Below are 55,702 nucleotides of genomic sequence, written 5' to 3'. Positions count from 1 at the left end.
CTCAGAAAGTCCGTGGGGGGAAATTCGGTGAAGAGTTGTGCGCTTCCTTCACCTCGAAAGGCCTGACCTGTATCGGACTGTGGCCGAATGGCCGAAAGAACTTCACATCGAACAAACCGATGGGATCCATCGACGACTTCGTCGATCAGAAATTCCGTGTCATGGATTCCAATATTCTGATCGAGCAGTTCAACGCTCTCGGGGCCTCGGCGATCGCGTTGCCGTTCGGCGAGCTCTACACCGCGCTGCAGACAGGTGTCGTTGACGGGGAGGAAAATCCTCTCGACACGATACAGCGGATGAAATTCTACGAAGTCCAGGATTACCTGGTGCTTTCCGAACATGGTGCGATGGAAGACGTGATCCTGTTCAACCCGGCGGCCTGGTCCAGTCTTCCAGACGAATACAAGAGCGCTATTACCGGTGCATTCGAGGAAGTCATTCCCGAACTGATCGGGCATAAGGCTGCGTCCGTCGCTTCGGCTCTCGAAGAGATCAAAGCGTCGGATATCAACATTCGCAACTTGAGCGATGAGGAAAAGGCGGCTTTCCGCGAGAAAATGTATCCGGCTGCAAAGGCCGCATTCATCGAACGCACGGGCGAGACCGGCGAAAAACTCATAGCGGTCTATGAGAGCGAATATGATGCGGCGGTGCAGTAAGACGCTCGCGCCCAGCTTCGTATAGCGCCGGGTTCCGGTCCGATTGATAAAAAGGATCGGAACCCTGCTGCCCCCGGCTCTACAGAATGGAAACCGGCGGCGTCTGGAAAACCCGCCGGGCAGATCGATGATCCGGTGTCCGCTCACGGACGTGCCAAATACCAGGTTTTATGAATTCGCCGAGCAGGAATACGGCTTTACTTTCCGAAAATCCTCGCGATTTCCAAGTGTAAGGATGTGGACGCAAGCCGAAGCGATACATATGCGGGTTGTTGGGAAGGTGTGTAGGAATGGAGGCGATCCGGCCGGGTTTTCGCAGCATAGCAACTGCTGCGGTTTTAAGACTATCCGGTTTGCCGGATAGCCGGCAAAATCACTGCTCCTGAAAATCCGGCACGAAAAGAATTCCAGCTTGAAAAGCTGATATGGAAGACAAGCGAATAATGATTTCAAAAGCACTTGCATTGGTTCGAACAACTGAGCGGACATTTGCCGTTAGCGTATTCCTTCTGATGGTTGCGTTGTTTTTCTTCAATGTATTGTCTCGGCAGGTCGGTGGAACATTTGCGTCGCAGTTTGCCTGGGTGGAAGAGGCCGTGCGCCTGATGAACCTGTTTCTCGTGTTCATGACAATCGGTCTGGCGCTGGAAAAAGGACGTCATGCCGGTGTCCATAGCTGGCGCGACCGTATAGCCGCGCGTATCGGTTTTCCGATTAGAAAAATCATCGATTTCGTGGGCTTTTTCTTCTGTGTCTATCTGGTTTGGCTCAGTGCGGAAATGACCGTCTTTGTCCATTCCATGGGCCAGAAAAGCCCGACGCTGGGAATTCCCGTCTTCTGGATTTATCTTGCCCCGACGATCGGGTTCTGCTTGGCGGCGTTGCGATACGCCTTGAGTTTCGCGAACCTGATCGATCGGTTCAGCAGCCAGGTCGGGGAGGAAGCATGATCCTTCTGGTCCTGATAATCGCTGTCGCTGCAATTCTGCTGGTCTGCGGCTTTGAGATGTTTCTCGTCCTTGGTGTTCCGGCACTGATGGTCAAGGAATTCTTTTACGGATCCTTGCCCGATCCGGTAATCGCCCAGAAAATTCTCGGCGGCATCAATCACACCACGCTTCTTGCGATTCCATTTTTCATACTTGCGGCCGAATTGATGGGTGCCGGTCAGATTGCCCGGCGCCTGACCGGACTGGTTACCGCGCTCATCGGTCATCGGCGCGGGGGGATGGGATACACCGCCGTTGGCGGATCCATGGCGTTTGGATCTGTCTCTGGTTCAGCTCCGGCAACGGTCGCTGCCACCGCGCGTCTCGTCTACGGTGAAATGCGCAGCGCCGGTTTCAGCAAAAAGTTCACCCTCGGGCTGATCATATCCAGTGCGGAGACCGCGCTGCTTATTCCGCCTTCCATCACGTTCATCATCTACGGATGGATGACCGGGACGTCCATCGCCAAGCTCTTCATTGGCGGTCTGGCGGTTGGCGTTGTTCTCGGCCTTGCCTTTTCCATAATGGTTGCCATTGAAGCCCGGCGCTGCGGTATTGAGCGCGGTGTCCGGCGCAGCTGGCGGGAACGCTGGGTGGCCATAAAGGACTCCTTCTGGGCACTCGGCATGCCCGTCATTATCCTGGGTGGCATTTACTGCGGCATCTTCACGCCGACGGAAGCCGCCGCGGTGAGCGTGGTCTACGCGATCTTTGTTGAAACGATTGTCTTCCGGGAGCTCTCCCTTTCAAAGCTCGTGGCGGTGACAGAACGTGCGGCCATCTCTACGGCGATCATATTCATACTCCTGGCGATGGGCGGGCTTCTTGGCTACTTCATCACCCTCGCCCAGGTGCCGATGGCGATCATAAATTTCCTCGATGTAATCGACGCCGGCCCGGTGCTGTTTTTGATGATCATAAACATCTGTTTCCTGATCGCGGGCATGTTCATCGACCCCAACTCGGCGCTTCTTATTCTTGTCCCGCCGCTTTTTCCGGTTGCAACCGCGCTCGGCATCGATCCGGTGCATTTTGGAATGATCGTTACGTTGAACATATCTATCGGAATGATAACGCCACCGTTTGGTCTGGATATATTTGTCGCCTCATCGACATTGTCAAAACCGGTAGTGGATATAATTGCGGGCGTGTGGCCGTTTGTCATAACAAATATAATTGTTCTAATGATAATTACTTACATTCCTGGTATTTCGACGTTCCTGCCTAATATGGTGTTCAACTGATGACTGTATTTGAGCAAACAGACTCTTTTGACAGAAAGTCAGATTACCCGATTTCCGAATTGGATCTGCTTGTTAAATCCAACGAGCCAGTCAATCACGAATATCGCCAGCTCATCCTCGCGGCGCCGGCCGATTTGCTCGACCGTTGCCGGGCGGGACAGTTCTTTCACCTGCTCTGTCCGCAGACTGCTGACCACAGACCGTTCCTGCGCCGGCCGATGAGCATTTACGGGTTTTATCCGCAAAGCGGCGAACTGCACTTCCTGTTCAAGGTAACCGGCACCGGAACGCGCGCGCTGGCAACGCTTCAGCCGGGTGACCGGTTAAGCGTCGCCGGTCCTTTGGGGAAACCGTTTGAAATCGAGGACTCCTGGCAGCACCTCGTGCTCGTGGCCCGGGGCGTTGGTCTGGCGACGCTCGCGCCTCTGGCGCTTGAGGCACACCGGCTTGATCGCAAGTTGACCGCTATCTGCAGCGCGCGCCATCGCGATTACCTGCTGTCGATCGACTATTTCAAAGACCTCGGTGCGGATGTCATTGCCATAACCGACGCCGAAGGAACGTCAGATGTGGATCATCTGGAACGATTGCTGGAAGATCTTGTCCAGCAGGGGAAGGCGGACGTCTTTTACACCTGCGGCTCCAACCGTATTTTGACGCTTTTGAAGAAAATCGGAAAGCGTCATTCCATACCGGGGCAGATCGCTTTGGAGCAGCAAATGGCCTGCGGTCTGGGCATGTGTCATTGTTGCGTGCGTCCTTTCGAACAAAACGGGCAGATCGTGAATCTCCGGGTGTGCCGGGAAGGGCCGGTTTTCGATCTTCAGGCGGCGCTGGCATGGTAGATCTTTCAGTAGATATCGGCGGCCTGAAGCTCATCAACCCGATCATGCCGGCATCAGGAACGTTTTCGGAAGAGCTCGCCGAAGTGTTCGATCTGGAGCGTTTGGGCGCCCATGTGACCAAGACGATCACGCGTGACTGGCGCAATGGCAATCCGACGCCACGCGTATGTGAAATCAGCGGTTCCATGCTGAATTCCATAGGAATTCCCAGCAAGGGCATCCAGGCCTTCCTGGAAAACACGATTCCGTTTTACCGCCAATACGCCGCGCCGCTCGTCGTCAGTATTTCGGGAAATACGGCAGATGAGTTCGCAGCCTTGTGCGCGGACATATCCGTCGACGGCGTCGATGCCATCGAGGTGAATATCTCCTGCCCGAATATCGAAGAGGATGGAAAGGCTTATGCTATCCGTCCGAGCACGACCTATGAGGTGATGCGCAAACTGCGCAAGGCCACGGACCTTCCCCTGTGGGCGAAACTCACGCCGAATACGGGCGAGACCCCGGAGGTTGCGCGGGCCGCGGAGGAGGGCGGCGCCGACGCTTTGGTGGTTGCCAACACCATTTTGTCCATGGCGATCGACATTGACTCCCGGAAGCCGCGATTGGGAAATCTGATGGGTGGATTATCGGGTCCCTGTCTCAAGCCGATTTCCTTGCGCATGGCTTACCAATGCGCCAAGGCAACGAATATTCCGGTTATCGGCTGCGGCGGCGTTTCTACGGCAGAAGATGTCATAGAATATCTCATCGCCGGAGCTTCCGCGGTGCAAGTTGGAACGGCTTCGTTCCTCAATCCAACCGCAATGATCAGGATTGTCGACGAACTTGTGGCATGGATGGTCCGCAACGATGTCTCGTCGATGGATGAACTGATCGGTTCGATCAACGACGGCGAGCAAAGCGAAGGTCTCGTATTCATGGAGTCCGCGCCGTGAATGCGCCTGCCGCCGCCACGCATCAGTTGGAAAGCGATCTGGAGATCGCCAAGGAACTGTTTGAGACCATCGCGGAAAGAACCTCCGATGTTCAGGGCGTCAGCAGGCCAGCCTATTCGAAAATCGAGACGGAAACCCTGGCTTTTCTTAAATCCTTCGCGGAGGCGGCCGGTCTGGCGGTGTGGGAGGACGCGGGTTGCAACGCGAATTTCGCCTTGCAGGCCGACAAGATGGCGGATCGGTTCGTTGTCGTGGGATCCCATGTCGACAGCGTCCCGTTCGGAGGTAATTTTGATGGCCTTGCCGGTGTGGTTGCCGGCTTGCTTTGCCTGTTGCGGGCAAAGCGCGATCGGGTTCAATTTCGAAAGCCGGTGCATGTACTGGCGCTCCGGGGTGAAGAAAGCGCATGGTTCGGCCCCTGTTACATAGGCTCCAAAGCCTTGACGGGCTCCTTGACGCCATCCGAGCTCGCCGCCAGGCACAGTGGCGACGACCGCGAGCTTGCCGAGCATATGATCGATACAGGGATCGATATGGACAAGGTGCGGGCGGGTTTGCCTCTCGTCGACCTGTCCCGGATCGAGGCCTATCTGGAACTTCACATCGAGCAGGGACCTTTGCTTATCGGGCGGGATCTGCCCGTTGCGACGGTTTCCGGCATTCGGGGAAACATCCGGCACAGGCAGGTAGTGTGCATCGGGGAAGCCGGTCATTCAGGAGCTGTTCCGCGGGCGTACAGAAAGGATCCGGTTCTGGCTATGGCGGATTTGTTCGTCCGTCTCGATGAAAGCTGGCAGACGATCCTGAACAAGGGAGACGATCTGGTGCTCACAAGCGGGATCGTTTCCACCGATCCGGAAAAACACGCCATCTCCCGTATTCCGGATTCCGTTAGCTTCAGCCTCGATATTCGCAGTCAAAGTGCGAAAACCCTTGATGAAATGCATCAACTGCTTGCCGCTGAAATGCGCCAGGTTGAAAAAGATCGCGGCGTCAAATTCAAACTCGACACAGAAATGCGTGTCGAACCGGCGCGTTGCGATCAGGAAATGGTGTCGGGTCTGCTTTCGGCCATGGACCGGGCCGGAGAGGAACCTTTCGTCATGCCCAGCGGCGGCGGACACGACGCAGCCGTTTTCGCATCCGCGGGCGTTCCTTCCGCGATGATTTTCGTCCGTAACGCCAATGGCTCCCATAACCCTCAGGAGGCAATGGACCTGAGCGATTTCATCGCCGCCACAAACGTGATGTACGAGTATCTCATGAGGGATTCATGACCGCAGGACCCGGCAGCGCGAATTGTTGCCTCTCCAAGGAAATCCGCCACGCGGCAAGCCTTGCGCGGGCCGCCGGCCGGGCCTGTCAAATATGGACACTTACGGATTTGTACCCAGGTGACGCTACCGCCGGAGAGTTCGGTGCCGGATGGGTGCCCATCCACCATATTGTTTCACAAAAGCCTAGTGGCGCCGGGAAGAAATTGCTAGCAAGGACTCCCGTTCAATTGGCAGGATGAAACAGTGTTTTCCAATACTTTCCCTGACTATGATGTCATCTCGGAAACAGTCGCCAAGATGCTTCTGGAAATTGAGGCTGTGCACTTTCAGCAGGACAAGCCTTTCACGTTTACATCGGGGCTCGCGAGCCCCGTCTATATCGACTGCCGCAAACTGATATCCTATCCACGGATACGATCGGCGATCATGGACTTCGCTGCTTCGATCATTTTCAGACGAGTGGGATTCGAACAGTTCGATGCGGTCGCCGGCGGGGAAACGGCCGGCATACCCTTCGCGGCGTGGCTGTCTGACCGCATGAGCCTGCCGATGCAATATGTCCGCAAGAAACCCAAAGGGTTTGGACGGGATGCCCAGATTGAAGGCACGCTGGCGGAAGGCGCGCGCGTTCTGCTTGTCGAGGATCTGACGACGGACGGTGGCAGCAAGCTGAAATTCGCGGAAGCGGTCGCACGTACCGGAGCCCGTGTGACCGATACTTTTGCGGTCTTTTATTATGACATTTTTCCCGACACGCCGCAAAGACTCAAGGATGCGGGGATCCGGCTGCACTATCTTGCAACGTGGTGGAATATATTGGAAGTTTGCAAATCACAGAACCGGTTTTCACCGGCTGCGCTGTCTGAGGTTGAGAGTTTTTTGACCGACCCGGTCAAGTGGTCGGCCAACCATGGCGGGATTTCGGAACTGCCTAAACACAACGGCTAGGGACAAATCATGTATGAGAGCTTTGTAAATGTCTTGAGAGAAAAAGGCGCAGGCGTCCGTGCGTATCGCGAATGTGCGACTGTGGCTCGAGAACAAATTGGCCATGACGACGACAATGCCGCGGCCTTGTTTCTCATATCCGTGACGGCGCAGAAGTTCGTCGACTCTTATGACGATCAGCCGCTGACCGTGGAAGCTGCCGGAAAAGAGCTGGAAAGATTCAGCGAAATTGTCGGCCTGCTGGATCAGGCTTATGCCGAGGGGTCCGCGGCGGAGCGGATCGCGGCGCTCAACGCGGTCGCGGCAAAACTTGCGGACGAGCCGGTCAATAGCTGAAGTGACTGAAATACGCGAAAGACCATGAGCAAGGCCCCCAATACGAAGTCTTTTGAAACAGAATCTCATTTTGGCGATGCGGTCATAGAGTGCGCCCGGAGCCTTGGCCATTGCTTCTGCCTGGGTCTCGATCCGCATTTATCGATGATCCCGGAAGCCTTCCGTGCCGGCGATATGCATCCCGGCAATCCGGCGACAGTCAGCGCCACGGAAAAATTCCTTCTCGAGGTCATCGACAGGACCTCCCATCGGGTGGTCGCTTACAAGCCCCAAAGCGCCATGTACGAGGCTATGGGATCGGCAGGGATCAATCTGCTTGAGCGGCTTGTTGCCTATATACATGAGCGTGGGGGACTGGTTCTGCTCGACGCGAAGCGCGGCGATATCGCCGCGACCGCCGAGGCCTATGCGCGCGCCTATCTTGCACCGGACAGCCCGAATCCAGTCGATGCGCTGACCGTTAATCCGTATATGGGGCTGGATACGATAGAGCCGTATCTGGACCTCAGCAGGAAACACGGCAAAGGCGTATATGTTGTTCTGCGGACGAGCAATCCGGGCGCTGGTGCCTTTCAGGATCTGCGATCGGAAGGAGGAACCGTATATGAGGTCATCGCTGAAAATCTGAGGCCTCTGACGGAAGATCTTTGCGGAGCGCAGACGGGTTGGTCATCGCTCGGTGTGGTTGTCGGTGCGACCGCGCCGGCGGAGAGTGCCAAAATCAGGGAAATCCTGCCAAAAGCGCTGTATCTGCTCCCAGGCTACGGCTATCAAAAAGGCGATATCACACGCATAACCTCCGCTCTCGTTCCAGGCCCCTCGAAGCTGGAAGGCGGATTGATAAGCTCATCGCGGGCAACTCTCTTTCCGCAAGGCGAGCATGACAGTCCCTACCAGAAATGGACTGCGGCTTTCACCGATCAGCTCGAGCGACACATCAAAGCTGTCGAGGATATCCTGTAAGCCCTGAAACGCCTTTGCTATTGCGGTTTTCGCGCGATCAGTTTCTCGAGCGACAGGTGGCGTTCAACCGGCAATGCCCGGTCTACTTTCAACTTGGAATCCCAATAGACTTCCCGCATCGGTACCGAAATTCAACGGAAAGTCGATGTGCCGCTCGGGGTTTGCATTTTGCGCAACGATGCAAGGGCCGCGCTTGCGGTCGCACATGCGATCGATGCCCGCTTCATCCGTGTTTGCATCCTGGGGTCTCCGCGGGTGACCGATCAGGGGCTGATCGAAGGCACGGCGGCGGAATTGCTGCGGGATCGCGCCCGCCTGCAGACGGACATCCGCATCTGGGCGGATGTCGACATCAAACACTCCTATGCCCTTTCGCCGCATTATTCCCTTGAACGCGATGCTGCCGACCTTGTCACCCGCTCCCACGCCGATGTGGTGATCGTGACCGGGGCGGCAACAGGTGTGCCGATCCAGGAGTCGCATCTTTCGAAGCTGCGCGGAAAAATCGGTGTGCCGGTTATGGTTGGAAGCGGCGTTTCGGAGGCGACGATCGGAGAGCTTGCCGGTGTCTCGGACGGCTTGATTGTCGGGACCTCCTTGAAGGAAGGCAAGGGGCCGGATGCCTTGATCAGTCTTGCCAAGACCAAATCCCTGGTGGAGGCCTTGCGTGCGGGCCCCGGCCGATAGACCTTCGCGGCCGGATTGAGATGTTGGGGGGTTACGAAAAGCGATCTTCCATCCGCTTGCGCAGATATTCGAGCATCGAAAAGAATGCCCAGCCGAGGAAAGCAAGCAGAATGACCATGCCGATGACGGTAGCCGTGTCAGCGTTTTCCTGACCCGTCGCGAGCATGAACCCCATTCCCTTGTTGGCGCCCATCAATTCTCCGATCACCGCTGCGGTCATCGCAAGCGTCGAGGCAACCGTGGCGCCGGCGAACAATCCGGGTAACGCGGAGGGAAGTTCCACGTGCCAGAACCGCTGCCAGGGCGTGAGCCGGAGGACGCCTGCCAGATCCGTGAAGGATTTGTCGATGTACCTGAGCCCGGAAAGCATTGCGGTCATGACCGGGAAATACGAAACGATCGCCACCAGGACGACTTTGGGGGCGAGTCCCAAGCCGAGCCAGAGCAGAAGAAGCGGTGCTATCGCTATCTTGGGAACGGTTTGCAGCAATAATATCAGGGGTGTGAAAATACGCAGCAAAACGGGAATGCGCGCGAACACGATTGCAGAGACAATTCCCGTAAAGGTCCCGAGAAGAAAGCCCCAGAAGATCTCCAGAACCGTCACCTGGATGTGCCCGGCGAGCTCGGCGCGTTCGAAAAGAAAGCAGATCCGGTCGAAGACCTCAATCGGTCCGGGAAGAAGGTAGGACGGGATATTGAACACCGGAACCGCCGCGCCCCAGAGCGCGACGAAACCGGCCAGTCCCAAAAGACTTCTAAGGAACATGATATCTTACTTGATGTCGGAAGGATCGACGACAAAATCGGCCGCATTGGGCGCCGTATCGATCACATCGTATTCCGCCAGGATATCCGCATTCTTCTGCCACGCTTCGAGGTTGGCGGCACCCAGTCCACGTTCGGCGGTCAGCGGGCTCTGCCAGACGGAGGCCACGAATGTGTTCGTGAATGCCGTGGACAAGATAGGCATCTGGTCGGCCCAGGTCGGCGTGTATTTATCCATCGAGATCTGCAGCGCCGCATCGACATTGCCGTCTATTACCCATTGATACGACTTGGTCACCGCCGCCGTAAAGCGTTTGACCAGGTCAGGGTTGTCGGCAAGGGTTTCGGCGCTTGTGACCACCACGTTGCCAAAGGAGGGGAGGAAATCATTCGACAGGATCATGTTGACCTTGAATCCGCCCGCCTCAAGGACGTATTTCCGCAATTCGGAGAAGACAATGGCGTCGACGTCATCGCTTTGCAGGGTTTGCACGATGGCACCTGATGAGACCACCTCGACTTTGACATCGTCTATGGTCAGGCCTGCCTGTATGAGGCCCACCTGGAGCTGCAGATAGTTCGGGCTGCCGAGCGAGGTAACGGCAACCGTTTTGCCTTTCAGGTCCGCGTAGGTTTCAATCCCGCTTTCGGACTTGGCAAGTAGCGCTCCTATGCCGCGCTGGTACGTCGTGTGAACGACTTTTACCGGCAGGCCGCTGGCAGCCGCCGCAACAACCGCGTCGCCGTTCGGAAATCCGAAATCGACGTTGCCCGCGGCAATGTTTGTAAGAATATCCGATGCGCCGGCATAGAGGAACTCGACTTCGATATCCTGTTCTTCGAAGAAGCCGTTTTCCACTCCGGCGTAAAGAGGAGCGTAAAATGGCACGACGTTGCCATCTATCTGGAAGACCACCTTGTCTTTGGCCATTGCTTCGGGTGCCATCAAAGTGGCTGCGATTGCTGCAAATGCTGTGAGATAATTTCTAAGTTTGGCGTACATGTTCAGTCTCCTTTTCATTGCTGCTTTCAGAAAAAGATGCAATCAGCGCCTGGCTGGCGATCGTGAACAGTCCTCGTTGTGTCGCCTCGTAGTCGGTCAGCCATTCATTCGTGGCCCGGTTGGCGTGGACCCCCAAGAGACATGCTGCTTTCAATCCCAGTCTTTTACCGACTGACAAGACAACCTGACTTTCCATATCGACGCTGTGGGCTCCCGCCTTTCGGAATCCTTCCAGGACGCTGCCGTCCAGGGGCATTGCCACTCCGTTGACCTCAATGGGCCGGTCCTGGCCCAGATAGTAACTGTCGCTTGTCGCGACCGTGCCGACCCTGGCGGTGAAGCCTGCCGCCTGGGCTGCCTCCAGCAATGCCGTGCGTAATTCGGGATCCGCCCGGGTCTTTGCGTCCGGGGCGCAATAGAACCTGGCAGCACCGCTCGACCCGATGGCTTCGTCCACACACAGGAAGGACCCGACTGGCATGGCCGCAACAAGCGAGGCTGTTCCGCCGATCCGGACAACGCGTTTCGCACCGAGCATGGCCAGTTCGACCAAAGCGATTTCAGTGGAAGGCCCGCCAATTCCGCTGGAGCAAATTGTAATCGGGTGCCCCTTGTAGCGGCCCGACACCATGGCGAATTCCCGCCGGCGGCCGAGATCCACGACGTCTTCCAGCATATCGGTCAGCAAACCCACCCGATCCGGATCGCCCGGGATAAGAACATCCTGAGCAACATCCCCTGGTCCGCAGGGCAGGTGCGGAGGCCGGCCGTCGACATGAGGTTTCAACGCTGTGGGCGGCGCATTAGTGCTCATCGGAAGAATTCCATGACAAAAATCTTGCCTCAAGTTCATTCAGCGAGCCGTGCAGCGCGATACCGAGCAGCGCTGTCAAAAGCACGGCGCCGAACAGCATCGGGGTTTTGTAAGTGGCGGTTGCGAAGGTCATCAGGTATCCGAGGCCCTGATCGCCCGACATCCATTCAGCCAGCACCGCTCCGACCAATGCCTGGACGGCGCCGACTTTCAGGCCGACGAAAACTCCGGGCAAAGAGGCGGGAAGGTCAATTCGGACAAACCGCTGAAGCGCGCCGAGGTTCAGCAAAACCGCAAGATCCTGCAACCTGCTGTCCATCGCGCGGAGACCGGCGAGACACCCGGCGAATATAGGGAAAAAGGCGAGACTGAATATGAGAACGATCTTCGCGGTAAGACCCAGCCCGAACCAGATGATGACCAAAGGGGCAAGCGCGATCTTCGGCGCCGTTTGAAGTACGACGATCGGTCCCTCCAGCGTTTCGCTCAGAACCGGAAATTTGTAGACCAGATAAGCGAAGGCCACACCAAAGACCGTACTTACCGCAAGACCGACCAGAATATTTCGTGCCGTGAAAGACAGGTGGGGCAGCAGATCTCCCGCCAGCAACATTTTCCAGAGGGTACTTGCGACTGCTTGCGGAGAAGGCAGCAGGTATTGGGGCATGCCGTAAGGACCGCTGGCGTACCACCACACGAAAAGAAACACCGCGAGGATCGCACCATATTCGGCGATTGCACGGCTGGCGCGGGTCATCGGTCCGCGTCCCGCATCATGTGTTTCAGTTCGCCGACGAGATCGAGATAGTCGGCGCTTGTCTTTGTTTCCTCGGTTCTCGGTGAGGGAAGAGCGACGTCATAGGTTTTTCTCAAACGCCCGGGCCGGGCGCTCATGACCATGACTTTCGTCCCCAGATAGGCCGCCTCTTCGACGGAATGGGTCACCAGCAGGATTGTTTTTCCGGTCGCTTGCCATATCCGCAGCAGCTCGTCGTTGAGGCCTTCGCGTGTCATGAGGTCGACCGCCGAAAACGGTTCGTCCATCAGCAGTATGGCAGGATCGTCGGCGAGGGCGCGGGCAATTGCCGTACGTTGCTTCATTCCGCCGGAAAGTTGTTTCGGCAAGGCGTTTTCGAAGCCCTGAAGGCCGACGAGCTCGACAAGTTCCTCGACTTTCCGGTCGCCGACCTTGCGCGGCACGCCTGAGGTGTCCAGTGGAAAACGGATATTTCCGGCAACTGTCTTCCACGGCAGGAGAACGGCATCTTGAAAAACAAATCCGACCGGCCGCTTGAGCTGCGACGTTCCCAGGGTAATCCGGCCCTCCGTTGCGGTTTCCAGTCCAGCCACGATGCGAAGGAGTGTAGATTTGCCACAGCCTGATGGCCCGACGATTGCGATAAACTCACCTTCGCCGATGAATTGGTCGAGGGGAGCGAGAGCCACAACGCTGTTCTTTCCCTGACCAAAAGTCTTTGATACCTGTTCGATCCTGATCAAGATTTCCTCATCGCCACGGACGTGTGGTTTTTGCGTTTATTATAAAAACGAAACGCGATCAGCTTCCGGCCGGTTGCCCATTCCACTTAGATATTTCATCGTATTGACTGTGACTTGAAGTCTTCCGTCCGGCAGACTTCCGATTTGGAAGAGTATTAAAAACTATTCAATTCAGTTACAGGGTGGCTTTTTTTGCCGACCTTGAACCTTCCCGATCATCCGTAAAATATACGATAGAAAACGGTCGATCTAAATGTCAAGAAAAATATCAAAATTGAGACGAGTTTCAAATTAGTAATTTAAATTTCGATTTGTGGAGAAATTTGATATCGATCTTTGTTCATCGAAGAAGCTGTGCTGAAACAGTCCTGCCGCGTGGTTCTTTACTCTTGGAATTTCAGGGTCCGGACCCTGGGACACATTAGGTTCGGGCATCGCGAACCGGCTTTCAAAACCGAAAGACTTCGTGGCGCAACGGCGTCAGGCAAGGCTTGCGGAGTGTCCTATACAAACCGTCGTCGACTAGAAGCCGCTGCGGACAGGCCCGGGCGGGGTCTGCTTCAGACGCTCTTTTCCGGCCAGGCGTAGATGGACAGTTCCATCCGTTTGCCACCCAGACGGTACCAGGATTTCGCCGCCAGCCGTCCGTCAAGCGCCTTGTAAAAGGCGCGGGCGGGCTGGTTGTCGCTGAGGACCTGAACCGCGAGGCCTGGAAGGTTTTTGGCCGACAGTGTTTCCCTGACATTGCCGAACAGCGTGCGGCCGAAGCCCAGGCCCTGATATTCAGGTTTCAGATAGAGTTCGTATATCTCGCCCTCCATGCCCGTATCGCGCAGGCGGCAGGGGCCGTAGGTCGCGTATCCGGCGGGAACCTCGGCGATGCTGAGGATCTTGATGTCGACCCCGCGCGCGAGGGCGCCGCGCCACCAGCTTGCGCCCCGGCGGGAGACCATCTTCTGCAGGTCGACGCCGTGCAGCACGCCCCGATAGGCGCCGAGCCAGGCTTCGCAGTGAATGCCGGCTAGCGCTTCGCAGTCCGCGGTCCGGGCCGCGCGCAGATCGATCAGGTCCGTTGTCATCCTGCAAAAAGGATACAACAAGCAACCGATTGGAAAAGAGGCAATCTCATCCAAAGCAGAGAAAATCGGCGGCTGCCGGGCCGGACACAGATCTGAAATGCCCGCTCAGGGCCGCAGGCTCGGCAATTTTACGGAAGAGTTTGCCCTCTTCGTCAGGCTTCGCTGCGCAGACGCGCCAGAATGCCTTCGGCGAGATCCTGACGCACCTTGCCAAGCGCCTTCAGCTCTTCCGCCACCTTGTCGATTTCCGCGCCGACGGCACCGACCATCAGGGCGACGTTCTGGGCATGCAGGGCCATGTGGCCTTTCTGGATGCCGGTGGTCGCCAGGGCGCGCATGGCGCCGAAGTTCTGGGCAAGGCCGACTGAGACAATGATGCGGGCCAGTTCGTCGGCGGTCTTGACGCCGAGGATCTTCAGGTTGGCCTGCGCCGTCGGGTGGATCTTCGTGGCGCCGCCGATCAGCCCGACCGCCAGCGGCATTTCAAGGATGCCGACGAGATTGCCGTCGCCGTCCTTTTCCCAGCGGGTCATGGAGCGGTACCAGCCGTCCTTTGCCGCATAGGCGTGGGCGCCCGCCTCGATGGCGCGGGTGTCGTTGCCCGTCGCCAGCACCACCGCGCTGATGCCGTTCATGATGCCCTTGTTGTGGGTGGCGGCCCGATAGGGGTCGGCATCGGCGAAATGATAGGCCGACAGCATGTCGTCACGCACCTGCTCGCCGCCGATTTCCTCGACCGGCCAGACAGCGCGCACGCGGGCGAGACGGCGGTCGGCCAGGTTGGTCAGGATGCGCAGCAGGCTGCGGGCTCCGGTCCATTCCTCCAGCTTCGGGGCCAGGGCCTCCGCCATGCTGTTGACGGCGTTGGCGCCCATGGCGTCGCGGGTGTCGACAATGATATGCACCACGGTCATCGGCCCCTCGGCCGTGTCGATCACGCGAATGTCGAGTTCACGGAACCCGCCGCCGAATTTCAGCAGGAGCGGATCGGTCTCGTCGCAGATCGCCTTGATTTCGCCGATGCGCTCCAGAACCTTCAGGCGGACGTTTTCCGGATCGCTGGCGCCCAGAAGCTGAATCTGGGCAGCCATCACCGGGCCGCTTGTGGAGGTCCTGAAGCCACCGGTGGACCGGCAGCGCTTGGCGGAATTGCAGACCGCGGCAATGACGGAGGATTCTTCCGTCGCCATCGGCACCAGCACGTCCCTTCCGTCGACGGTGACGTTGGTGGCGATCCCGACCGGAATGGCCATGCTGGTGATGGCATTTTCGACAAGGCGGTCGGCCAGCTCTATCTGGCCGGAGGCGGCATCCGCGAGAGTGGCGACGGCTTCGTTGCCGAGCTTCGCCTGGCGCGCCACGGCCTGGAGCCGGGCATCCGGAGCCATTTTGTGAAAGCCTTCAATTCGGGACGATGTGTCGTCGCTCATCGGATGTCCTGCATGTTAGTTGATCATTGAATTGGGAAGCCACAGCACCAGCTCCGGGAAAAGAGCGCAGATGAAGATGCCGAGGGCCTGGAGAAGGATGAAGGGAATGATGGCGCGGTAGACGGTCCCCATGCCTATCCCGGCCGGCAGCACACCTTTCATGTAGAAAAGCGTGTAGCCGAAGGGCGGCGAGATATAGGCCATCTGGGCGGAAACCAGGAAGAGGATGCCGAACCAGAGCCGATCGAAGTCCAGGAAGTCGATCACCGGCAGAAAGACCGGCACGCACAGCAAGATGATACCGATCTCGTCCAGGAACATGCCGAGGAGGAAAAGCATCCCCAGCATCACCGCCAGCACGACCCAGCGGTTTGCGTCCAGGTTCTGAATGAAGTCCAGCAGGAAGTCGGCGCCGCCGGTTCCGGTGAAGATCGCCACGAACGCCCTCGCACCGATGGTGATCCACAGGATCATGGCCGTGACCTTGACCACGTCGAGCGCGACGCCCGAGACGAGCTCCCAGCCGAGACGCCGCTCGATCACTGCCGAGATGAAGGCGAGGAACACGCCGACAGCGGCGGCTTCCGTCGGGGTGGCGATGCCCATGTAGATCGTGCCGAGGACGCCGACGATGATCAGCAGCGGCAGCACCAGGGATTTCAGCGAGGCGATCCGCTCGTCCCATGTGGCGGCTTCGTCGGCGTCGGGGCGGGGCGCGACGGAAGGATCGAGCGCGGCGCGCAACACAATGTAGCCGATGTAGAGCGAGGCCAGCAGCAGGCCGGGAACGACCCCGGCGATGAACATCTGGCCGATCGAGGCCTGCGCGGTCACCGCATAGACGATGGTGATGACCGACGGGGGGATGAGAATGCCGAGGGTTCCGCCGGCGCAGATGGTGCCGATCGCCAGTTCCGGGCTGTATTTGCGCTTCAGCATGGACGGCAGCGCCAGCATGCCCATGGCCGCGACCGCGGCACCGACTATGCCGGTCATCGCGGCGATGATCGTGCAGATCACGATGGTGCCGACCGCCAGTCCGCCCGGAAGGCGGCGCGACCACAGTTCCATTGCCCGGTAAAGACTTTCGATGACGCCGGAGCGTTGCAGTGTGCTGGCCATCATGACGTAGAGCGGAATTGCGAGCAGCGCTTCCGATGTCATGGTGGAATAGAGATTGAGGATCGTCACCGACAGGGCGGCGGACCCCCACAGCAGCAAGGTGAAGAGCAGGGCCAGAGCGCCGAGCGTGAAGGCGAGCGGCACACCGGTCAGAAGCAGGCCGATGAGGCTTGCGAACATGATGGCGAGGACGAATTCGGAACTCATGCGTCCGCTCCGATCTCATTCCCGGAGAGAAACAATGCATGAATCGTCTCGGCGAGCGCCTGTGCGAAAAGCATGGCGAAGGAGAGAGGGACGACGAATTTCAGCCACCAGATCGGCGGGTTCCAGGCGGAAAAGCTCGTTTCGGCCATGCCATAGGAATTCATGGCCAGCGGCCAGCTCACCACGGCGAAGACGCCGGCGAAGACCGCGACCACAAGATAGGTAAACACCTCGGACGCGATTTTCGCTCTGCCCTGCAGCTTCTCGCTGAATATGTCGACCGCGACATGACCCTTGAGATGCAGCAGGTAGGGACCCGCGAGCAGGAAGTGGGGGCCGAAGACAAGCGTGCTTGCCTCCATCGCCCAGACCGTCGGGGCATTGAACGCGTAACGGGCGACGACCTCGAAGAGCAGCATGGGCACCACGGCGAAAATCAGCGCGGCGGCTGCGAGGAAAAACACCCGGTTGATACCTGTGATGAGTGAACAGATCTGTTTCATGAAGCTGCGGAGCCGAAATGAAAAGGCAACCGCACGGCGACCGGTGCCGAGACACCGGTCGCCGTGCGGCGGGAGGAAGGTCTTAAAGCAGACCCAGAGCAGTCATGAAGTCAACCTGGCTGTTGAGCACCCGGGTCGCCAGGTCGTCGCCTTTGGTTGCCTTCTTCCAGGCTTCCACGGCTTTGAGACGATTGGCGGCGACGTCGGCCGGATCGAGGTAGATCACTTCAACGCCCTTTTCCTGGTATTTCTCCAGAATTTCGACGTTCTGGACCAGGATATGCTGACGCAGCGCGCCGGACACTTCGCGAGCCGCGACCGCAAGGGCGGCCTTGTAGGCCTCCGGAAGCGCTTCGTAGGCCGCCTGATTGGCGACATAGCTGGTGGCGGTGGTCGGCTGGTGAACGCCGGGCAGGATGATGAACTTGGCGACTTCGGCCAGACCGGCTTCGTAGTTCGCGGTCAGATCGCCCCGGTCAGCGAAGTCGATCAGGCCCTTTTCAAGCGCGGTGTAAACTTCACCGGTTGCCATCGGGGTCACTGCGACGTCCATTTCAGCCATGACGGCCGAGGCCAGGCCGACGAAACGGCCTTTCTTGTCGGCCATGTCCGCGATGGTTTCCATCTTCACGGTGGAGTGGATCGGCTCTTCGCCGTAGACGGATGGTGCGATGTAGAAGAGGCCCGCCTTGGCATAGGCTTCGCGCGCCAGATCCAGTCCGCCGAGTTCATAGAACCAGGCTTCGTACTGATCGGAATCGGGAAAACCGAAAGGAACGGTCGAGGTGAAGGCGAAGGCCGGGATCTTGCCGGCTTCGTAACCGTCAAAGGTTTTCATCATTTCGAAGGCGCCGGCGCGAACGGCATCGAATGCCTGGTTCGCCGGGACGAGCTGTCCGGCCGAAAACAGCTTGATGTCGAATTTGCCGTCGGTCAGCTCGCTGACGCGCTCAACGAATTTCTTTTCATATTCGAACGGGGTCGTGCCTGCATCCCACAGGGCCTGCATGCGCCATTCGACGGCTTCCTGAGCCTGTACCGTGCCCGGTACTGTCAATGCCGCCAGTGCCGCCGCACTGAAGGCCGCGCCCGCAATAAGTCCGCGTCTATTCAATCTGGTCATGTGTTCCTCCCTAGGAAGCTGTCGCTTTCTGGTTTAATGGTCGTGACTGTCATAAAAAATTTTGGGACAATCAAGGGACGGATAGCGGCAAAAATGAGGTCACTGTCCCAGTATAGAGATAGGGACAATCACGATGAGCGATGGCAGCCGACGCCTTTCCCGTGTCGACCAGATCGTTGAGAAAGTGGCTCTCATGCTGGAGGCAGGGGCCTACAAGACCTTCGAGCGACTGCCCTCCATACGCCAGGCCGCGCGCGAGAACGGCGTTTCGAAAAATACCATGGCCGAAGCCTATGACCGGCTCGTTGCCCGCGGTCTTCTCGAAGCCCGCGCCGGTTCGGGTTACTACATGGCCCAGATCCGGATCTCGGCGCCTTTGTCGCCGGCGCCTCATGTAGCTGCCGCGGTCGATGGCGTCTCCCTGTTGCGCGAGCAGCTTGAAAAGCATTACGAGGTGCGGCCGGGAGACGGACGGCCTCCGCCGTTATGGATGGAAGGCTCGGAACTCAGGCGCCATTTCGCCAATGCCAAGGCGCCCTATCCGGAGGCCATTCAGTTCGGCTACGGCAGTTGCTGGGGGTATGGCCCGTTGCGGGAACGCTTGAGGGTTCAGCTTCTCGACCGCTCCATTCCCGTTCAGCCGGATGGCCTGCTCCTGACTCACGGTGTCAATCACGGGCTGGACCTGATCATCCGTCATCTGACCGAACCGGGCGATACCGTCTTCGTCGACGAACCCGGATATTACCCGCTGTTCTCCAAGCTGACCTTTGCGAAGGTCCAGATTGTCGGTATCCGCCGGGACCGGGACGGGCCGGACCTGGAGGACCTTACCGCAAAGCTCGCGCTGCACCGTCCCAAGATGTTCGTCACGCAGTCCCACGGTCATAATCCGACCGGCGGGTCCCTGTCGCCATCGCGTTCCTTCGGGCTGATGCAGCTCGCCGAGCGCTGGGGTTTTCTTCTGGTGGAAAACGATGCACTGGCCGATATCCTGCCATCCACACTGCCGCGGCTTGCCGCGCTCGACCAGTTGAACCGTGTGCTTTATCTCGGGTCCTTCTCGAAGACTCTGTCCGCGAGCCTCAGGTGCGGCTATGTTGCCGGGGCACCCGAGATCGTCCGCCGTCTGGCGGATATCAAGATGGTCACGCTGGTCAATTCCTCCGAACATGTCGAACGGTTCGTCTTCAATCTTATCCAGGCCGGACATTACCTGCGCCATCTCAGGCGCCTGAGAGGGCGGGTCGAGGAGGCTTGCAAGGCCACTTTCGAAGAGATGGAAAGGCTCGGGCTCTCCCTCATGGAGAGCTCCATTCCCGGGTTTTATCTGTGGGTCGAGTTTCCGGAGCATGTCGACGAGCAGGAGCTGTGCGCGCAGGCGAGCAAACGGAGCATTTTCATTTCTCCGGGATCCGTCTTTTATCCGAACCGCAAAAGCCGCGGGCGGGCCGCCATGCGCGTCAACGTGGCCCATGGAACAGATCCGAGATTTATCGAGTTTCTACAGGATTTTCTGGGCGGTACGGAAGCTCGGTAATGTCTGAATCAGCAGGCCGCCCGATGGCGCGATCCGTACAAATGAAAAGGGCCGGCTGACGCCGGCCCTTCAGTTGCCCTGATGTTTGACTCATAAAATCTGGCTGGCCGGTAAGAAACCACGGGGGGCTGGGGGGCTAATGCATTCCGCAGCTTCCACTGACCATACCCATCAGGGTATGAACCTAATATGGTAAGTTAAAATGGCTGGCCAAGGGCTGCATTGCGGCAAAATCAAGGAAATGTGCGCATTCTTTCTGGGCAAAGTGCCGTTACGTCCGTTTTTGCCGTTCTCCGCAGGAAATTATATGGCAAGTTTGCCGATATCGGGGCCGGAAAGCTCCATTCCGGATTTGCGGACTTGCCATCGGGGCAAAAGCCAACGCATCATGACAGACAGGTGACAGGAGGCCCTTTCCGGGAGGACATTCCTGACCATTGCGAAACCGCAAACGGAATGGAGGCGGAATGAGCGAAGCCGATGACAGCGCGTTTCATCGCGGTGCGGGTGGCAACCCGTTGCCGCAAGGCCAACCGGCTCCCCCTCCAAAACCCGTCGTTGCCTTCAACCGGCGCGAACTCGATACGATCCTCAGACTTTATGGTCGCATGGTCGCGGATGGCGAGTGGCGGGACTATGCCATCGATCTTCTGACAGACAGGGCCGTTTTCTCGGTGTTCCGGCGGTCTTCGGAGATGCCGCTTTACCGGGTTGAAAAAGACCCGAAACTGGCGAAGCGCCAGGGTGCCTATTCGGTTGTCGCCACGGGAGGTGTGATCCTCAAGCGCGGCCATGACCTCGCGCAGGTTCTCAAGGTTCTCGAGAAAAAGAAACACCTGCGGGTCGTCAGGGCTTGATGGCCGCGTCTCAGGTTGAAGCATGGTTCCTGTAAACGACATCCGCGCGCGATGTGAATTCCCGGAAGTAAGGCTCACAATAGGTCCGTTCCAGGTGCCTCATATAGGCATGCCGATCAGGATCCTTTGTCCGGCGCTGGCCACGGGAGTGCCGAAGCGGCGCGGGGCAGTCGACGAATATGGTTGCATCGAACCAGTCTCTGACAGGCTCGTGCAACAGGAAGATGCCGTCGCACAGCACGAGGACCGGTCCGGCCTCCCCGAGGTGCAACGTGTAATGCGCGTTCAACTCCCCTGATTTCGGGTTCCAGGCACGGCTGAAATCGAGTCGCCGTCCCTTGCGCAGAGCATGGAGCGCCTTTTCAATTTCGCTCCAGTCGTACCAGTGCCTCGGGTTCGCCTCGTCGGTGCACGTGTCGATGTCGGCCCTATGTTCTGCAATGCGTTTTTCGCGTTCATTGAAACTGTGGCGGGAAAACCGGTCGCATTCGAAATGGTGCGCCGTATTCGGAAGAGCTTTCAAGATCGACCGGCAGAGCGTGGTTTTTCCAGCGCCGGCGAAGCCGCTGACGGCTGCTATCGTGATGTCGTTGTGCTGCATCTTTTCCAGCAGCAGCGCCGTCAACGTGTTGAGCTGTGTGATCTGCTTCAGATTGGCGTGCATCAGGCCTTGATTGCCGCTTGCGGAAAAGTGGACGGGACCTCATCCGGTGCGAAGGCGCATGTCCGGGTGTTGCCACCGGCTGCGGGATCCTGCGCCGTTGCGGTCATGCCCGGATTCTCAAGGTATATGAGAAAAACACCTGCGAGAGGTGGATGCCTGAATGGGCAGGATTTTACCGTCACGATCAGAACCGCAGGGAAAGCTTGAAGCTGACCATGTGGCTGTCGGCGTTCTCACGATAGGCGCCTGAATAGCCGAGCGAGCTTTTGAGGCCTGAATCCGTGAAATCAAGTTCCATTCCGGCGCTGACCATTGCGATGTCCCGGCCGATTTCGGCCGTGGCGCCTGTCAAGTTGGAGCCGAGCAGCTGGACTTCGCGTGTGTACTGGTCCGGTCCGATGGCGCGGGCATAGGCGACATCGAGTTGGGCATGAAGCGTCGCGAAGCTGAAGTCGGCGGCATGCGGGCGCATGTTAAGCCCTATTCCGGCCGTCGTCCCGGTGGTGCTGTCGGCCGAAGCGGAAAGATTGAACACTCCGGCGCCGCTCTCATCGTAGGATCCCATCCACTGGTGGACGAGGCGGCCGTGCACATAGGGTCTGAGCGCCCCGGCGCGCGTCTCGAAGCTGGAGCCGGCCCTCGCCGCCAGCCAGCCGCCGAGATCGGTGCTTTCGCTGCTTGCGGTCAGGCCGGAGGCTCCCAGGATGGTGCCGTTCGTTCCCGAAATATCCTTACGGGTCTGATGTGTGCGGAAGGCACTGAAACCTGCGGCGGCATCCGCGAAAAGGCGTTGATCGTCATAGGCGCCGAAGATCGCCAGATGGTATCCGGTCACGTCCGCCCGGTTGCCGCCCGCATCGACGCGCGAGCCGGTGAACCCGAGGGCCGCACCGAGCGTGGCGGTGTCGGTGCGAAGCAGCTCCATGCTGCCGAGCACGCCACCCGACCAGGAGGTCGCGCCGCTTTGCGAACCGCTTCCCGCAAGCTTGCTGTTGGCCACGATCGGTTGAACGGTGATCCTTTTTTCGAGCGCCGGCGCCTCGTTCGCTCCGTGTGTGGAAACCAGAACGCCATTGCCGGTGTCTGAGCCTGTGCCGGAAAGGCCGGGACCGCGCCGGGTCAGGTCGATGATCTGATTGAGAATGTCCGCCTGGGCCCAGATATTCTGGGCCGGGAAAGTTGCCGTCTCGACCTGTCTGGTGGCGACCAGATTGCCGATGTTGAGCAGACCCCAGCCATAGACCTTGTCTATCCCGCCGGCGCCGATGTCGCTCGAGGTCTGCAGGACCAGTTGGGCCAGATCCGTTGCCGCTGCGTTCGGATACATCTCCCGGGCAATGGCCAGGGCGCCTGTGACATGCGGTGCAGCCATCGAGGTGCCGGAGTAACGGACATAACCTCCGTCGTTGGCGGCGGAATAAATCCCGTCCTGGTCCTCGTCGTCACCGCCGCCCGGGGCTGCCAGGCACCAGTTCGCCGCAACGCCGCACCAGTTCGCATAGTCGGTGATCTTGCCATCGCGCCCGACCGCCGTGACGGCGAGCCAGCTTGACGTCAGCTCGGAAAAATAGACCGGCAACTGGGATTCCAGGGACGGGTCTGTTTCGCTGTCATTCCCGGTGGCCCAGACAAGCACGGCACCCTGGTTCGCGGCATTGCGAAATGCGCCCAGCTGCTTCGGCATGTTTTTCCGGATGTAGGCGCGGCCTTCCTCGATATCTTCCTCGTCTTCAGGATCGACAGACTCTCCACCCCAGGAGTTGTTGAAGAATTCGATGCCCTTGCCGAGGCCGTATTCGTAGACGCGCGGAACGGCGATTTCCAGTTCCTCGTCTTCGGCATCGCCGTCCTCGTCGAATATCGCGAGCGCGGTCAGTTTCGCGTCCGGAGCGACACCCATCATGCCGAAGCCGTTTCGCGCCGCACCGATTATGCCGGCGACATGCGTGCCGTGACCGTTCGGGTCTTCGGTGACGGGGCCGAGCGTATTTCCATCGAGGGAAAAGCTGCTCAGGTTCGGTGCAAGATCCGGGTGATCGACCGTGATGCCGCTATCGACAATGCCGATATTGACACTGCTGCCCGTGTAACCGGCCTGAAACGCAGCCTCCGCATAGATCAGTGCGAGGCCATACTGATTGGAAAACTCGTCGGCGAAACCCGACCCGGGGACCAGGCAGGCGACCGCCGGCACAATGGTGGCCGAGTGACACAGGAATTTGCGCATCGGAAATCCGGAAAATTGGCAGGGTCAAAATTCGTGGAAGGGATGCTAATCAGAAATTGTCCATTCAGTCAAAGCAGCTTTTGGTACATAGCGAAAAAGGCCCGGCGAATGCCGGGCCTTTCTACAAGACTTGCTCTGATGCGTCTGCCGGATCAGTTGCGATTTCCGAACAGCTGCAGCATGAACAGGAACATGTTGATGAAGTCGAGGTAGAGGCGCAGGGCGCCCATCACGGACTTCTTGGTGGAAACTTCGCTGTTGTCACCTTCATAGTACATCGACTTGATCTGCTGCGTGTCATAGGCAGTCAGGCCGGCGAAAATCAGCACGCCGATCACGGAGATAGCGAACTGAAGCGCGGCGGACGCCATGAACCAGTTGACGACCATCGCAATGATGATGCCGATCAGGCCCATGAAAAGGAACTTGCCCATGGCGGACAGGTCCTTTTTCGTGGTGTAGCCGTAAAGGCTCAGGGCGCCGAATGACGCGGCGGTGATGAAGAACACCTGTGCGATCGAGCCCGGCGTATAGATCAGGAAGATCGAGGACAGGGAAATACCCATCACGGCCGAGTAGACCAGGAACAGGGTCCGCGCGGCGGAGGCGCTCATGGACTGAATCCGGAAAGACAGCCACATCACCATACCGAGCGGTGCCAGCATCACGAGCCACTTCAGCGGGCTGCCGTAGATGGCGACGCCAAGCTGGGTCAGCATGCGTCCGTTGCCGAGGCTGGCGACGGCGGCACCCTGATCGGTGGTGGTTGCCATCATTGCGGTCAGCAACGCCAGGAAGCCGGTCAGCGCGAGGCCGATGGTCATGTAGTTATAGACGCCCAGCATATAGGTCCGCAGGCCCTGGTCGATGCCGGCCTCTGCGCGTGTGCCGGCGACCTGGTAGGCGCCTTGAGGTTGACGGTCAAAGGTCGACATGGTCGTTAAGATCCCCTCTTAGATAGAGATTGCATGCGATATCGCAGGCAACACAACTCCCTCAACATATGGGAAATTGCGAGGCCAAGCACAAGCCGGGAATTCTGAAATTTTCGTTATTCCGGCCTGTGGACTGCAAGAAATACCAATATAATTAAGATTCCGGTTCCAATTTCACAGGTTTCTGAGAACAGGCGCGGGTTTTTCACCGAGGATCCGCCATGTGCCGACAAGGCCGAAGCCAACGGTCAGAACCAGTGCGATGAGGGCCGCACCCGCGGCGGTCACCGGCATCAGCACAAAAGATCCGCCCATGATCTGCGTGATCACGTACCAGGCGGCGATGCCGCCGGCGACCAGCGCGAACAATGCGGTCACCAATCCCAATATGGCGTATTCCAGTCCGTAGGCAACGATCAACCGGGTTCTGGTCGCCCCAAGGGTCTTCAGGATGACGGCGTCATAGATTCGGCTGCGGTGGCCGGCGGCAAGCGCCCCCGCCAGCACCAGCACGCTGGCGATCAGGGTGATCGAGCTCGCGCCGCGGATGGCCCAGGCCAGTTGCGCCACCAGATCGTTCACCTGGGAAATCGCATCCTTGACGCGAATGGCGGTGACTGTCGGGAAGACGTTGGAGACGGCCTTCAGAATCTCCAGCTCGGTTTCCTGCGGAACGTCGCGGTCCCAGCCGAGGGTCATCAAATGGGCATGCGGAGCGCCCGCGAAGGTGTTCGGTGAGAACACCATGACAAAATTGATGGCCAGCGACTGCCATTCCACGTCCCGGAAATTGGCAATCTCGGCTGTCAGTTCGCGCCCGAGAACGTTGACGGTAATCTTGTCGCCGATGCTGAGGCCAAGATCCGCGGCGGCTTCCGCGTCGAAGGACAGCAGGGGTGGCCCGGCATAGTCCCGCGGCCACCAGGAGCCTGCCGCCAGTTTCGAGTTCTCCGGTATCTCCGCCTGATAGGTGATGCCGCGGTCGCCGCGCAGAACCCAGCCGGAGCCGTCCCGCGCCGGGGTGAACTCGTCCGCCGGGACACCGTTCAGGTTAATGATCCGTCCGCGCAGCATCGGCACGCTCTGCAGGGCCGCGTCCGGGGCCTCCTTCTGCAAAAGCGCCTCGAAGGCATCGCGCTCGTGGCTCTGTATGTCGACGAAGAAGAAACTCGGGGCCTGATCGGCGATGGTCGCGGTCAGTTCGCGGCGCAGGTTGCCGTCGATCAGCGCAAGCGCCACCAGCAGCGACAGGCCGAGACCGAGGGACAGGACAACCGAAGGCGTCAGCGCACCGGGGCGGTGGATATTGGCGATGGCCAACCGCAGTTCCGTCGAGCGGACATGCGGCAGGCGCCGGGCGGCAAACATGATCAGGCGGGCAACTGCGACGAGGAGGACGAAGGCCCCGGCGGTGGCGGCGATATAGATGCCCGCCATGCGCTGGTCGTGGGACAGCACAATGGCGATTGCCGCAAGGGCGATGACGGTGACCAGGGTCGCGGCCAGATAGCGCTTGCGCGGAAGTTTCGGTCCCCCGGTCACGATGTCGCGGAACAGGGCGGTCGGCGGCACGTCATGCGCCCGGCCGAGGGGCCAGAGCGCGAAGGCGAGCGCCGTCAGCAGGCCGTAGACAAGGCCGAGACCCAGTTCCGCCGGATATATACTCGCCGCGAGCTGTATCGGCAGCACACCGGACAGGGCGGCGGCGGCGGCGAAGGGAAGCAGTGCGCCAATAAAAATGCCGATACCGATGCCGATCAGGGCCAGGATCAGCATTTGGACCAGGTAGATCTGGAAGACGAAACCGCCGGTCGCGCCGAGGCATTTGAAACTGGCGATGACTTCGCGCTTGGTTTCCAGATAGGCGCGGATGGCATTGGCGACGCCAACGCCGCCAACGACCAGCGCCGTCAGGCCGACAAGGGTCAGGAACTGCGCGAAGCGCCCGATGCTGCGCTGCAGGCCGGGCGAGGCGTTGGCGCGCGAGCGCACCCGCCAGCCCGCATCGGGGTATTCGCGCTCCGCGTTTTCGACGATTGTTTCCAAAGCCTGAATACCGGGCGCCGGGTTCATGCGGACGCGGTAATGCCAGCGCACCAGACTGCCGGGCTGGATGAGCCCGGTGTCGGCAATCGCCGCGTCGGAAATCATCAGGCGCGGACCGAATTCCAGTCCCCCTGACAGCTTGTCGGGTTCGGCTTCGATGACATCGGTGATACGCACCGTTGTCCGTCCGAGGGCCAGAGTTTCGCCGACGGCGACATCGAGGCGTGCCAGCAGCGCAAGGTCCGCTGCGGCGCCCCAGATGCCATCCTGTTTGGACAACGCTGCCTCCAGCGTCTGGCCGGAGGCGAGATCGATGGAGCCGTAGAGCGGATAGGCGCCGTCGACAGCCTTCAGTTCGACCAGCGCCTGGTCGCTGCTGTCGGCCTTGCGGGACATGGCACGCAACGTAGCGGCCCGTGACACGGTTCCCAGAGATTTCAGGAAATCGATCTGCTCCGGTTCGGCCTCCCGGTGGATCAGGGAGAAGGAGAGGTCGCCGCCCAGAATGGCCTGGCCCTCCCGGGAAATCCCTTCGGTGAGCGCGCGGGAAACCGAGGTTACCCCGGCAATCGCTGCAACACCGAGCGCGATACAGGCGATGAATATATAGAACCCCTTGAGGCCGCCGCGCAGTTCGCGCAGCGCGAAGCGGGCCGCCAGGGCGAAGGTCTGGTTGCCGGCGCGGCCATGCCCGGGAACGAAGCCGCTCATGCGGAGACCTCTTGCTGCGCGCCGGCGCCTGCGGTTCCGGTTTCCTCGATTTCACCGGACCGGACGCGAATCACGCGGTCGCATCTCTCCGCAAGGGCCGGGTCGTGGGTCACCAGAACGAGTGTCGTCTTGCGTTCGCGCTGGGCCGCGAACATGAGGTCGACGATCTGGCCACCGGTGGAGTCATCCAGATTGCCGGTCGGTTCGTCGGCGATGAGGATTTCCGGTTCCACCACCAGGGCGCGGGCGACCGCGACGCGTTGCTGCTCGCCTCCCGACATCTGCGCCGGATAATGGTGCATGCGGTGGCCGAGCCCGACCGCGTCGAGTTCCGCTTTGGCCTTGCCGAAAGCGGCCGGGTCGCCGGAAAGCTCCAGCGGCACGGCGACGTTTTCCAGGGCGGTCATGTTGGGAACAAGATGGAAGGACTGGAAGATGATACCGACATTGCGGCCCCTGAATTGCGCCAGCTTGTCTTCCGAGAGCGGTCCGAGTTCAGAGCCGGCAACCTGGACGGTGCCTTCATCGGCCCGCTCCAGGCCGGCCATGACCATCAGGAGCGTCGATTTTCCCGAGCCGGACGGGCCGACGAGGCCGACGGACGAGCCTTTTTCAATCCGCAGATCGATCCCCTTGAGAATATGTACCCGGCCGGCTCCGTCTCCGAGGGTCAGGTGGACATTTTTCAGGGCGATCGCGGGCGAATTTGTCATCATCTGACCTTTACAACAGGCGTGCGATCGTCTTCCTGACAATCGCATGCCCTCGACATTGGGACGCTTTGCGACCATATGGGCCTGATGTGACGCGTCTTCCAGTCCTGAAAGAGGGTTAGCGTGAACCGGTTAATTACCCTTCTAGGTGTTGTCGTCTTTTTCCTTCTTCCCGTCGCGGCTCAATCTGCGGATCTGAAGCTGGTGGTTCTGGGCGACAGCCTGTCCGCCGGATATCAGCTCGCTCCTGAAGAAGGATTTCCCGAACAGCTGCAAAGAGAGCTGGATGCGCGTGGGCATTCGGTGGAGGTCGTCAATGCGGGCGTGTCCGGCGATACGACCTCCGGCGGTCTTTCCCGGCTTGACTGGTCCGTCGGTCCTGACACCGACGCCGTGATCGTGGAACTGGGCGCGAACGACGCGCTCAGGGGCATCTCGCCGGAAATCACCCGAAAAAACCTCGAGGAAATCACCAGACGCCTGAAGGATCGGGGCATCGAGGTGCTGCTTGCCGGTATGCTGGCACCCCGCAATCTGGGACCGGAATACGCGGATGCGTTCGATCCGATCTATGCGGATATTGCAATTACCCAGCATACTCTGCTTTATCCCTTCTTTCTGGACGGGGTGGCTCTGGATCCGGATCTCAATCTTTCTGACGGTATGCACCCCAATGCGGACGGGGTCGCTGTGATCGTCGAAAACATTCTGCTGAAAGTGGAAGAGCTTTTGGCCAAAGCCCAGTCGTCTTGAGGGGCAGGGAGCGAAGGCCTTCGGCCTTGCCGCTTCCGGACCGCCCTTGCTAAAAATAAAGGAAATCCTGATGGAACAACGCCGTCTCGGCCGCACGGATGTGCATGTAAGCGCCCTGTGCCTTGGAACCATGACCTTCGGAGAACAGAACTCGGAAGCCGAAGGCCATGCGCAAATGGATTACGCCCTGGAAAAGGGCATCAATTTTTTCGACGCCGCAGAACTCTATCCAATCCCGCCGAACAGGGAGACCCAGGGGCGCACCGAGCGTATCATCGGGACATGGCTCGCGAAATCCGGCAACCGCGACAAGGTGGTCGTCGCAACCAAGATTGTCGGCCGCACCGACATGGACTGGTTTCGGGAAAACGGCGAGCACGGCCGGCTTACCCGTCCGCAGATCGAATTCGCGGTCGACCGGAGCCTGAAAAACCTCCAGACGGACCATATCGACCTTTACCAGATCCATTGGCCCGACCGGCGCACCTCCGGTTTCGGCTCGAACCCGACACGCTGGAAATACGTGGAGCCGGCGGAGGATGAAAACAGCATCGACTCCACGCTGGAGGTACTGGCCGATCTGGTGAAAGCGGGCAAGATCCGGCACATCGGCATCTCCAACGAAAGTTCGTGGGGGGCGATGCGCTATGTCACGGCCGCAGAGCGTCACGGTCTGCCGCGTATCGTCTCGATCCAGAACGCCTATTCCCTGGTGAACCGGACTTTCGAGACGAACCTGGCGGAAGTCGCGCACAGGGAAGACATCGGTCTTCTGGGCTATTCGGCGCTGGCGCAGGGATATCTCACCGGCAAGTACCGTGACGGAGCGCTGCCGGCCGGCGCCAGGAAAACCCTATTCAACCGCCTCCAGCGCTATGAGGATCCGCGCGCGATCCAGGCTTTCGATGCCTATGTGGATCTTGCGAAGGAAGCGGGTCTCGACCCCTCGCAGATGGCGCTCGCCTTTGCCATGTCGCGCAGCTTCATGACCTCGGTGATCCTCGGGGCGACCCGGATGGACCAGCTCAAGACGGATATCGCGGCTGCGGAGCTGAAGTTGAGTGACGACGTTCTGGAAAAAATCGATGCTCTGCATCAGGAGTTCGGCAACCCGGCTCCATAAAGCCTCAATCCGAAGCTGCTCCGAAGCCAGCGCCGACAAGAATCAATTCGCATAAAAATGCCGGATCAGCCCTTCGCCGATCCGGCATTTTTCATCTGTTCACAAGGGAAATCGTCACGAAGTCAGAAACTTACAATTTTGTCTTGCGAATTTCATGAAGTTGATTCCTCATGGGATTCATCAGCGACAGCGGAGGGAAAACCCATGCCGCGCCTTTTTACAGGCCTTGAGATTCCGTCCCAGACGGCGCTCATGCTTTCGATGCTCCGGGGAGGCCTTCGGGGCGCCCGCTGGATCGACCCGGAAAACTACCACCTCACCTTGCGTTTCATCGGCGACATAGACGACCGTACCGCCGATGAGGTCGTGGCCGCGCTCGACCGGATCCGCCGGGATCCCATCGAGATCCGGCTGACCGGTCTGGGCTCGTTCGGCAACGGCAGGCCGCATGCCGTGTGGGCCCGCGTCGAGCCGGTCGCGCAGCTCGCCGAGCTGCAGGCTGAGCAGGAGCGTATCCTTCAGCGTATCCATCTGCCGCCCGAACGGCGCAAATACATCCCGCATGTGACCGTGGCCCGTTGCAAGACCTCAACCAACGAGGATGTGGCGAAATGGCTGAGCGAGCGGGGGAATTTTCAGGCGCCGCCCTTCATTGCCGGTCGCTTCGTGCTGTTCTCGGCGAAAGCCAGCGTCGGTGGCGGGCCTTACCTGGTTGAAGAGGCCTATCCGCTCGCAGCTTAGCTCAGGAGCCCGGCATAGACGGCCAGCGTCTTCGCGCACATGGTTTCGACGGAAAAGTTTTGCCGGACATGGGCAAGCGCCCGGTCGGTCAGCTGCTTGCGGTTTTCCGGATCCTGGCGCAGCGCCATCGAGATCGCATCGGCAAGTGCGCCCGGGTCCGCCGGCGGAACACGCCAGCCGGTCCGCTGATTTTCGGCAACCTCGGGTGGGGCCAGTACGGTTTCCGGAACCGCTCCAAGGTCCGAGACGATGACGGGAACCGATGCGGCCTGAGCTTCGACCGCGGCCCGGCCGAAGGCTTCCGGCTCCGTCGAGGCGACGACCGCCAGATCCGCCAGCGCCATTGCCGCCGGAACGTCCGTGCAATGTCCGACCAGCCGCACCCGGTCATGCAGATCGTTGTCGGCAATCAGTTTTTTCAGGTCGGCAACATAGCTCTCGCGTCCCTGGGGGTCGCCGGCCAGGATCGCAATGGGATCGGCGCCGTCGGTGTTCTTCAGCCGCGCCATGGCTTCAATGACGATCTTTTGGCCCTTCCAGGCGGTCAGCCGGGCCATGTTCACAATAATCGGGTGTCCCGCCGGGATACCCCACTGGTCTTTCAGCGCCTGCTGGCGAAGCGCGCTGACATTGGCCGGGTCGAGGCCGTTCAGGTCCGAACCACGTTGGATCACGGTGATCCGGTCCCTGGCAAACGGATGCCTGTCGGCAATGAGCCGGGCAATGAAGTGGGAGTTGGCGATGACCGTGTCGCCGCGCGCCATGACGGAATTGTAGAACGCTTTCAGGGCGTTCGACTGATTATAGGTGCCGTGGTAGGTCGTGACGAAGGGAACCTTCGCGCTGCGGGCAGCTTGAAGGGCCGACCACGCGGGAGCACGGCTTCGGGCATGAACGATGCTGACATTGCGCTCGGCGATCAGGGCGGCGAGCCGCCCGGCGTTTTTCCAGAGCGTCAACGGGTTCTTGGATTTGACCGGCATGAGGATATGTTCCGCGCCGGCCTCCGCGAGACCGCTTTCCATCTGGCCACCCTGGCTGACGACCAGCGCGGTTCCACCGGCTTCCACGACCGCCCGCGCCACATCCAGGGTCGTCCGCTCCGCGCCGCCGGAATTCAGATCCGGAATGACTTGCAGTACTGTTGTGGCGGGGGGCAATCGGTCCAAGTCTTACCTCCGGGTGGCCTTTTCGATGCAAGGCCGGTATGTGAGCTGCCTATAGTTAGCAGAACGAGAGCCATAATATGGGCGCGTGCGAACCGCAATTCATCCAGGTCGGAAAAAACGCTCGGGAACGCCGGATCGCGGTGCTGGAAACGCCGGGAAAATCTCCGGCGCTCCTTTGGCTTCCGGGGTTCAAATCGGACATGACCGGCACCAAAGCCGCGGCGCTTGTCGAATTCGGCGCGGCGCGCGGGCAGGCGGTCGTCCGGTTCGACTATTCCGGCCACGGCCAATCGGGGGGCGATTTCGAGGACGCCTGCGTTTCCCACTGGCTGGAGGAGGCGGAAGCCGTGTTGGACCGGTTCTGTCCGGGCGAAACCATCCTCGTCGGGTCCTCGATGGGGGGATGGATCGCGTTGCTCCTGGCGTTGAGCCGCAGGGCGGCCGGCAAGATCAGGGGACTTGTGCTGATTGCTCCGGCGGTGGATTTCACCGAGGAACTGATGTGGACGCAACGCTTTACGGATGAAATCCGCCGGACGATCCTGTCCGAAGGTCGCTGGGCGCAGCCCTCGGCCTATGGCGATGAGCCCTATGTCATCACGCGCAAGCTGATCGAGGATGGCCGCAAGCATCTGCTGTTCGGCGGTCCGCTGCAGATCGGTGCGCCGATCACGATCCTGCAGGGGGCCGAGGACCCGGATGTGCCCGCGAGCCATGCCCGGCGGCTGGTCGAGGCGCTGCCGCTCGACGATGTCACCTTTTCCCTCGTGCCGGATGGCGATCACCGCCTGTCGCGGCCGCAGGATATCGAACTGCTTCTGCGCGTGGTCGCGGATATGTCCGGCGCCTAGGCGTGTCAGACCGGCATCGTGTCACGCCCCTGCTTCTGCACCTTGTACCAGGACCAGAAGAGGCGGGCGGCGACAGCCCGGTGCGGTGACCAGAGCGCCGAGATGTCATCCAGGGTCGCCGGGTCCGGTTTTTCGGTCAGTTCCAAGGCATCGCGGACGGCGATCCGCAGGGCGAGATCGCCGCTGGGAAAGACATCGGGATGCCCGGCGCAGAACAATAGAAAGATATCGGCCGTCCAGCGGCCGATGCCCTTGATGGCGCACAGGCGCGCATGGGCCTCTTCCGCCGGGGCTTCGGCAAGGTGAGCAAGATCGAGCCCGTCCCGGCAGGCGGCCGCGATCGCGCGCAATGTCCGTATCTTGGGACGGGAGAGGCCCGCGCCCGCGAGGTCCTCGTCGGAAAAGCTTTGCATCTGCTCGGCGGTGAGAGGCGCTACCAGCGTCTGAAGCCGTTGGAAAATGGCGGACGCACTGGCAACGGAGACCTGCTGTCCGGTGACAATCTGGGCGAGGCCCTCGAAATCCGCCGCGCGTCGGCGCAAAGGCACCGGGCCGGCCAGATCGGCGATCCTGGCCAATCGGGTGTCCGCCGCGACCAGCGCCGCCAGTCCCGCCTGGATGTCCTCTTCTGTCGCAATCGGTTTCATGAGGCCGGGCCCGAGGTTTGAAGTGTTCGCGAATGCCGCACGGTGCCCTCTTGCGTGAAGGCGCGGGAGTGGTAGGAAAGGTCTTGTAAGTTCTGTTCTCCCGCGTCAACCCGGCAGCATGTCAAAACCCGTCTTCCGCTTCGCACCGTCGCCCAACGGCCATCTGCATCTCGGCCATGCGCTGTCGGCGCTGCTCAACGCCCGTGCAGCGGTGGCGCTCGGCGGGCGGTTGCTGGTGCGGGTGGAGGATATCGATCAGACCCGCTGCACGCCGGAACTGGAACGGGACATGTTCCAGGACCTGGCCTGGCTGGGGCTTCGGTGGGAGCAACCGGTCGTGCGCCAGTCGGATTGCTTTGCGTTCTACCGTGAGGCTCTGGAGCGGCTGCAGGATACGGGACTGGTTTATCCGGCCTATCTGACGCGGGCGGAAATCAAGACCTTCGTGTCCGACCGGGAGGCCGAGGGCGCGAGCTGGCCGCGCGACCCGGACGGCGCGCCGCTTTATCCGGGGGACGCCGCGGTTCTTATTGAAGAAAAACGCGAGCGGCGCGCGGCGAGCGGCGCTTCCTTCGCCTTGCGTCTCGACATGAAAAAGGCGCAGGAGCGGATCGGAAAGCAGCTCTTCTGGGAGGAACTGGGCGCCGAGGGGCCGGCGTTGTTCGAACCGGCCCGGAAGATCGCCGTGGACGCTTCAGCATGGGGCGACGTGGTGCTCGCGCGCAAGGATACGCCGACGAGTTATCATCTGTCGGTCGTGGTCGACGATGCAAGACAGGGAATTACGGACGTATTGCGGGGGCAAGATCTCTATCATGCCACCAGCGTGCACCGGGTCCTGCAGGAATTGCTCGCCCTGCCGGTCCCGCGCTATCGGCATCACCGGCTGATACTGGGCGACGACGGCCGCAAATTGTCGAAATCGAACAGCGACACCAGCCTCAGGTCCCTGCGCGCGGCCGGCATGACCCATGCGCAGCTGCGCAAACGGATCGGTCTTTGATGCCATTTCGGCTTCATTTATGAGTCCACACCCTAGCGCAGACCTGGCCCGAACCACATGTCCAGAAACCAGATCCACAGGCTCGTGGTGATAATGGCGCTCAAGGTCGTCACGGTGATCGCGTTGGCCGACATGGCATGGCCGGTGCCATAGCGATTGGCGAAGATATAGGCGTTGGCGCCGGTCGGGCAACTGGCCGTCAGGGTTGCGACAGCGGTCCAAAGGGGCGGTAGCTGGAAGACGAAAGCCGCGGCGATAAAGACGACGACAGGCATGACCAGCATCTTCACGGTGGCGAGCAGCAAGCCGGGCAGCACGTTGCCGCGCATTCCGTACTGCACCAGGCTCATGCCGAGTGACAACAGCGCCAGGGGCAGGGCTGTCGCGGCGATGCGGTCCAGCACGTCCATGCCGATCTCGGGAATCTCGAGGCTTGTCTGGCGCCAGAGGAAGGCAATGACGATGGAAACGATGAGCGGGTTCTTGGCCAGGTTTTTGGCGGCGCCCTTGAGAAGGTCTCCGAGCGGGGGTGTGGCTGTGCCGCTGTCGATTGCGGCGGCGCGTTCCATGGCGACCGCCATCAGGATGGTCATCACGGCCAGGTGGATCGAGATGATCAGGAGCAGGGGGACCAGACCGTCTACGCCGTAGACGGCGGAGATCAGCGGCAATCCGACCATGATGCCGTTGGCGAAAGCCGCCGAGATACCGCCGATGGCTCCGGCGCGGGCATCGCGCGCGAATCCCTTCCGGATGATCAGGGCTCCGAGCGCCCAGGCGATGCCGACCCCAAGGAAATAACTGGCCCACAGGGCAACAGGCACGCCGGAGCTGAGATCCGCGCCAATCAGCGTGCGGAAAAGCAGAACGGGGATGGAGACGACAAAGACAAAATGTCCGAGGGCCTCGCTGGCGTTCTGTTTGAGAACCTGAAACTTCGCCAGGGCATAGCCGATACCGATCAGAACGAAGACCGGGGCGACAATGGAAAGGGTTTGTCCAAGCATAGGAAGCGTCGGCCTCTGGCTGAATCAGATCTTGCAGGTTCGGAACAGGAGACTGGCGGTTCGGGCAACCGGAATGCGACCGGATGGACAGGGGCCAGGCGCCGGGTTAAGGACAGCAAAGGTCAAAGTGGCTTTTTGGTGCCGGTCTGGCAAGCCCTGTTGATATCCATTCTGGCGGAGGAATCCAGGCTCCATGGCAGATCCTGACGACGACAGCGTCAAAATTGCGCTTCTGGCCCACGATCTGAGAACGCCGCTGGCGGCGATGCGCCTTACCGCCGAACTCATTGGCAACGGTCCGCTTGACGACACCCAACGGGAACACCTGTCGATCCTAATCCGGTCCATCGATGCTTTGACGCAGCTAACCGGTGATCTGATCCCTTCTACCGGGTCCGGGGCCCAAAATGCACGGATCCGGATCGCCGATATCGTATCCGATGTCGCCGGTCTTTTCCGGATCGCCGCAGAAGTAAAAGATCTGTCTTTCAAAGTTTCGGTCGAGGAGCCAGTGAAGGATATCTTCACCGGCCATGGCGGTGCGCTGCGCCGGGTGTTGACGACACTTCTCGACAATGCGGTCAAATATACGCCGGAGGGGGGTATCGCGGTCACTGTACGTTTCATCCCCGCCGAAGGTTCCGGGGAGCAGGAGATGGTGGCCCTGAGCGTTGACGACAGCGGTCCGGGTATTGATCCGGAGGAACAGGCGCGGCTCTTCCGGCCGTTTGTCCGGGGCCGTCACGGCCGCGAGACCGGGCCGGGGACGGGTCTTGGTCTGTGGGGTACGCAACAGTTGCTGCAGGAAATGGGCGGTCAACTGCGGTTGACCCGCGCGGAGACCGGCGGCAGCCGGTTCGAGGTGCGGATCCCTGCCGAAGGAGAGGAGGCCGGAGACAGGGATGTTGGCAATTCCACTCCGTCTGCGGCTGTCCGGCAACAGTCTCCGTCGGCAAGCGGGCTTTCCGCGCATGTGCTTATTGTCGACGACAACGATACGAATTGCCGGTTGCTGGAAGCGTTGCTGGAATCCTTCGGCATCTCCTCGGAAATCGCCAAGTCGGGTGAACAGGCCATCGGCCTGGTCGGGAAAAGCACCTTCGATGCGGTGCTTCTGGATCTGCACATGCCCGGGATGAGCGGCGTGGAAACCGCCGAGGAACTGAAACATCTTCGGCCGGAAGCCGAGCTGCCGCTGATCGCCGTGACCGCGGCGCTGGAATCGGTCGATGACGACCGCCTGCGGCAGGTGGGCTTTCAGGAAATTCTCACCAAACCTCTGTCTCCCGTCGGGCTGTATGAGGCCATGGTGCTTGCGCTGCGGAGCCGCAGTGGCTCCGGCTCACAGGACAAGTGAGCGGGTTGCCGGTTCCGCTATACCGCCTTCAGGGCGCTTCCATCTGGAGGCGGATCAACTTTTCTGCCTTCCTGTGGTTCCATAAGATAGCGGGTTGATCTAGATCTTGGGCCCATGAAGCATGTCGATTCCAGCGAAAACAAACTTAAGTCATTGTCGCGCAAGGCGGCCGCGTGGTGCATTCAGCACCCGATGATCGCAGTGAGCCTCTATGTGGCTCTTGTTTCGCTGTTCTTCCTGGTCTTTCCCGGGATCGACTTCCTGGCAAGCGGTCTGTTCTACTCCGCAAGTGCCGGGTTTTCCGCCCAGGATGTGGCGTTCCTGCGGGATGTGAGGCATCTGGGTCCGTTTCTCGTCCGCCTGATCGCAATCGTCTGCGTGGCGGTGCTCATCATCAAGCTGCTGGTGCCCGGACGGCCGCCGCTGCTGCCGCTGCGCATGCCGGTTTTTCTGCTCAGCACCCTCATTCTGGGCCCCGGCGTGCTGGTGAACCTCATTCTCAAGAACAACTGGGGGCGTCCGCGTCCGCGGTCGGTCGAGGAATTCGGAGGCGATCTGCCGTTTCAGCCGGTCTGGAAAATCACTGACAGTTGCGACAGCAACTGTTCATTCGTTTCCGGCGAGGCGTCGGCGGGTATGTGGCTGGTCTCGATAGTCTTTCTGGTCCCCGTCTCCTGGCGCAAGCCCGCCCTGGCGTTCATCCTGCCGCTCTGTGTCATTCTCTCCGTCAACAGGATCGCGTTCGGAGGACATTTCCTGTCCGATACGCTGATTTCCTGGGGCCTGACCCTGTTGCTCATTCTGGCCATCCACCGGCTGCTTTACGTCAACGAGCCGCCGCTTGTGAGCGACATCCGGCTGGATGAATGGTTCACAGTGAACGGCCGCAGGCTGCAACGGACAGGGCGGAGATCCCTGAGGCGGATCAGGAGAGCCGCGCGGAGCGTGCTCGGGAAAATTTCGGAAAACTGATCGGTCTTATTTCTTGCGGGGCCGGGTGCGCTTCAGTATCCGGGCGAAGCGCAGCGGAGATCTGTCCTCCACCCAGGTGATGGCGTGATTCAGGTGAGGTGTGTTGCGCCGGCGGCTGCGCAGCAGCCGCGCCGCGCTTCTGCTTGTGGCGATGATGACGATCAGACCGAGGGCAAGCAGTGGCACCCCGGTCGGAATCGGCATCCATACCGTTGCCAGGCCGAGCAGAATGAGGACCGCAGCAATACACCACCACAGAAGTTTCATGATTGGGCCGGGGAATGTCTCAGGGAGAAGACTCCATACATCAGTCTGCAAGACGTATTTATGAACCCTGCCCGTCAAGGTGAGCCGGATGGAGGCAATCGCTCTTTTGCCCTCACAGTCCGGGTTCGGATTTATGCAGGCCGATCAAACGTGTCCAGAAATTGCTCGCAGCCCGAGCGCACGAGCCGGTAGACGTGTTCGAACCCGTCCGGCCCGCCAAAATAAGGATCGGGAACGTCCATCGGCGGGTCGCCGAGCAACAGACGGATACGCGCCGTGCCGGAACTTGTCCCGGACCTGAGCGTCGAGAGGTTGTCTGCATCCATCGCCAGGATCGTGTCGAAACGGGTGAAGTCCGCGGGGACGACCTGCCGGGCGCGCTGCGCGGACAGATCGATCCCGTATTTCGCGGCGATATCGATCGAGCGCGGGTCCGGGGGATTGCCGATATGCCAGGCGCCGGTTCCGGCGGAGTCGATGGTGAAGCGTTCGGACAGTCCCGCTTCGCCGACAAGGCTGCGGAACACGCCTTCGGCAAGCGGGGATCGGCAGATGTTGCCAAGGCAAACGAAGAGGACAGAACGGGGCACGGCAATCTCCGCAGTGGCGGCCATATCACGAGGTCAACCGGCGCGTCCGGCAGGGCAACGCAAACCTTTGTCGTCACGGGATACCTCATCGCCTTCACCTTGTCATCGGGTTAGGGTGGGGACCCATAATCGGGAGTTGCCGATACGAAGGAGGATCAAATGGCAGAGCGGCTGAAACCGGAAGACCGTGCGGCGGGGCTGAAAGCTCTGACGGACTGGCATTTGTGCGAGGGGCGCGAAGCCATTTCGAAATCCTTCAGGTTCCGGGATTTCCGGCAGGCCTTCGGGTTCATGACCGAGGTCGCGCTGGTGGCGGAAAAGATGAACCACCATCCGGAGTGGTTCAATGTCTACCGCAGCGTCGATATCACGCTGGCGACCCATGATGTCGGCGGGTTGAGCGCGCTGGACCTGGAACTGGCGGCAGAGATTGACAGGGTCGCCAACCGCTCCTGACGAGGCGGCAAGATCGACAAACCTCCAAAACGGACTTTCAATCGCCCTTGGCAAGCAGGAAACTGTGTCCAGTCGCGGTTTTTTCCGTCGCCAGCAGGGTGTGACCGTCCTCCCGGCAAAGATGTGGAATGTCGATTTCAGCCATCGGGTCCGTTGTAAGCACGGTCAACCGGTCGCCAGAGGCAAGCCGGCGCAAGGCCTTGCGCGTCTTGAGAGCCGGCAGCGGGCATTTCAGGCCTTTCAGGTCCAGTGTCGTTTCATTCAATGATTGCAGTTCCTGAAATTGCGCGATTTAACAGTGGCTTGGGATGTCGGGATATCGGAAGAATTTACAGGTCTTTACGTAAGATTAGCAGTTCGAATTTACGCTGACTATACGATCGTGATGCTCCGGGAAACTTCAGAACGTGCGAATAGCGTTAAAAACGTGAAAATCTCGCGGGTTTTGCGGTTCCCGCAAGATGGACCGGTCAGATGGCTCCGTACCTCAGGCAATTGAAACCAGGATTGTGGATCTTCGCAAGCGCGTTGATTTCGGCTTGCTTGTGGCACAGCCCACAGGTCAAGGCCGCCTCCCGGCAGATCCATATCGTGACGCAGGACTTCGCGCCGCTGCAATGGGACAACAACGGCAAGCCGGACGGCTATGTCGCCGACTTCATGCTTGCCGTCGTGGACCGGGTCAGGGAACGTCTGCCGGTCTCGGTCGGTTCCTTTGACTTCCTGCCCTGGAAAAGGGCGATGCTGACGGCGCAACTGGAACCGAATGTTCTGTTCTTTTCGCTCTCGCGGACGCAGGAGCGCGAAGACAAGTTCGAGTGGCTCGGCGAAGTGTCTCCCTATGGCCAGTATTTCTATCAGCTCGAATCCCGGCCGGCGATCGCCGTGGACCGGATCGAAGACCTCATGTCCCTCAAGCTGAGGATCGGCGTCCAGGACGGCGGCAATCTTCATAGCTATCTGGAACAGCTCGGCTTTGGCGGCAATGGCAATCTGGTGCCGATCACCGACTACCATCAGGGTATCGAAATGCTGTATCTCGGCCGGCTCGATCTCGTTCCGCTGACGGCGTTTCTGGCTGAAGCCTCGGCCTGCCGGATGGGCTATGACGGGGCGCTTCTGAAGCCGGTGGTTTTCATCGAGGCACTTGCGCAGCCATTGTGGGCCGTCTTCAGCAAGGAAAGCGACCCCGAACTGGTCGAGGCCTTCCGGCAGGAGATGGCCGTGCTGAGGGAAAACGGATTTTTCGACAAGACGTTCGCCGAAATCCGTGACAGCTGGCAGAAACTTGCCTGTGGCCGATAGCAGTTTGCTACAACGGCCTGGCGGGTAGCCGCTTCGGGCGGTCAGTTTCAATGCAATCGTGAAAGACACAAAATGACCGATCAGCCGATTACATCGCCGGATGTGCTTGATTTCTGGTGGCAGGCCGGTCCTGAAAAATGGTTCGCCAGCGACGACAAGTTCGACCGCAGCTGCCGGGAGAGGTTTCTGCCGGCGATCGAAGACGCGCTTTCCGGCTGTCTGGACTCTTGGATGGAGACCGCGGACGGCTCGCTCGCGCTTCTTCTGCTGCTGGACCAGATGACAAGAAATGTGTTCCGCGGAACGGCTGGCGCCTTCAAGGGGGATATCAAGGCCCTGACCGTGGCCGAGCATGCGCTAGCCCGAGGGTTCGACCGTGCCTTTCCAAAAGCCGCCCGTGGATTTTTCTATCTGCCTTTCGAGCATTCGGAGGACATGGCGCATCAGGAACGGTCGGTGGACCTGTTCCGGTCCCTCGGCGACAAGGAACTCTATCACTACGCGCTGATTCACATGGATGTCATCCGGCGTTTCGGCCGCTTTCCCCACCGCAACAAATTGCTTGGACGGGACACAACGCCCCAGGAGCAGGTGTATCTGGAAGACGGCGGGTTTTCCGCCTGATCCGGCCTGTCCGGGACAGCGAACAGGCCGCCCGACGGTCCGTGCTTCCGATCTGCCGAATTTTTATGCGACGCCAGGAATGCAATTTTTTATGCCTACTTTTTCATCTTCTATATTTGATTTGAACATTAATTAGGCGAAAAGACTGCCTTAAAAGCGGTCAGTCGAAATTTTCTTCGTTCCACCTTTCATTCGTTAACGGTCGTTAACGCACGGGTTTCTGCGAAAAACCATCCATGATTCAAAAGTTGGCACGGTCCTTGATTAGCAATGGCCGGAACCGTTCCGGGTCACGCAGCGTGGCATAGGCAAAGACCTGAGCAGATCCTTCCAGAGGGGGATTTGAAACAGGCGCGAATTCCGGGCCGGTCGGCGGAGCTTCTTCGATGGGAAGGGGCGCTAAGAAGGGGAATGGAACGAGCAATGAAAATAGTGATGGCCATCATCAAGCCGTTCAAGCTCGACGAAGTGCGCGATGCCCTTACAGGCATCGGCATCCAGGGGCTGACGGTGACTGAAGTCAAAGGCTATGGCCGCCAGAAAGGTCACACCGAAATCTATCGCGGCACCGAATACGCAGTCAGCTTCCTGCCGAAGCTGAAGATCGAAGTCGCTGTCGACAGCGCTTCTGTCGACAAGGTTGTCGAGGTGATTTCAGGCGCTGCGAAAACCGGTCAGATCGGAGACGGCAAGATCTTCGTCCACTCGATCGACCAGGTCGTCCGCATCCGTACCGGCGAAACCGACGCCGAAGCTCTTTGATTCAGGTAAGGAAACGTATCATGAAAAAACTTGTCGCTAAGGGCGCGACGTCGCTGGCCTTGCTGAGCCTCTCGGTGATGCCGGCCCTCGCCCAGGACACCGTGGCTATTCCGCCCGTGTCCCCTGAAGTCGCCTACATTCTAAACACGCTGCTGTTCCTGATCGGCGGTTTCCTCGTGATGTGGATGGCTGCCGGCTTTGCCATGCTGGAAGCCGGTCTGGTCCGTTCCAAAAACGTCTCCATGCAGTGCCTGAAGAACATCACGCTCTACTCCATTGCGGGCCTGATGTACTGGATCACCGGTTACAATCTCATGTATACCGGCGTTGACGGCGGGTTCATGGGATCCTTCGGTCCCTATGCCTTCGACGCTGTCGGCGGCGATGCGCTCGACACCGGTTATTCCACGGCATCCGACTGGTTCTTCCAGATGGTGTTCTGCGCGACGACCGCGTCGATCGTGTCCGGCACCCTGGCCGAGCGTATCAAGCTGTGGCCTTTCCTGCTGTTCACCGTTGTGCTGACCGGCTTCATCTACCCGATCGCCGGTTCCTGGCAGTGGGGCGCGGGCTGGCTCTCTGAAATGGGCTTCTCCGACTTCGCCGGTTCCACGCTGGTTCACTCCGTCGGTGGCTGGGCCGCTCTTGCCGGCGCTCTCATCCTGGGTGCCCGCAAAGGCAAATACGGTGCCGACGGTTCGGTCCATCCGTTCCCCGGTTCCTCCATGCCGCTGGCGACCCTGGGTACGTTCATCCTGTGGCTCGGCTGGTTCGGCTTTAACGGTGCGTCCCAGCTCGCAATGGGCACCATCAGCGACGTTTCCGACGTCTCCCGCATCTTCGCCAATACCAACATGGCGGCTGCGGCCGGCGTGGTAATGGCGGTGATCCTCACACAGATCCTGTACAAGAAGGTCGACGTGACGATGGCCCTGAACGGCGCTCTTGCCGGTCTCGTTTCCATCACCGCCGAGCCACTGGCTCCGAGTGTCTGGCAGACCGTGTTCATCGGTGCTGTCGGCGGAGCGATCGTCGTCTTCACAGTGCCGTTGCTGGACAAGCTGAAAATCGATGACGTGGTCGGCGCCATCCCGGTTCACCTGCTGGCAGGTATCTGGGGCACCCTGATCGTGCCGCTCTCCAACACCGATGCCTCCTGGGGCGTTCAGATCACCGGTATCGTTGCCTACGGCGTGTTCACGCTGGTCGCTTCGGCAATCGTCTGGTTCATCCTGAAAGCCACCATTGGTATCCGGGTTTCGGAAGAAGAGGAAGCGCTCGGGCTCGACAAGGTCGAAGTCGGCGTGGAAGCCTATCCGGAATTCGGGGTGGGTTCCCAGCGCCTCTAAAAAGACGCGCTGAAACAAAATCTCCCAGGCGGTCTATTGGCTCAGACCGCAAACTTGGAAAGCCCGGAGTTCTCTCCGGGCTTTTTTTTGCGTCCTGATGGAGAGGGAACTCAGGGCATCCCGCGTTCGGCTGATTGCCGGATGCTCTCACACTGTAAAATAGATCGACGCACCTCCAATCGCGCTGACCGGAGGTTCTCAGGCCGATCTAAAAATTAGGCATTTGACTATTAAATAATCACTATCAAATTTGTTCGACGTTACCCGATTCCGGGTATGCCCAATAGATCGGCTGATTTCTGCGTATTTTTTAGTCTTCTGCCCGATTGGCATGCGGCTTGTATGGCTTGCGGTTCCAAAAGCACAAACAAGCGGCAAATTGCCTGGTTGGGGGTCAGAAATGAGTGTAACAGGGGTTGGGGGGAACGTCTTTTTCGTTCTTGTGGGGGCTATTCTCGTCTTCGCCATGCATGGCGGTTTCGCATTTCTCGAAGTCGGTACCGTGCGGCAAAAGAACCAGGTCAATGCACTGGTGAAGATTCTCGTCGACTTCGCGTTGTCGACCGTGACCTATTTCTTCGTCGGTTATGCCGTCGCCTATGGCACGACCTTTCTGGTGAATGCCGCGGATCTGTCCGGTGGCGGGGAAGGTTTCGAGCTGCAGGGCCTGACGCTTGTGAAGTTCTTCTTTCTGACCACCTTCGCCGCCGCCATTCCGGCGATTATCTCCGGCGGTATCGCCGAGCGGATGAAGTTCTGGCCGCAATGCCTCGCGACCGTCGCGCTTGTCGGCATTGTCTATCCGCTTTTCGAAGGCGTGATCTGGAACGGTAATTTCGGTGTTCAAACCTGGTTAGAAGCGTCCTTCGGAGCGCCCTTCCACGATTTCGCGGGATCCGTGGTGGTCCATGCCGTCGGGGGCTGGATCGCTCTGGCCGCCGTGCTGCTGCTGGGCGCACGCCTTGGCCGCTACGACCGCAACGGCCGCCCGGTCGGCATTCCGCCTTCCTCGCTGCCCTGGCTCGCCATGGGTTCGTGGATGCTTTGCGTCGGCTGGTTCGGTTTCAACGTGATGACGGCGGGGTCGCTTGAGGGCGTTTCCGGTCTTGTCGCGATCAACTCGCTGATGGCCATGGCCGGCGGCATCCTCGCCGCCCTCGTGGTCGGGAAGAACGACCCGGGTTTCGTCCACAACGGTGCGCTTGCCGGTCTGGTCGCCGTGTGCGCCGGTTCGGACATCATGCATCCCGCGGGAAGTCTGGTTGTCGGTGGTATCGCAGGAGGGATCTTCGTGACCGGCTTCGAGATCTGCCAGAACAAGCTGAAAATCGACGACGTTCTCGGAGTCTGGCCGCTGCATGGCATCTGCGGCGCCTGGGGCGGCATTGCCGCCGGGTTCTTCGGGCTCGAGGCGCTTGGCGGTCTGGGCGGCGTGTCGCCACTGGCGCAGCTTGCCGGTACCGTGCTGGGCGCCGTTTATGCGTTTGGTGCCGGCCTTGCCGTCTATGGCCTTCTGAAGGCTGTGACGGGCCTGCGCCTGACCGCGGAAGAAGAGCATCTGGGGGCGGATCTTTCCATCCACAAGATCAGCGCCAATCCGGAAAGCGATCTGGGCAGGTAAAGGTCGAAGGCAGGGTCCGGTTTTGCGACCTATGGGTTGTCGCACCGCACTGTCCCGGCTCAAGGCCGGGACGGAGGGATGGGGAGGCAGCCGTGTGCTTTAAGCGACCGGTCCGGCTTCCGCCAGCATGGCGGCCAGATTGTCATGGCTGTCGACGATCCTGTGAGCACCGGCGGCCTCAAGCTGCCCGGCATGGCCGTCATGGCTGTGACCGCCACCGACAAACCCCCAGACGGTCATGCCCGCCGCCAGTCCGGCCTTGACCCCGTTGGTGCTGTCTTCGATGACAAGTGTCGCGGCCGGGGACACACCCAGCTTGCCGGCAGTGAAGAGAAAGAGATCCGGTGCCGGTTTGCCGTTCGCCACCTGTTCACCTGAATAGATGTGCGGCTCGAAATAGGCGTGAAGACCGGTATGGCGCAGCTTGTGGTGCAGCCGGTGCAGACGGGAGGAGGATGCGACTGCCCGCGTTCCCCCATGCGCCTCCAGCAGGTTCTTGATGCCCGCAATGTCGGTGAGTTCGGTGTTGATCCGCTCAAGGGTCGCGGCGTCCAGATCCGGAGCGAATGTGCCCGGCAAAGATCCCTTGCCGAGCGCATGATGGTCGCTTTCCACCGCGGCCCAGAAATCCGTGCCGCCGAGGCCCTGGAACCGGTCCATATAGTCTTTCAGATCGTAATGAAGGCCGATCCTTGCCAGGTGCTCGCGTTCCACTTCCACATAGATTTTTTCAGAATCGACCAGAACGCCGTCGCAATCGAACAGGATCGCATCAAATGCCATCGGTTTTCACCTTTCGAACGGTTCCGGCAGAGCGTCGCAACCTGAGTCTGTACCCTAGTGTGAGCCGTCGAACAGACCTTTAACCACTTGTCTTTGAAACAAGATGACAAGCAGTGCGGGGGGCAGCACCGCCAACACCGCGAGCATCAATCCGGGCAGGCTGGCGCGGCCGAAAAACTGCATGCCCCGGACAAGCGTGTAGGTGCTTTCCTTCGATGTCACCATGACGGGCCACAGATACTGGTTCCATCCGGTGACGAACAGCACCAGAAACAGCGCTCCGGCCGTCGGCAGGGAAAGCGGCAGCAGAATATCCCTGAAGAACCTGAGGGGACCGGCCCCGTCCAGGCGCGCGGATTCCATCAGCGTGTCCGGCACCGTCAGCAGGAACTGACGGAAGAACAGCGTTCCCAGGCCGGAAGCAACAAGCGGGAAAATGAGCCCGGCACGCGTGTTCACCAGGCCGAGGTCCGCGACGACGTCATATGTTGGCAGGAAACGGGATTCCAGCGGCAGCAGGAGCGTGAGCAGAAGAACGGCGAAGATAAGGTTTGCGAAGCGGACGCGGAAATAGATCAGCGCATAGGCGGTGACGAGCGAAAGGACCACCTTCAACCCGGCGAAGCCCGCGCCGAGCAGGAAAGAATTCCACAGCATCGTGAGCGCCGTCACCTCGCCGGAAAAGCCGTAGCCCGATGTCAGGAAACGGCTGTAGTTCTCCAGCGCGCTGCCGCCCATATCCAGCCGCGGCATCATGGGAGTGCCAGCCTTGTGGGTTGTCGCCGCGAACAGGGAATAGACCGGCAGCACCATGAAGAGCGATCCGGCAATCAGAATGATATGATCTGCAAGCTGGGCGTGAAACCGCCGCCAGGAAGGCATTTTCGGATCGTCCTGTTAAAAAATATTCCGACCGTCTAGGGTCTGTGGACAATAAGGATTTGGTCGAGGTTTGGATGCAAAACGCCCAGTTCAAGAAGCAAGGTCGCAGGAAGGGTGTTCCCTTTCAAGACATTGGGACGCCGAAATGGGCGTTTTGCGCCAAATCTCTTCGAGACGCGGCGGATTTCGGTCCCGACTGCGTCGGAAAGTCCTTGTGGTGGGCGGCACCACTGCGGACTTTCCTTCTGTTCGGACACCGAAATCCGGCTCGCGCCGCGACCTAAACCTAATTGTCCACAGACCCTAGAGAACGACAATACCGGAATGTTTCGCCTTGTGTTCGGGTTCCACATGAATGGTGACCCGGGCGCCGGGTACATCTTCCGCGATGGCTACCTCGATCCTGTCGCAGATATCGTGAGCGGCTTCAACCGACATTTCTCCTGGAACGACCAGATGAAAATCGACGAAGGTCGACTTGCCGGCAATTCGGGAGCGTAGGTCATGGGCTTCCAGGGCACCCTCGCCATGTTCGGAAATCTGCAGGCGGATCTTGTCCAGGACGTCAGCCGAGGCGGCTTCATCCATGAGACCGCCGACAGATTCCTTGACCAGCCCCCAGCCGGACCAGAGGACAGCGAAGCCGACAAGAGCGGCGAGAGCCGGATCGAGGAGCTTCCAACCCGTCATCAGCACGAGAACGACGCCGGTCAGCACACCGGCCGACGTTATGACATCCGTCATCAGGTGTCTGCCATCGGCCAGCAGCGCCGGTGACCTGGACTTCTTGCCGTAGTACATCAGATAGCGTGCCCAGAGCGCGTTGATGATGGCGGCGGTCAGGTTCATGGCGATACCCGCCGGGGAATAATGCGGGCTGCGGCCACTGGTAAAGCCGATCCAGGACGCATAAAAAATGGATATCGCCGCAAGGACGATCATGACGCCAACCAGAACGGCCGCGAAATATTCGGCCTTGTCGTGACCGTAGGGATGATTGCTGTCGGCGGGTTTGGCCGCGAACCATACGGCCGCCAGGGTTGCGATCGAGGCCGCGATATTGACGGTCGTTTCCAGGGCATCGGAGAAAAGGGCGACGGATCCGGTCAGCCAATAGGCGGCGAATTTGAGGCCGAGCACGACGATGCCGATCACGATGCTTGAGAAGGCAATCCGTAGCCTGCGCTTCAGGTTCATGCCATACCCCCGGATCAATCCGCTCCGGACAAAACGCGCGAAGGCGGAAATGCCGATCAAACCCAAGATATTCCAGGTTTCCTGCGTTCAATTGAACGCGGCCAGATGCTCCAACACTTTAAAATCGATCAACTTTTAGACCTCCAGTCCGTTTCGATCGGAGGTCTGTCGATCTGATGTGCCGATCAAGCCGGGGCAAGGGGTAGCAGTTTTTGCGCGGGTTACAAGGCACACGGCGCGATTATTCCCGCGAAATCAGCAGAACGTTTGAAATTTGGTCAGCAATCGCTGGGCAAGGGATCGCCAGCCGGAAGCAAGGGGGATCGATCCTGAGGCGCCAGACGCTTCAGGACCCGCCTTTCCAGTCCAGAACCGTGGCGCCGATAATGGCTCCCGGGCCGTCCTGGTCTTCCACCTGGATCAAAATGGCGCAGCGGGCGTCACCTTTCAGCATCAGCTTGGATTTCGGCATGCGGAAGGTTTCCGCGCCGCCCGACCACATGCCGATGGGCTGGAGATTGCGGACGACATTCACATATCGGATTTTCCGTCCGGCATTTTCCCCGCGGCCGATATCTACCGCCGCCTCCTCCTGCATGCGCACGAAATAGACCGTCGCCATCGCGGCGTTCCCGGGCAGGGTTCCGTCCACGGCGGCCTGCACGACCATGTCGGAGATTTTCAGATCGACCGTTGCGGTGAAAGGGTCGGTGCGGGCAAGGGCCGCGCGGACATCACTTTCGCGGCTGCCGACAACATGTTCATTGCCATTGACGACCATTTGCGGGGTATAGACCGAACGGTCGCCACGGCGGGCCGCGTAAGCGCGCTGGCGCTGGGAATGGGCCGGGCTGGCGAGCGTGTCCTTCCAGCCGAGATAGTCCCAGTAATCCACGGGCATGACGAGCGTCAGCAGATCGCTTTCCTCTCCGACCAGGCGTTCCGCAAGGCGGTCGGCCGGCGGACAGGACGAGCAGCCCTGGCTGGTGAAGAGTTCAACGACCTTTCGAGGCTCAGCCTCGGCACGAGCCCAGGTAGCGGAAAGCGCGACTATTCCGGCAACGACGATAAAAACCTTCCGGAAAGCTTTCCCGGCTCTCCGGCGCTTTGCACCCACCATCTGGTTCAATTCCTCTTCTGGATGGCGATAAAATATGCAATCGCGCTGTCAATCGCGAGTCACGAGGCGGTGACCACGGCCGGTTTTCCCGTATATCGCGGAAATGTGACGAGCGTTGCCGCAACCCGGTGCGTCAGCCGCCTTGCTGGATTTTCCGAAGTTCAGGCAGAAAAACAGTCCGGTAGGATTGAGGGCTGAGCGGGCCGATGAACTTGTACCGGATCATGCCGCTGGCATCGACAATGAAGGTCTCCGGTACGCCATAGACACCCCATTCGATGGCCGTACGGCCCGAGTCATCCGCACCGATACGTGTGTAGGGGTTGCCGAGACTGCCGAGGAAGCGGCGCGCGTTTTCCGGCTTGTCCTTGTAGTTGATGCCGAGAAGCTGGATGCCCTCCACCGTCGCCAGTTCCTCCAGAAGCGGATGTTCCTGACGGCAGGGCACGCACCAGGAGGCAAAGATATTGACCACGGACACTTTGCCGAGCAGGTCGGCCCGCGAGATGCCGGGGACGGGCATATCGTCCTTGAGGAGGCCGGGGACGGCATCGAGTGTGAAGTCGGGAGCCGGCTTGTTCAGGAGCGCGGAGGGTATCTTTTGCGGATCGCCGCCAAGCGTGAGCTGAAACAGGAACAGCCCGGCGAGCGCGGCGAACACCACCAGCGGCAACAGGACAAGCACGGGAAATCTGCGTTTCGGCGTTTCGGAACGGGGATCCTTGCCGGGCCCTGCATTTGTGTCTTGAGCACTCATTTAGGTTATCGACCGCCTTCTTGCGGCCGCCGGCGGGAGACACCCTGCTCCGCCAGGTCCTTGAGCGCCTTTTCCAGATTGGCCTTGTCGATCCGGACCCAGGCGATCAGGCCGAGGACGGTCAGGAGACAAAGGCCGTAGGAGGCAAAGATGAAGCCGGCGTGAGAGCCCAGGTCCATGATCTTACTCCGCAGGCTGTGCGGTTGCGACCGCGGAACGGGGGTGGGCGGCACTGGCGGCCCGCAGGCGCAGCGTGCGCACGCGGCGGCGCATGATCTCGTTGCGCATCGCCATCAGGTGCAGCACGAAAAACAACAGCGTGAAGGCAACCGCCATGACCAGAAGAGGCCAGAGGATATCCGGGTGAATGGTCGGACCGTCCATGCGCATGACGCTGGCAGGCTGATGCAGCGTGTTCCACCAGTCGACCGAAAACTTGATGACCGGCAGATTGAGAGCGCCGACGAGAGTCAGAACGGCGGCTGCCTTGCCGGCCTTGATCGGGTCTTCCATTGTGCGCCACAGGGTCATCAGGCCAAGATACATGATCAGCAGCACGAGCACGGACGTCAGCCTGGCGTCCCAGACCCAATAGGTGCCCCACATGGGTTTGCCCCAGAGCGAACCGGTCACCAGCGCCATGAAGGTGAAGGCGGCGCCGATGGGGGCCGCCGCCTTGGCGGAGACATCGGCGAGCGGGTGTTTCCACACCAGGGTACCGAGCGAGGAGACGGCCATGATGGAATAGCACATCATCGACAGCCAGGCGGCGGGCACGTGGATGTACATGATGCGGACCGTCTGACCCTGCTGGTAGTCTTCCGGCGCGATGAAGAAACTCATGTAGAGACCGGCCGCGGAGGCCAGAACGCACAGGCCGGTCAGCCAGGGAAGAACCACCTGGACCAGCTTCAAAAACCGCGTCGGATTTGCGTAATCCCAAAATGCCATGTTTGCTTTTACTGCAGTCTTGCGTTGCCATCAATGTACCGAACGGTCGCAGCGGCGCATTGCGATCGCTCAAGTCACCGACGGGAAGGATGATCTTGAAGCCGCTTCCTCAGTCTGATTCGAAACGGAGCGCGGCGGCCGAGGCGATCGGGCCGATGACGGCGGCGATCAGCGAGAGGGCGCAGAGGATCAGGAACGGCGTCAGAAACGGCACCGGATCGTGAATGGCGGCGTCGGCTGCGCTGACGCCGAAGATAAGCACCGGAATTGCCAGCGGCACCACGAGAACGGCCAGCAGAAGCCCGCCCCGGCGCAGGGAAACGGTCAGCGCCGCGCCGATGGCCCCGATCAGCGTGAGGGCCGGGGTTCCGACCAGAAGCGTCAGGGTGACGGCACCCATCGCGGCCGGTTCGAGATTGAGGAATATGGCCAGCAGAGGCGCGGCGACGACGAGGGGCAGACCCGTCGCCACCCAATGCGCGAGGCACTTGATCAGCACCACCAGTTCCAGCGGCCGTCCGGCCATCAGCATCAGGTCGAGCGTGCCGTCGTCCCGGTCGGCCTGGAACAGCCGGTCGAGCCCCAGCAGCGTGGCGAGCAGGGCGCCGATCCAGAGAATCGCCGGCCCGATGCGCGACAGAAGGTTGAGATCCGGGCCGACACCGAAGGGAATGACGGTGACGACGGCCAGGAAAAACAGCACCCCCACAAGCGCGCTTCCGCCGACCCGGACGGACAGGCGCAGATCACGCTGGAAAAGAGCGAGCGCCCAGGTGCTCATTGAAGCGCTTCCTCAGGAGACGGTGCGGCCGCGTCGCCGGCCCGCAGGTGCAGGATCAGTGTCTTTTCAAGCGCCAGATCGGAATGGGTCGCCGTCACGATCAGGCCGCCGGCCGCCAGATGGGCGTTCATCAGGCCCAGAAGCTGCGTTTCCGACACCCTGTCGAGCGCTGAAGTCGGTTCGTCCATCAGCCAGACCGGCCTCGGCGTCACCAGAAGACGGCAAAGCGAAAGCCTGCGTTTCTGACCGGCCGACAGGAAAGCCGCGGGCAACCGGGCGGTATGTCCGATGCCAAGGAGGTTCAGCGCGTCCATGGGGTCCACGGAGCTGCCGGAAAAGCCGGAAACGTGAGCGGCAGCGGCGAAACTCTGCCAGAATTGCAGGTTTTCTAGTACCGACAGGGCCGGTTTGACCGCATCCTGGTGACCGAAATAATGGATGTGCTCTTCAGACGGTGTGTCCGGGGCGCCGCCCTCCAGCCGGATCGATCCATGCGCAAGCGAAACCAGCCCCGCCAGCGTGCGCAGTAACGACGACTTGCCGATGCCGTTCGCCCCGGTCACCACCAGGGCGCTGCCGCCTTCCAGAGAAAAGGACAGATCCTCGAACACCCGGCGTCCGCCGCGGTCGATGGTCAGGTTTTCGGCAATGAGTTTCAGGATCGGCTCCGGCGCGGATGTGTTGAGCCTACCTTGTTAGAGGGGGGCAAGGTGCGGTGGCAAGAGGGCAAATACGCCCATGGACCGAGAGACAAACAAATAAACGCGGCTAATGAACCCGGCGAATGAACCAGCCGTGCCGGCCGGGACCGCGGTGGCGCGCACCGCGGTCCCTCAACGGCCTCAGTCGAAAACGGACGCGATCTGGTCGACGCTGATGCCTTCCTTGATCTCGCGCAGGCGGGCGTAGATCAGGGCGATGAGGATACTGATATAGCCCACTCCGATGGCGGAAAGCGCGGAGAACAGAATGGCGGCTAGGATGGTGCCGCCGATGAATGAGACAAGTCCGATCACCAGACCCACCACAAAGTTTATGACCACGATGAGGATCAAGCCCAGGACAAGCGCGCCGGCGATCGGCCAGCGGTATTGTTTGGTGAGCCGGGCGCTGCGGGCGAGGCCGCCGAACCCGACGCGTTCGATGACGATTGCCGGGACCATCACCGAGAACACCGCATAGACCCAGAGTCCCGGAATGATAAACAGCAGAGTTGCGAAGCCGGCCAGAATGCCGGCGACCAGGCTCAGGATCGCAACGGGCAGCAAAGCGCTCAGCGCCGGCCCGAAATACCGTCCCGGCTGCACCGGCCGTTTCAGTTTCGCGTCATAGGCAAGCTGCACCAGAAGAGCGGTCGTCAGGGAGTAGATCACCATTTCCACGATGAACACCAACCCGAAAGCCGTAGCCTCGCCGGGATCGTCGAATGTAGGCTCGGCCACTCCGAGCGCGGCATCGAAACCAATCAGTCCGCCTGACAGCAGGAGACCCAGCAGCACAGGCACGAAGGCCACGATGACCACTTTAAGGAAATTTCCGAAAAGGATCGAAAAACTTTCGCCAATCAGGGCGCCGACGCCAAGGGGAACCTTGGGCTGATCGAGGGGGGTGTCAGTCATTGCGGAACTCCAATTTCTTCAAAGCAATTTTAAAACAGATGTATTGAGTTACAAAACGTCACACATGTCTGAGCGGCACGGGAAGCCATGGTGATTTCTCACCATATGTTTAAATTTGAATACCCTCAAGCTGTGATGCCGTAACATCGAAAGGCACTCAGATGTCCTTGTCGGTGTGGGCATAATGCTTGTTCTCGCGCCGGTCGCCGAACAGCCGGCGCTGCTCCAGGTGCTCGCGCTGGGCATTGTAAAATGCCTTGAGGAACGGGAGCCGATCCTGAGAGGGCACAGGCTCCGCGTAACCGATCTTTTTGCGAATCTTTTCGACAATCGTTGCGATGGCCGCGTCTGTCTGCCGGCTGGCGGCGGTTGCCGTGGGTGTGCTGCGTGCGCGAAGCAGCGTTTCGAGGGTCTGCAGTTCGAACGCGCCGTAATGGTCGAGCTGATGGGACAGAAAGACAAAAGACTTCCCGTCCGCGCCGCTCGCCGGCTTTTCCACCGCCAGATCCGTCAACAGGACGGGCACCGGAAGATGGATCACGTGGGTCCCGGCCATCATGTCGCCAAGACGGCGGCGGTAACGGTCCCGGAACGGCACCAGCAACGCGATTGAGATCCATATCAGGGAGGCGGTCGTCTCCAGGGGAGACGCCGCGTCGAGCGTCAGCAGGAGCGTGCCCGGCAGAAAGATCTCCGCTTCCTTCATCAGATTGCGCAGGACAAGCGAATGGGCGCTCAGAGGTCCGCCGTCATGCGCCACCACCTTGATCTTCATGATGCGCTTGCCAAGGGTCTGGCCGTTCCAGGCAAGCTCGGCGAGCACATAGTAGGGAACGCCGATGGAGAAGAAGACCAGCACGGCGATGGCGGCCATCGATTGCGGGCTCGCCAGCTCAAGAGTGAAAAGCAGGACAAGCAGACAGACAGCCGCGATGGAGGTCAGGACAATGTCGGTGAATTGCGCGGCGGTGCGCACGCCTATGCCGGCGACCGGCAGGGTCAGGGCGACCCCTTCCGGCGGCATGAGAATATCGGGCGAAGGTCCTTTGTCCTTCTTGCTTTTCCTGAGGCGCCTGATCATCGCCCTCTCCGTCCGCCGAGGACAAACCAGGCCAGCCAGAACGCGCCGACACCCCAGCCGATGACGAAGCGCAGGGTCAGATCCTGAACAAGCTGCCGGGCGAAACTTTCCAGAATTGCGGCGGCGATGAGCATGAGTGCGGCGACAAGGGCCAGTTTCACCGCGTCGCGGCCGGCATGGCGCAGCGCATCGGCGCGCGTTCTGTCTCCCGGAAACAGCACCGCCGAACCGAGCTTCAGTCCGCCGCCGCAGGCGATGCAGACGGCCGACAGTTCGGTGACCCCATGCACGGACAGCCAGCCGGCAAGGTCCACACCCAGGCCCCGATCGACATGAAGCGCGAGAAAGGCACCGAGTATGAGGCCGTTGTAGAACGTCAGCAGGATAGCCGGCGCGCAGGCGAAAACGCCAAGGCCGAAGACGAAAATGGCGATCCGGGTGTTGTGCGAAAAGAGATAGGCCGCGAAGGCGCCGAGCCCGGACGTTCCGCTGTCGTGGCCGTAGATGGACGCCCGCAGGGAAGCGGTCGTGGCGCCGGGGCCCCGGCCATCGGCCATTTCGGACGGCATGAAGACGTAGAACCAGTCGTTGTTTTCGAAATAGAGCAGGTAGCCCGCCAGCGCGCCGAGCGTCATGAAGAGGAAGCCCAGCAGGATGAACAGCCAGCAGCGGCGCATCGCTTCGGGCGCGCCACGGGTCAGAATCCGTCCGAACAATCCACCGAGCCGCTCCTGCGGCGCGTAGACGCAAAGATAGGCGCGGGCCGTCAGGGCCTCCAGATAGCCGAGCAGGGCCTTGTCGAGCGAGATTTCCCGGGCGATGGCGAGCGATGTGGTGGCCTGCCGGTAGAGCGCGGCGAGGTCGCGCGTATCGGCGAATTGCATGCGCTGCAGTCCCTTGCTCTCCGCCGCCCGCACCAGGGTTTCAAGACGCCGCCAGTCGGCCTCGCGTTCCCTGCGGAACCGTGCGGAGCGGATGAGGTCCTGGCCGTCCATCAAATGAGCTCCCGTGCCTTGATCTCGAGATAGGTCGAAATCAGCCGTGCGGTAATCGCCTCGGGCCTGGCGTCGACGATGGTGACGCCCATGCGGCTGAGCCGTTCGAGAACCAGGCGGCGCTCGTGGATGGACTGGTTGGCCGCCACAAGCGCGGCGGCGCCGTTCAGGTCCTGAGGAGGGGTTTCCACCAGCGCTTCCAGCTCCGGGTCGCGGATGGTCACGAAGATCAGCAGGTGGCGCCTGGCGAGAATGGCGATGTTCTCGATCAGCAGTTCGGCCGAGGTGGTATCGATGAAATCGGTGAAAACGACGATCAGGCTGCGCTTGGGGGTGCGGGCGTTCAGTTCGCTCAAGGCCAGGGTGTGGTTCGTCTCGCGGCTGACATAGGAAAGCTCCGCCGTCCAGTGGCGCAGCCTCGCGAAGGCCGCGCGGCCCGGCGCCGGTGCCGCAAAACTGCGGGGTTTCACATCGTAGGAATAATAGCCGACGAGGTCGCCGCCGATAGCCGCGGCCCAGGCGATGGCCAGCGCCGCGGTGACGGCATGATCGATCTTCGGCAGACCGGCGATTTCCTCACGCATCAGATAGCCGTTGTCGAGTGCGACAATGACATGGTGGTTGCGCTCCGCACGCAGTTCCTTGGCTACGAGCGACCGGCGCCGGGCGGAGCGTTTCCAGTCGATGGTCTTGATGTCCATGCCCGGGACGAAGTCTCGCAGTTGCTGAAACTCGGATCCTTCGCCGATGGCCCGGTTCTCCTTGGCGCCGAAGAGCGTGGACAGGACCGTGGTCGTTATCTGTCCGG

General features: G+C 60.1%; 59 protein-coding genes (2 of these 59 only partly in view). 25 read left to right on the top strand and 34 right to left on the bottom strand.

Features of this window, described 5'->3' with window-relative positions; translation table 11 throughout:
• The 10 genes from CLV41_RS07455 to CLV41_RS07410 all read left to right on the top strand — a co-directional run.
• Positions 1-662 carry the 3' portion of a TRAP transporter substrate-binding protein gene (locus CLV41_RS07455; RefSeq protein WP_103221700.1) on the top strand. 370 nt of this gene lie to the left of the window's left edge, so the window shows 662 of its 1,032 coding nt (coding positions 371-1,032); its start codon lies off the left edge, out of view; the stop codon is at positions 660-662.
• 425 nt (positions 663-1,087) lie between these two features.
• The gene (locus CLV41_RS07450; protein WP_235867089.1) at positions 1,088-1,612 is read left to right on the top strand and encodes a TRAP transporter small permease; all 525 of its coding nucleotides are present in this window, start codon (positions 1,088-1,090) and stop codon (positions 1,610-1,612) included.
• The gene (locus tag CLV41_RS07445) at positions 1,609-2,895 is read left to right on the top strand and encodes a TRAP transporter large permease (RefSeq protein ID WP_103221699.1); all 1,287 of its coding nucleotides are present in this window, start codon (positions 1,609-1,611) and stop codon (positions 2,893-2,895) included. The genes CLV41_RS07450 and CLV41_RS07445 overlap by 4 nt, the downstream gene beginning before the upstream one ends.
• A gap of 59 nt (positions 2,896-2,954) precedes the next feature.
• Positions 2,955-3,740: a dihydroorotate dehydrogenase electron transfer subunit gene (locus tag CLV41_RS07440; protein ID WP_235867088.1), complete on the top strand. Its 786-nt coding sequence runs from the start codon at positions 2,955-2,957 to the stop codon at positions 3,738-3,740.
• Complete coding sequence (locus CLV41_RS07435; RefSeq protein WP_103221697.1) at positions 3,734-4,678, top strand: dihydroorotate dehydrogenase; 945 nt, start codon at positions 3,734-3,736, stop codon at positions 4,676-4,678. The genes CLV41_RS07440 and CLV41_RS07435 overlap by 7 nt, the downstream gene beginning before the upstream one ends.
• Positions 4,675-5,955 carry a Zn-dependent hydrolase gene (locus tag CLV41_RS07430; RefSeq protein WP_103221696.1) on the top strand — a complete coding sequence of 427 codons (1,281 nt, stop codon included), beginning with the start codon at positions 4,675-4,677 and terminating at the stop codon, positions 5,953-5,955. Before CLV41_RS07435 ends, CLV41_RS07430 begins: the two co-directional genes overlap by 4 nt.
• Before the next feature lie 243 nt (positions 5,956-6,198).
• Entirely contained in the window at positions 6,199-6,903 is a 705-nt protein-coding gene (locus CLV41_RS07425; RefSeq protein WP_103221695.1) for an orotate phosphoribosyltransferase, read from the top strand.
• A 9-nt stretch (positions 6,904-6,912) separates the two neighbouring features.
• Positions 6,913-7,239, top strand: coding sequence for a hypothetical protein (locus tag CLV41_RS07420; RefSeq protein ID WP_103221694.1), 327 nt, complete (start codon positions 6,913-6,915; stop codon positions 7,237-7,239).
• 24 nt (positions 7,240-7,263) lie between these two features.
• The gene (pyrF, locus tag CLV41_RS07415) at positions 7,264-8,202 is read left to right on the top strand and encodes an orotidine-5'-phosphate decarboxylase (protein WP_103221693.1); all 939 of its coding nucleotides are present in this window, start codon (positions 7,264-7,266) and stop codon (positions 8,200-8,202) included.
• Positions 8,203-8,319: 117 nt separating this feature from the next.
• A complete protein-coding gene (locus CLV41_RS07410) occupies positions 8,320-8,889 on the top strand; it encodes a BtpA/SgcQ family protein (protein ID WP_103221692.1) in 570 nt (189 codons plus the stop codon).
• Positions 8,890-8,920: 31 nt separating this feature from the next.
• Here CLV41_RS07410 and CLV41_RS07405 read toward each other — a convergent pair whose 3' ends face one another.
• From CLV41_RS07405 to dctP, 10 genes are all read right to left on the bottom strand, one after another.
• The gene (locus CLV41_RS07405) at positions 8,921-9,658 is read right to left on the bottom strand and encodes an ABC transporter permease (protein WP_103221691.1); all 738 of its coding nucleotides are present in this window, start codon (positions 9,656-9,658) and stop codon (positions 8,921-8,923) included.
• Between the two features lie 6 nt (positions 9,659-9,664).
• Complete coding sequence (locus CLV41_RS07400) at positions 9,665-10,702, bottom strand: ABC transporter substrate-binding protein (RefSeq protein WP_235867087.1); 1,038 nt, start codon at positions 10,700-10,702, stop codon at positions 9,665-9,667.
• Entirely contained in the window at positions 10,644-11,474 is an 831-nt protein-coding gene (locus tag CLV41_RS07395; protein WP_103221689.1) for a nucleoside phosphorylase, read from the bottom strand. Before CLV41_RS07395 ends, CLV41_RS07400 begins: the two co-directional genes overlap by 59 nt.
• A complete protein-coding gene (locus tag CLV41_RS07390) occupies positions 11,464-12,231 on the bottom strand; it encodes an ABC transporter permease (protein ID WP_170107138.1) in 768 nt (255 codons plus the stop codon). Before CLV41_RS07390 ends, CLV41_RS07395 begins: the two co-directional genes overlap by 11 nt.
• Positions 12,228-12,920 carry an ABC transporter ATP-binding protein gene (locus CLV41_RS07385; protein WP_235867086.1) on the bottom strand — a complete coding sequence of 231 codons (693 nt, stop codon included), beginning with the start codon at positions 12,918-12,920 and terminating at the stop codon, positions 12,228-12,230. The genes CLV41_RS07390 and CLV41_RS07385 overlap by 4 nt, the downstream gene beginning before the upstream one ends.
• Positions 12,921-13,534: 614 nt before the next feature.
• A complete protein-coding gene (locus CLV41_RS07380; protein ID WP_103221687.1) occupies positions 13,535-14,053 on the bottom strand; it encodes a GNAT family N-acetyltransferase in 519 nt (172 codons plus the stop codon).
• A gap of 152 nt (positions 14,054-14,205) precedes the next feature.
• Positions 14,206-15,483, bottom strand: coding sequence for a hydroxymethylglutaryl-CoA reductase, degradative (locus CLV41_RS07375; protein WP_103221686.1), 1,278 nt, complete (start codon positions 15,481-15,483; stop codon positions 14,206-14,208).
• 15 nt (positions 15,484-15,498) lie between these two features.
• The gene (locus tag CLV41_RS07370; protein WP_103221685.1) at positions 15,499-16,812 is read right to left on the bottom strand and encodes a TRAP transporter large permease; all 1,314 of its coding nucleotides are present in this window, start codon (positions 16,810-16,812) and stop codon (positions 15,499-15,501) included.
• On the bottom strand, positions 16,809-17,315 hold the full coding sequence (locus CLV41_RS07365; protein ID WP_103221684.1) for a TRAP transporter small permease subunit: 507 nt from the start codon (positions 17,313-17,315) through the stop codon (positions 16,809-16,811). The genes CLV41_RS07370 and CLV41_RS07365 overlap by 4 nt, the downstream gene beginning before the upstream one ends.
• Before the next feature lie 82 nt (positions 17,316-17,397).
• On the bottom strand, positions 17,398-18,438 hold the full coding sequence (gene dctP, locus CLV41_RS07360) for a TRAP transporter substrate-binding protein DctP (protein WP_103221683.1): 1,041 nt from the start codon (positions 18,436-18,438) through the stop codon (positions 17,398-17,400).
• A gap of 133 nt (positions 18,439-18,571) precedes the next feature.
• Between dctP and CLV41_RS07355 the strand changes: the two genes are divergently transcribed.
• Both CLV41_RS07355 and CLV41_RS07350 read left to right on the top strand, forming a co-directional pair.
• Positions 18,572-19,978 (top strand): aminotransferase-like domain-containing protein, encoded by a 1,407-nt coding sequence (locus CLV41_RS07355; RefSeq protein ID WP_103221682.1) that lies wholly within the window; start codon positions 18,572-18,574, stop codon positions 19,976-19,978.
• A 467-nt stretch (positions 19,979-20,445) separates the two neighbouring features.
• The gene (locus CLV41_RS07350) at positions 20,446-20,835 is read left to right on the top strand and encodes a DUF2794 domain-containing protein (RefSeq protein ID WP_103221681.1); all 390 of its coding nucleotides are present in this window, start codon (positions 20,446-20,448) and stop codon (positions 20,833-20,835) included.
• A 10-nt stretch (positions 20,836-20,845) separates the two neighbouring features.
• Here the strand turns inward: CLV41_RS07350 and CLV41_RS07345 are convergent, their stop codons facing one another.
• The 5 genes from CLV41_RS07345 to CLV41_RS07325 all read right to left on the bottom strand — a co-directional run bounded on the left by CLV41_RS07345 (position 20,846) and on the right by CLV41_RS07325 (position 28,131).
• Positions 20,846-21,499, bottom strand: a complete 654-nt coding sequence (locus CLV41_RS07345; RefSeq protein ID WP_103221680.1) for a uridine kinase family protein — start codon at positions 21,497-21,499, stop codon at positions 20,846-20,848.
• 184 nt (positions 21,500-21,683) lie between these two features.
• Positions 21,684-23,726, bottom strand: a complete 2,043-nt coding sequence (locus CLV41_RS07340) for a S8 family peptidase (RefSeq protein WP_103221679.1) — start codon at positions 23,724-23,726, stop codon at positions 21,684-21,686.
• Between the two features lie 152 nt (positions 23,727-23,878).
• Positions 23,879-24,661 carry a Bax inhibitor-1/YccA family protein gene (locus CLV41_RS07335; protein ID WP_103221678.1) on the bottom strand — a complete coding sequence of 261 codons (783 nt, stop codon included), beginning with the start codon at positions 24,659-24,661 and terminating at the stop codon, positions 23,879-23,881.
• Positions 24,662-24,835: 174 nt separating this feature from the next.
• Entirely contained in the window at positions 24,836-27,418 is a 2,583-nt protein-coding gene (locus CLV41_RS07330; protein ID WP_103221677.1) for an ABC transporter permease, read from the bottom strand.
• Complete coding sequence (locus CLV41_RS07325) at positions 27,415-28,131, bottom strand: ABC transporter ATP-binding protein (protein ID WP_103221998.1); 717 nt, start codon at positions 28,129-28,131, stop codon at positions 27,415-27,417. Before CLV41_RS07325 ends, CLV41_RS07330 begins: the two co-directional genes overlap by 4 nt.
• Positions 28,132-28,254: 123 nt before the next feature.
• On the opposite strand from CLV41_RS07325, the gene CLV41_RS07320 reads away from it, so the two are divergent.
• From CLV41_RS07320 to thpR, 3 genes are all read left to right on the top strand, one after another.
• Positions 28,255-28,884 (top strand): arylesterase, encoded by a 630-nt coding sequence (locus CLV41_RS07320; protein WP_103221676.1) that lies wholly within the window; start codon positions 28,255-28,257, stop codon positions 28,882-28,884.
• A 70-nt stretch (positions 28,885-28,954) separates the two neighbouring features.
• The gene (locus tag CLV41_RS07315; protein WP_103221675.1) at positions 28,955-30,007 is read left to right on the top strand and encodes an NADP(H)-dependent aldo-keto reductase; all 1,053 of its coding nucleotides are present in this window, start codon (positions 28,955-28,957) and stop codon (positions 30,005-30,007) included.
• Positions 30,008-30,211: 204 nt separating this feature from the next.
• Positions 30,212-30,748, top strand: coding sequence for an RNA 2',3'-cyclic phosphodiesterase (thpR, locus tag CLV41_RS07310; RefSeq protein WP_103221674.1), 537 nt, complete (start codon positions 30,212-30,214; stop codon positions 30,746-30,748).
• Here thpR and CLV41_RS07305 read toward each other — a convergent pair.
• Positions 30,745-31,917, bottom strand: a complete 1,173-nt coding sequence (locus tag CLV41_RS07305; RefSeq protein ID WP_235867085.1) for a glycosyltransferase family 4 protein — start codon at positions 31,915-31,917, stop codon at positions 30,745-30,747. The genes thpR and CLV41_RS07305 overlap by 4 nt on opposite strands.
• Before the next feature lie 77 nt (positions 31,918-31,994).
• Here CLV41_RS07305 and CLV41_RS07300 point away from each other — a divergent pair, with 77 nt between their 5' ends.
• Positions 31,995-32,768 carry an alpha/beta hydrolase gene (locus tag CLV41_RS07300; protein ID WP_103221672.1) on the top strand — a complete coding sequence of 258 codons (774 nt, stop codon included), beginning with the start codon at positions 31,995-31,997 and terminating at the stop codon, positions 32,766-32,768.
• 5 nt (positions 32,769-32,773) lie between these two features.
• Here the strand turns inward: CLV41_RS07300 and CLV41_RS07295 are convergent, their stop codons facing one another.
• Entirely contained in the window at positions 32,774-33,415 is a 642-nt protein-coding gene (locus CLV41_RS07295; protein WP_103221671.1) for a DNA-3-methyladenine glycosylase family protein, read from the bottom strand.
• A 118-nt stretch (positions 33,416-33,533) separates the two neighbouring features.
• On the opposite strand from CLV41_RS07295, the gene gluQRS reads away from it, so the two are divergent.
• Positions 33,534-34,418, top strand: a complete 885-nt coding sequence (gene gluQRS / locus CLV41_RS07290) for a tRNA glutamyl-Q(34) synthetase GluQRS (protein WP_103221670.1) — start codon at positions 33,534-33,536, stop codon at positions 34,416-34,418.
• Positions 34,419-34,450: 32 nt separating this feature from the next.
• Here the strand turns inward: gluQRS and CLV41_RS07285 are convergent, their stop codons facing one another.
• Positions 34,451-35,425, bottom strand: coding sequence for an AEC family transporter (locus CLV41_RS07285; RefSeq protein ID WP_103221669.1), 975 nt, complete (start codon positions 35,423-35,425; stop codon positions 34,451-34,453).
• A gap of 193 nt (positions 35,426-35,618) precedes the next feature.
• Here CLV41_RS07285 and CLV41_RS07280 point away from each other — a divergent pair, with 193 nt between their 5' ends.
• Both CLV41_RS07280 and CLV41_RS07275 read left to right on the top strand, forming a co-directional pair.
• Positions 35,619-36,782, top strand: coding sequence for an ATP-binding response regulator (locus CLV41_RS07280; protein ID WP_103221668.1), 1,164 nt, complete (start codon positions 35,619-35,621; stop codon positions 36,780-36,782).
• 114 nt (positions 36,783-36,896) lie between these two features.
• Positions 36,897-37,754, top strand: coding sequence for a phosphatase PAP2 family protein (locus CLV41_RS07275; protein ID WP_208987359.1), 858 nt, complete (start codon positions 36,897-36,899; stop codon positions 37,752-37,754).
• A 6-nt stretch (positions 37,755-37,760) separates the two neighbouring features.
• Here CLV41_RS07275 and CLV41_RS07270 read toward each other — a convergent pair whose 3' ends face one another.
• Complete coding sequence (locus CLV41_RS07270; RefSeq protein WP_103221667.1) at positions 37,761-38,021, bottom strand: hypothetical protein; 261 nt, start codon at positions 38,019-38,021, stop codon at positions 37,761-37,763.
• 131 nt (positions 38,022-38,152) lie between these two features.
• Positions 38,153-38,635, bottom strand: a complete 483-nt coding sequence (locus CLV41_RS07265) for a low molecular weight protein-tyrosine-phosphatase (protein WP_103221666.1) — start codon at positions 38,633-38,635, stop codon at positions 38,153-38,155.
• Between the two features lie 135 nt (positions 38,636-38,770).
• On the opposite strand from CLV41_RS07265, the gene CLV41_RS07260 reads away from it, so the two are divergent.
• Positions 38,771-39,067 (top strand): 4a-hydroxytetrahydrobiopterin dehydratase, encoded by a 297-nt coding sequence (locus CLV41_RS07260; RefSeq protein WP_103221665.1) that lies wholly within the window; start codon positions 38,771-38,773, stop codon positions 39,065-39,067.
• A 37-nt stretch (positions 39,068-39,104) separates the two neighbouring features.
• Here CLV41_RS07260 and CLV41_RS07255 read toward each other — a convergent pair whose 3' ends face one another.
• Positions 39,105-39,332 carry a sulfurtransferase TusA family protein gene (locus CLV41_RS07255; protein WP_235867084.1) on the bottom strand — a complete coding sequence of 76 codons (228 nt, stop codon included), beginning with the start codon at positions 39,330-39,332 and terminating at the stop codon, positions 39,105-39,107.
• Between the two features lie 278 nt (positions 39,333-39,610).
• Here CLV41_RS07255 and CLV41_RS07250 point away from each other — a divergent pair, with 278 nt between their 5' ends.
• The 5 genes from CLV41_RS07250 (at position 39,611) to CLV41_RS07230 (ending at position 44,728) form a co-directional block, all read left to right on the top strand.
• Complete coding sequence (locus tag CLV41_RS07250; protein WP_170107137.1) at positions 39,611-40,372, top strand: substrate-binding periplasmic protein; 762 nt, start codon at positions 39,611-39,613, stop codon at positions 40,370-40,372.
• A gap of 72 nt (positions 40,373-40,444) precedes the next feature.
• Positions 40,445-40,996: a DUF924 family protein gene (locus tag CLV41_RS07245; protein WP_103221662.1), complete on the top strand. Its 552-nt coding sequence runs from the start codon at positions 40,445-40,447 to the stop codon at positions 40,994-40,996.
• A gap of 423 nt (positions 40,997-41,419) precedes the next feature.
• A complete protein-coding gene (locus tag CLV41_RS07240) occupies positions 41,420-41,758 on the top strand; it encodes a P-II family nitrogen regulator (RefSeq protein ID WP_170107136.1) in 339 nt (112 codons plus the stop codon).
• A gap of 20 nt (positions 41,759-41,778) precedes the next feature.
• Positions 41,779-43,107 (top strand): ammonium transporter, encoded by a 1,329-nt coding sequence (locus CLV41_RS07235; RefSeq protein WP_103221660.1) that lies wholly within the window; start codon positions 41,779-41,781, stop codon positions 43,105-43,107.
• A gap of 400 nt (positions 43,108-43,507) precedes the next feature.
• A complete protein-coding gene (locus tag CLV41_RS07230; protein ID WP_103221659.1) occupies positions 43,508-44,728 on the top strand; it encodes an ammonium transporter in 1,221 nt (406 codons plus the stop codon).
• Between the two features lie 99 nt (positions 44,729-44,827).
• Here the strand turns inward: CLV41_RS07230 and CLV41_RS07225 are convergent, their stop codons facing one another.
• The 13 genes from CLV41_RS07225 to CLV41_RS07165 form a co-directional block, all read right to left on the bottom strand.
• A complete protein-coding gene (locus tag CLV41_RS07225) occupies positions 44,828-45,511 on the bottom strand; it encodes an HAD family hydrolase (protein ID WP_103221658.1) in 684 nt (227 codons plus the stop codon).
• A 54-nt stretch (positions 45,512-45,565) separates the two neighbouring features.
• A complete protein-coding gene (locus CLV41_RS07220; RefSeq protein ID WP_103221657.1) occupies positions 45,566-46,393 on the bottom strand; it encodes an ABC transporter permease subunit in 828 nt (275 codons plus the stop codon).
• A gap of 303 nt (positions 46,394-46,696) precedes the next feature.
• A complete protein-coding gene (locus CLV41_RS07215; protein ID WP_103221996.1) occupies positions 46,697-47,590 on the bottom strand; it encodes a cation diffusion facilitator family transporter in 894 nt (297 codons plus the stop codon).
• A 346-nt stretch (positions 47,591-47,936) separates the two neighbouring features.
• Positions 47,937-48,710: a DUF1223 domain-containing protein gene (locus CLV41_RS07210; protein ID WP_170107135.1), complete on the bottom strand. Its 774-nt coding sequence runs from the start codon at positions 48,708-48,710 to the stop codon at positions 47,937-47,939.
• 133 nt (positions 48,711-48,843) lie between these two features.
• Entirely contained in the window at positions 48,844-49,467 is a 624-nt protein-coding gene (locus tag CLV41_RS07205) for a DsbE family thiol:disulfide interchange protein (protein ID WP_103221655.1), read from the bottom strand.
• A gap of 5 nt (positions 49,468-49,472) precedes the next feature.
• Positions 49,473-49,646 carry a heme exporter protein CcmD gene (ccmD, locus tag CLV41_RS07200; protein ID WP_103221654.1) on the bottom strand — a complete coding sequence of 58 codons (174 nt, stop codon included), beginning with the start codon at positions 49,644-49,646 and terminating at the stop codon, positions 49,473-49,475.
• Between the two features lie 4 nt (positions 49,647-49,650).
• Entirely contained in the window at positions 49,651-50,418 is a 768-nt protein-coding gene (locus CLV41_RS07195) for a heme ABC transporter permease (protein WP_103221653.1), read from the bottom strand.
• 109 nt (positions 50,419-50,527) lie between these two features.
• Positions 50,528-51,199 carry a heme exporter protein CcmB gene (gene ccmB, locus CLV41_RS07190; RefSeq protein WP_103221652.1) on the bottom strand — a complete coding sequence of 224 codons (672 nt, stop codon included), beginning with the start codon at positions 51,197-51,199 and terminating at the stop codon, positions 50,528-50,530.
• Positions 51,196-51,858 carry a heme ABC exporter ATP-binding protein CcmA gene (ccmA, locus tag CLV41_RS07185; protein ID WP_103221651.1) on the bottom strand — a complete coding sequence of 221 codons (663 nt, stop codon included), beginning with the start codon at positions 51,856-51,858 and terminating at the stop codon, positions 51,196-51,198. The genes ccmB and ccmA overlap by 4 nt, the downstream gene beginning before the upstream one ends.
• A 183-nt stretch (positions 51,859-52,041) precedes the next feature.
• A complete protein-coding gene (locus CLV41_RS07180; protein WP_103221650.1) occupies positions 52,042-52,818 on the bottom strand; it encodes a hypothetical protein in 777 nt (258 codons plus the stop codon).
• 157 nt (positions 52,819-52,975) lie between these two features.
• Positions 52,976-53,899 carry an RDD family protein gene (locus tag CLV41_RS07175; protein WP_103221649.1) on the bottom strand — a complete coding sequence of 308 codons (924 nt, stop codon included), beginning with the start codon at positions 53,897-53,899 and terminating at the stop codon, positions 52,976-52,978.
• The gene (locus CLV41_RS07170) at positions 53,896-54,894 is read right to left on the bottom strand and encodes a stage II sporulation protein M (protein WP_103221648.1); all 999 of its coding nucleotides are present in this window, start codon (positions 54,892-54,894) and stop codon (positions 53,896-53,898) included. Before CLV41_RS07170 ends, CLV41_RS07175 begins: the two co-directional genes overlap by 4 nt.
• A protein-coding gene (locus CLV41_RS07165) for a DUF58 domain-containing protein (protein ID WP_103221647.1) crosses the window boundary here: on the bottom strand, positions 54,894-55,702 show its 3' portion. It continues 433 nt past the right edge of the window; only the last 809 of its 1,242 coding nucleotides appear in the window; the start codon falls outside the window, past its right edge; the stop codon is at positions 54,894-54,896. The genes CLV41_RS07170 and CLV41_RS07165 overlap by 1 nt, the downstream gene beginning before the upstream one ends.

The sequence above is a fragment of the Roseibium marinum genome (genome assembly GCF_002906165.1).
Lineage (GTDB): Bacteria > Pseudomonadota > Alphaproteobacteria > Rhizobiales > Stappiaceae > Roseibium > Roseibium marinum.
Note: the sequence above shows the minus strand (reverse complement) of the source record. Positions and strands in the feature narration are given on the sequence as shown.

Excerpts from the sequence above, each read along its gene's own strand:
- CLV41_RS07450 (WP_235867089.1), top strand. The coding sequence starts at position 1,088 with ATGGAAGACAAGCGAATAATGATTTCAAAAGCACTTGCATTGGTTCGA.
- CLV41_RS07445 (WP_103221699.1), top strand. The coding sequence starts at position 1,609 with ATGATCCTTCTGGTCCTGATAATCGCTGTCGCTGCAATTCTGCTGGTC.
- CLV41_RS07435 (WP_103221697.1), top strand. The coding sequence starts at position 3,734 with ATGGTAGATCTTTCAGTAGATATCGGCGGCCTGAAGCTCATCAACCCG.
- CLV41_RS07420 (WP_103221694.1), top strand. The coding sequence starts at position 6,913 with ATGTATGAGAGCTTTGTAAATGTCTTGAGAGAAAAAGGCGCAGGCGTC.
- pyrF (WP_103221693.1), top strand. The coding sequence starts at position 7,264 with ATGAGCAAGGCCCCCAATACGAAGTCTTTTGAAACAGAATCTCATTTT.
- CLV41_RS07405 (WP_103221691.1), bottom strand. The coding sequence starts at position 9,658 with ATGTTCCTTAGAAGTCTTTTGGGACTGGCCGGTTTCGTCGCGCTCTGG.
- CLV41_RS07395 (WP_103221689.1), bottom strand. The coding sequence starts at position 11,474 with ATGAGCACTAATGCGCCGCCCACAGCGTTGAAACCTCATGTCGACGGC.
- CLV41_RS07390 (WP_170107138.1), bottom strand. The coding sequence starts at position 12,231 with ATGACCCGCGCCAGCCGTGCAATCGCCGAATATGGTGCGATCCTCGCG.
- CLV41_RS07380 (WP_103221687.1), bottom strand. The coding sequence starts at position 14,053 with ATGACAACGGACCTGATCGATCTGCGCGCGGCCCGGACCGCGGACTGC.
- CLV41_RS07375 (WP_103221686.1), bottom strand. The coding sequence starts at position 15,483 with ATGAGCGACGACACATCGTCCCGAATTGAAGGCTTTCACAAAATGGCT.
- CLV41_RS07370 (WP_103221685.1), bottom strand. The coding sequence starts at position 16,812 with ATGAGTTCCGAATTCGTCCTCGCCATCATGTTCGCAAGCCTCATCGGC.
- CLV41_RS07365 (WP_103221684.1), bottom strand. The coding sequence starts at position 17,315 with ATGAAACAGATCTGTTCACTCATCACAGGTATCAACCGGGTGTTTTTC.
- dctP (WP_103221683.1), bottom strand. The coding sequence starts at position 18,438 with ATGACCAGATTGAATAGACGCGGACTTATTGCGGGCGCGGCCTTCAGT.
- CLV41_RS07355 (WP_103221682.1), top strand. The coding sequence starts at position 18,572 with ATGAGCGATGGCAGCCGACGCCTTTCCCGTGTCGACCAGATCGTTGAG.
- CLV41_RS07350 (WP_103221681.1), top strand. The coding sequence starts at position 20,446 with ATGAGCGAAGCCGATGACAGCGCGTTTCATCGCGGTGCGGGTGGCAAC.
- CLV41_RS07345 (WP_103221680.1), bottom strand. The coding sequence starts at position 21,499 with ATGCACGCCAATCTGAAGCAGATCACACAGCTCAACACGTTGACGGCG.
- CLV41_RS07340 (WP_103221679.1), bottom strand. The coding sequence starts at position 23,726 with ATGCGCAAATTCCTGTGTCACTCGGCCACCATTGTGCCGGCGGTCGCC.
- CLV41_RS07335 (WP_103221678.1), bottom strand. The coding sequence starts at position 24,661 with ATGTCGACCTTTGACCGTCAACCTCAAGGCGCCTACCAGGTCGCCGGC.
- CLV41_RS07330 (WP_103221677.1), bottom strand. The coding sequence starts at position 27,418 with ATGAGCGGCTTCGTTCCCGGGCATGGCCGCGCCGGCAACCAGACCTTC.
- CLV41_RS07325 (WP_103221998.1), bottom strand. The coding sequence starts at position 28,131 with ATGACAAATTCGCCCGCGATCGCCCTGAAAAATGTCCACCTGACCCTC.
- CLV41_RS07315 (WP_103221675.1), top strand. The coding sequence starts at position 28,955 with ATGGAACAACGCCGTCTCGGCCGCACGGATGTGCATGTAAGCGCCCTG.
- thpR (WP_103221674.1), top strand. The coding sequence starts at position 30,212 with ATGCCGCGCCTTTTTACAGGCCTTGAGATTCCGTCCCAGACGGCGCTC.
- CLV41_RS07300 (WP_103221672.1), top strand. The coding sequence starts at position 31,995 with ATGGGCGCGTGCGAACCGCAATTCATCCAGGTCGGAAAAAACGCTCGG.
- CLV41_RS07295 (WP_103221671.1), bottom strand. The coding sequence starts at position 33,415 with ATGAAACCGATTGCGACAGAAGAGGACATCCAGGCGGGACTGGCGGCG.
- gluQRS (WP_103221670.1), top strand. The coding sequence starts at position 33,534 with ATGTCAAAACCCGTCTTCCGCTTCGCACCGTCGCCCAACGGCCATCTG.
- CLV41_RS07285 (WP_103221669.1), bottom strand. The coding sequence starts at position 35,425 with ATGCTTGGACAAACCCTTTCCATTGTCGCCCCGGTCTTCGTTCTGATC.
- CLV41_RS07280 (WP_103221668.1), top strand. The coding sequence starts at position 35,619 with ATGGCAGATCCTGACGACGACAGCGTCAAAATTGCGCTTCTGGCCCAC.
- CLV41_RS07275 (WP_208987359.1), top strand. The coding sequence starts at position 36,897 with ATGAAGCATGTCGATTCCAGCGAAAACAAACTTAAGTCATTGTCGCGC.
- CLV41_RS07270 (WP_103221667.1), bottom strand. The coding sequence starts at position 38,021 with ATGAAACTTCTGTGGTGGTGTATTGCTGCGGTCCTCATTCTGCTCGGC.
- CLV41_RS07265 (WP_103221666.1), bottom strand. The coding sequence starts at position 38,635 with ATGGCCGCCACTGCGGAGATTGCCGTGCCCCGTTCTGTCCTCTTCGTT.
- CLV41_RS07260 (WP_103221665.1), top strand. The coding sequence starts at position 38,771 with ATGGCAGAGCGGCTGAAACCGGAAGACCGTGCGGCGGGGCTGAAAGCT.
- CLV41_RS07245 (WP_103221662.1), top strand. The coding sequence starts at position 40,445 with ATGACCGATCAGCCGATTACATCGCCGGATGTGCTTGATTTCTGGTGG.
- CLV41_RS07240 (WP_170107136.1), top strand. The coding sequence starts at position 41,420 with ATGAAAATAGTGATGGCCATCATCAAGCCGTTCAAGCTCGACGAAGTG.
- CLV41_RS07235 (WP_103221660.1), top strand. The coding sequence starts at position 41,779 with ATGAAAAAACTTGTCGCTAAGGGCGCGACGTCGCTGGCCTTGCTGAGC.
- CLV41_RS07230 (WP_103221659.1), top strand. The coding sequence starts at position 43,508 with ATGAGTGTAACAGGGGTTGGGGGGAACGTCTTTTTCGTTCTTGTGGGG.
- CLV41_RS07225 (WP_103221658.1), bottom strand. The coding sequence starts at position 45,511 with ATGGCATTTGATGCGATCCTGTTCGATTGCGACGGCGTTCTGGTCGAT.
- CLV41_RS07220 (WP_103221657.1), bottom strand. The coding sequence starts at position 46,393 with ATGCCTTCCTGGCGGCGGTTTCACGCCCAGCTTGCAGATCATATCATT.
- CLV41_RS07215 (WP_103221996.1), bottom strand. The coding sequence starts at position 47,590 with ATGAACCTGAAGCGCAGGCTACGGATTGCCTTCTCAAGCATCGTGATC.
- CLV41_RS07210 (WP_170107135.1), bottom strand. The coding sequence starts at position 48,710 with ATGGTGGGTGCAAAGCGCCGGAGAGCCGGGAAAGCTTTCCGGAAGGTT.
- CLV41_RS07205 (WP_103221655.1), bottom strand. The coding sequence starts at position 49,467 with ATGAGTGCTCAAGACACAAATGCAGGGCCCGGCAAGGATCCCCGTTCC.
- ccmD (WP_103221654.1), bottom strand. The coding sequence starts at position 49,646 with ATGGACCTGGGCTCTCACGCCGGCTTCATCTTTGCCTCCTACGGCCTT.
- CLV41_RS07195 (WP_103221653.1), bottom strand. The coding sequence starts at position 50,418 with ATGGCATTTTGGGATTACGCAAATCCGACGCGGTTTTTGAAGCTGGTC.
- ccmB (WP_103221652.1), bottom strand. The coding sequence starts at position 51,199 with ATGAGCACCTGGGCGCTCGCTCTTTTCCAGCGTGATCTGCGCCTGTCC.
- CLV41_RS07180 (WP_103221650.1), bottom strand. The coding sequence starts at position 52,818 with ATGACTGACACCCCCCTCGATCAGCCCAAGGTTCCCCTTGGCGTCGGC.
- CLV41_RS07175 (WP_103221649.1), bottom strand. The coding sequence starts at position 53,899 with ATGATCAGGCGCCTCAGGAAAAGCAAGAAGGACAAAGGACCTTCGCCC.
- CLV41_RS07170 (WP_103221648.1), bottom strand. The coding sequence starts at position 54,894 with ATGGACGGCCAGGACCTCATCCGCTCCGCACGGTTCCGCAGGGAACGC.